The sequence below is a fragment of the Streptococcus pluranimalium genome, assembly GCF_002953735.1.
Classification (GTDB): domain Bacteria; phylum Bacillota; class Bacilli; order Lactobacillales; family Streptococcaceae; genus Streptococcus; species Streptococcus pluranimalium.
On record NZ_CP025536.1, the window covers coordinates 245,344 to 303,014 of the forward strand.

At 39.6% G+C, this 57,671-nt stretch carries 50 protein-coding genes, 2 tRNA genes, 3 rRNA genes, 1 other RNA gene and 2 pseudogenes (2 of these 58 only partly in view); 47 read left to right on the plus strand and 11 right to left on the minus strand.

Annotation, left to right across the window (positions count from 1 at the left end; genetic code table 11):
- From galT to ffs, 14 genes are all read left to right on the plus strand, one after another.
- On the plus strand, window positions 1–1,350 hold the 3' portion of the coding sequence (galT, locus tag C0J00_RS01270; RefSeq protein WP_199773984.1) for a UDP-glucose--hexose-1-phosphate uridylyltransferase. The gene continues 120 nt to the left of window position 1, outside the view; only the last 1,350 of its 1,470 coding nucleotides appear in the window; the start codon falls outside the window, past its left edge; it ends in the stop codon at window positions 1,348–1,350.
- A gap of 15 nt (window positions 1,351–1,365) precedes the next feature.
- The gene (gene galE / locus C0J00_RS01275) at window positions 1,366–2,361 is read left to right on the plus strand and encodes a UDP-glucose 4-epimerase GalE (RefSeq protein WP_104967194.1); all 996 of its coding nucleotides are present in this window, start codon (window positions 1,366–1,368) and stop codon (window positions 2,359–2,361) included.
- Between the two features lie 89 nt (window positions 2,362–2,450).
- On the plus strand, window positions 2,451–3,044 hold the full coding sequence (locus C0J00_RS01280; protein WP_104967195.1) for a nucleoside/nucleotide kinase family protein: 594 nt from the start codon (window positions 2,451–2,453) through the stop codon (window positions 3,042–3,044).
- A gap of 56 nt (window positions 3,045–3,100) precedes the next feature.
- Window positions 3,101–3,436 (plus strand): thioredoxin family protein, encoded by a 336-nt coding sequence (locus tag C0J00_RS01285; protein WP_104967196.1) that lies wholly within the window; start codon window positions 3,101–3,103, stop codon window positions 3,434–3,436.
- A 99-nt stretch (window positions 3,437–3,535) separates the two neighbouring features.
- On the plus strand, window positions 3,536–3,877 hold the full coding sequence (gene yajC, locus C0J00_RS01290; protein ID WP_104967197.1) for a preprotein translocase subunit YajC: 342 nt from the start codon (window positions 3,536–3,538) through the stop codon (window positions 3,875–3,877).
- Between the two features lie 157 nt (window positions 3,878–4,034).
- Window positions 4,035–4,784: an isoprenyl transferase gene (locus C0J00_RS01295; protein ID WP_104967198.1), complete on the plus strand. Its 750-nt coding sequence runs from the start codon at window positions 4,035–4,037 to the stop codon at window positions 4,782–4,784.
- Window positions 4,785–4,802: 18 nt separating this feature from the next.
- On the plus strand, window positions 4,803–5,597 hold the full coding sequence (locus C0J00_RS01300) for a phosphatidate cytidylyltransferase (RefSeq protein ID WP_104967199.1): 795 nt from the start codon (window positions 4,803–4,805) through the stop codon (window positions 5,595–5,597).
- Between the two features lie 18 nt (window positions 5,598–5,615).
- Window positions 5,616–6,878, plus strand: a complete 1,263-nt coding sequence (rseP, locus tag C0J00_RS01305) for an RIP metalloprotease RseP (protein WP_104967200.1) — start codon at window positions 5,616–5,618, stop codon at window positions 6,876–6,878.
- A 158-nt stretch (window positions 6,879–7,036) separates the two neighbouring features.
- Window positions 7,037–8,893, plus strand: a complete 1,857-nt coding sequence (locus C0J00_RS01310; protein ID WP_104967201.1) for a proline--tRNA ligase — start codon at window positions 7,037–7,039, stop codon at window positions 8,891–8,893.
- Between the two features lie 51 nt (window positions 8,894–8,944).
- Entirely contained in the window at window positions 8,945–9,502 is a 558-nt protein-coding gene (locus tag C0J00_RS01315; RefSeq protein ID WP_104967202.1) for a nucleotidyltransferase family protein, read from the plus strand.
- 13 nt (window positions 9,503–9,515) lie between these two features.
- Complete coding sequence (locus C0J00_RS01320) at window positions 9,516–9,770, plus strand: hypothetical protein (protein WP_104967203.1); 255 nt, start codon at window positions 9,516–9,518, stop codon at window positions 9,768–9,770.
- Window positions 9,771–9,909: 139 nt separating this feature from the next.
- A complete protein-coding gene (locus C0J00_RS01325) occupies window positions 9,910–10,686 on the plus strand; it encodes an MBL fold metallo-hydrolase (RefSeq protein WP_104967204.1) in 777 nt (258 codons plus the stop codon).
- A complete protein-coding gene (tadA, locus tag C0J00_RS01330; RefSeq protein WP_104967205.1) occupies window positions 10,686–11,210 on the plus strand; it encodes a tRNA adenosine(34) deaminase TadA in 525 nt (174 codons plus the stop codon). Before C0J00_RS01325 ends, tadA begins: the two co-directional genes overlap by 1 nt.
- A 16-nt stretch (window positions 11,211–11,226) precedes the next feature.
- An RNA gene (gene ffs, locus C0J00_RS01335) (signal recognition particle sRNA small type) lies at window positions 11,227–11,324 on the plus strand.
- Window positions 11,325–11,402: 78 nt separating this feature from the next.
- On the opposite strand, the gene galU is transcribed toward ffs, so the two are convergent.
- Together galU and C0J00_RS01345 are read right to left on the minus strand one after the other, a co-directional pair.
- Entirely contained in the window at window positions 11,403–12,317 is a 915-nt protein-coding gene (gene galU, locus C0J00_RS01340; protein WP_104967206.1) for a UTP--glucose-1-phosphate uridylyltransferase GalU, read from the minus strand.
- Between the two features lie 13 nt (window positions 12,318–12,330).
- Window positions 12,331–13,350: an NAD(P)H-dependent glycerol-3-phosphate dehydrogenase gene (locus C0J00_RS01345; RefSeq protein WP_104967207.1), complete on the minus strand. Its 1,020-nt coding sequence runs from the start codon at window positions 13,348–13,350 to the stop codon at window positions 12,331–12,333.
- 371 nt (window positions 13,351–13,721) lie between these two features.
- Here C0J00_RS01345 and C0J00_RS10425 point away from each other — a divergent pair, with 371 nt between their 5' ends.
- From C0J00_RS10425 to srtB, 3 genes are all read left to right on the plus strand, one after another.
- Entirely contained in the window at window positions 13,722–13,895 is a 174-nt protein-coding gene (locus tag C0J00_RS10425) for a hypothetical protein (protein ID WP_158667297.1), read from the plus strand.
- A gap of 56 nt (window positions 13,896–13,951) precedes the next feature.
- On the plus strand, window positions 13,952–14,023 hold the full coding sequence (locus C0J00_RS10695) for an LPKTxAVK-anchored surface protein (protein ID WP_407082285.1): 72 nt from the start codon (window positions 13,952–13,954) through the stop codon (window positions 14,021–14,023).
- Between the two features lie 66 nt (window positions 14,024–14,089).
- The gene (gene srtB, locus C0J00_RS01355) at window positions 14,090–14,914 is read left to right on the plus strand and encodes a class B sortase, LPKTxAVK-specific (protein ID WP_104967209.1); all 825 of its coding nucleotides are present in this window, start codon (window positions 14,090–14,092) and stop codon (window positions 14,912–14,914) included.
- Between the two features lie 49 nt (window positions 14,915–14,963).
- Here srtB and C0J00_RS01360 read toward each other — a convergent pair whose 3' ends face one another.
- On the minus strand, window positions 14,964–15,512 hold the full coding sequence (locus C0J00_RS01360; RefSeq protein WP_104967210.1) for a CvpA family protein: 549 nt from the start codon (window positions 15,510–15,512) through the stop codon (window positions 14,964–14,966).
- Window positions 15,509–15,817, minus strand: coding sequence for a hypothetical protein (locus C0J00_RS01365; RefSeq protein ID WP_104967211.1), 309 nt, complete (start codon window positions 15,815–15,817; stop codon window positions 15,509–15,511). Before C0J00_RS01365 ends, C0J00_RS01360 begins: the two co-directional genes overlap by 4 nt.
- Before the next feature lie 111 nt (window positions 15,818–15,928).
- Here C0J00_RS01365 and C0J00_RS01370 point away from each other — a divergent pair, with 111 nt between their 5' ends.
- Window positions 15,929–18,268 (plus strand): endonuclease MutS2, encoded by a 2,340-nt coding sequence (locus C0J00_RS01370; protein WP_104967212.1) that lies wholly within the window; start codon window positions 15,929–15,931, stop codon window positions 18,266–18,268.
- A gap of 186 nt (window positions 18,269–18,454) precedes the next feature.
- On the opposite strand, the gene C0J00_RS01375 is transcribed toward C0J00_RS01370, so the two are convergent.
- Complete coding sequence (locus tag C0J00_RS01375; RefSeq protein ID WP_104967213.1) at window positions 18,455–19,939, minus strand: DUF1846 domain-containing protein; 1,485 nt, start codon at window positions 19,937–19,939, stop codon at window positions 18,455–18,457.
- A gap of 158 nt (window positions 19,940–20,097) precedes the next feature.
- Window positions 20,098–20,601 carry a phosphatidylglycerophosphatase A family protein gene (locus C0J00_RS01380; RefSeq protein WP_104967214.1) on the minus strand — a complete coding sequence of 168 codons (504 nt, stop codon included), beginning with the start codon at window positions 20,599–20,601 and terminating at the stop codon, window positions 20,098–20,100.
- Between the two features lie 206 nt (window positions 20,602–20,807).
- On the opposite strand from C0J00_RS01380, the gene C0J00_RS01385 reads away from it, so the two are divergent.
- The 12 genes from C0J00_RS01385 to sufB all read left to right on the plus strand — a co-directional run bounded on the left by C0J00_RS01385 (window position 20,808) and on the right by sufB (window position 31,749).
- Window positions 20,808–22,124, plus strand: a complete 1,317-nt coding sequence (locus tag C0J00_RS01385; protein ID WP_104967215.1) for an FAD-containing oxidoreductase — start codon at window positions 20,808–20,810, stop codon at window positions 22,122–22,124.
- Window positions 22,125–22,133: 9 nt separating this feature from the next.
- Window positions 22,134–22,490: a DUF2200 domain-containing protein gene (locus C0J00_RS01390; RefSeq protein WP_104967216.1), complete on the plus strand. Its 357-nt coding sequence runs from the start codon at window positions 22,134–22,136 to the stop codon at window positions 22,488–22,490.
- 204 nt (window positions 22,491–22,694) lie between these two features.
- Entirely contained in the window at window positions 22,695–23,252 is a 558-nt protein-coding gene (locus tag C0J00_RS01395) for a DUF1697 domain-containing protein (RefSeq protein ID WP_158667298.1), read from the plus strand.
- Window positions 23,253–23,750 (plus strand): phosphatase PAP2 family protein, encoded by a 498-nt coding sequence (locus tag C0J00_RS01400; RefSeq protein ID WP_104967218.1) that lies wholly within the window; start codon window positions 23,253–23,255, stop codon window positions 23,748–23,750.
- Between the two features lie 78 nt (window positions 23,751–23,828).
- Window positions 23,829–24,587: an adaptor protein MecA gene (gene mecA / locus C0J00_RS01405; protein WP_104967219.1), complete on the plus strand. Its 759-nt coding sequence runs from the start codon at window positions 23,829–23,831 to the stop codon at window positions 24,585–24,587.
- Window positions 24,588–25,745: a glycosyltransferase family 4 protein gene (locus C0J00_RS01410; RefSeq protein WP_104967220.1), complete on the plus strand. Its 1,158-nt coding sequence runs from the start codon at window positions 24,588–24,590 to the stop codon at window positions 25,743–25,745. It begins immediately after the preceding gene.
- 107 nt (window positions 25,746–25,852) lie between these two features.
- Complete coding sequence (sufC, locus tag C0J00_RS01415) at window positions 25,853–26,623, plus strand: Fe-S cluster assembly ATPase SufC (RefSeq protein ID WP_104967221.1); 771 nt, start codon at window positions 25,853–25,855, stop codon at window positions 26,621–26,623.
- A gap of 12 nt (window positions 26,624–26,635) precedes the next feature.
- Window positions 26,636–27,151, plus strand: a complete 516-nt coding sequence (locus C0J00_RS01420; RefSeq protein ID WP_104967222.1) for a GNAT family N-acetyltransferase — start codon at window positions 26,636–26,638, stop codon at window positions 27,149–27,151.
- A gap of 3 nt (window positions 27,152–27,154) precedes the next feature.
- A complete protein-coding gene (gene sufD / locus C0J00_RS01425; protein WP_104967223.1) occupies window positions 27,155–28,417 on the plus strand; it encodes a Fe-S cluster assembly protein SufD in 1,263 nt (420 codons plus the stop codon).
- Between the two features lie 27 nt (window positions 28,418–28,444).
- Window positions 28,445–29,680: a cysteine desulfurase gene (locus C0J00_RS01430; RefSeq protein ID WP_104967224.1), complete on the plus strand. Its 1,236-nt coding sequence runs from the start codon at window positions 28,445–28,447 to the stop codon at window positions 29,678–29,680.
- Window positions 29,658–30,098, plus strand: a complete 441-nt coding sequence (gene sufU / locus C0J00_RS01435) for a Fe-S cluster assembly sulfur transfer protein SufU (protein ID WP_104967225.1) — start codon at window positions 29,658–29,660, stop codon at window positions 30,096–30,098. The genes C0J00_RS01430 and sufU overlap by 23 nt, the downstream gene beginning before the upstream one ends.
- A 241-nt stretch (window positions 30,099–30,339) precedes the next feature.
- Window positions 30,340–31,749 carry a Fe-S cluster assembly protein SufB gene (sufB, locus tag C0J00_RS01440; protein ID WP_104967226.1) on the plus strand — a complete coding sequence of 470 codons (1,410 nt, stop codon included), beginning with the start codon at window positions 30,340–30,342 and terminating at the stop codon, window positions 31,747–31,749.
- 191 nt (window positions 31,750–31,940) lie between these two features.
- On the opposite strand, the gene pbp3 is transcribed toward sufB, so the two are convergent.
- Window positions 31,941–33,170 carry a D-alanyl-D-alanine carboxypeptidase PBP3 gene (gene pbp3 / locus C0J00_RS01445; RefSeq protein ID WP_104967227.1) on the minus strand — a complete coding sequence of 410 codons (1,230 nt, stop codon included), beginning with the start codon at window positions 33,168–33,170 and terminating at the stop codon, window positions 31,941–31,943.
- 205 nt (window positions 33,171–33,375) lie between these two features.
- Here pbp3 and C0J00_RS01450 point away from each other — a divergent pair, with 205 nt between their 5' ends.
- From C0J00_RS01450 to C0J00_RS01495, 10 genes are all read left to right on the plus strand, one after another.
- Entirely contained in the window at window positions 33,376–35,349 is a 1,974-nt protein-coding gene (locus tag C0J00_RS01450; RefSeq protein ID WP_104967228.1) for a peptide ABC transporter substrate-binding protein, read from the plus strand.
- A 65-nt stretch (window positions 35,350–35,414) separates the two neighbouring features.
- Window positions 35,415–36,914 (plus strand): ABC transporter permease, encoded by a 1,500-nt coding sequence (locus C0J00_RS01455; RefSeq protein ID WP_104967229.1) that lies wholly within the window; start codon window positions 35,415–35,417, stop codon window positions 36,912–36,914.
- On the plus strand, window positions 36,914–37,840 hold the full coding sequence (oppC, locus tag C0J00_RS01460; RefSeq protein ID WP_104967230.1) for an oligopeptide ABC transporter permease OppC: 927 nt from the start codon (window positions 36,914–36,916) through the stop codon (window positions 37,838–37,840). Before C0J00_RS01455 ends, oppC begins: the two co-directional genes overlap by 1 nt.
- Before the next feature lie 8 nt (window positions 37,841–37,848).
- Complete coding sequence (locus C0J00_RS01465; RefSeq protein ID WP_104967231.1) at window positions 37,849–38,898, plus strand: ABC transporter ATP-binding protein; 1,050 nt, start codon at window positions 37,849–37,851, stop codon at window positions 38,896–38,898.
- A 14-nt stretch (window positions 38,899–38,912) separates the two neighbouring features.
- Entirely contained in the window at window positions 38,913–39,842 is a 930-nt protein-coding gene (locus tag C0J00_RS01470) for an ATP-binding cassette domain-containing protein (protein ID WP_104967232.1), read from the plus strand.
- Window positions 39,843–40,143: 301 nt separating this feature from the next.
- The gene (locus tag C0J00_RS01475; protein WP_104967233.1) at window positions 40,144–41,805 is read left to right on the plus strand and encodes a peptide ABC transporter substrate-binding protein; all 1,662 of its coding nucleotides are present in this window, start codon (window positions 40,144–40,146) and stop codon (window positions 41,803–41,805) included.
- Between the two features lie 114 nt (window positions 41,806–41,919).
- Window positions 41,920–42,834 carry an ABC transporter permease gene (locus tag C0J00_RS01480; RefSeq protein ID WP_104967234.1) on the plus strand — a complete coding sequence of 305 codons (915 nt, stop codon included), beginning with the start codon at window positions 41,920–41,922 and terminating at the stop codon, window positions 42,832–42,834.
- A gap of 10 nt (window positions 42,835–42,844) precedes the next feature.
- Window positions 42,845–43,876 carry an ABC transporter permease gene (locus tag C0J00_RS01485; RefSeq protein WP_104967235.1) on the plus strand — a complete coding sequence of 344 codons (1,032 nt, stop codon included), beginning with the start codon at window positions 42,845–42,847 and terminating at the stop codon, window positions 43,874–43,876.
- Window positions 43,877–43,890: 14 nt separating this feature from the next.
- Window positions 43,891–44,937 (plus strand): ABC transporter ATP-binding protein, encoded by a 1,047-nt coding sequence (locus C0J00_RS01490; RefSeq protein WP_104967236.1) that lies wholly within the window; start codon window positions 43,891–43,893, stop codon window positions 44,935–44,937.
- Complete coding sequence (locus C0J00_RS01495) at window positions 44,937–45,872, plus strand: ABC transporter ATP-binding protein (protein ID WP_104967237.1); 936 nt, start codon at window positions 44,937–44,939, stop codon at window positions 45,870–45,872. Before C0J00_RS01490 ends, C0J00_RS01495 begins: the two co-directional genes overlap by 1 nt.
- A gap of 287 nt (window positions 45,873–46,159) precedes the next feature.
- Here C0J00_RS01495 and C0J00_RS01505 read toward each other — a convergent pair.
- A pseudogene (locus C0J00_RS01505) lies at window positions 46,160–47,080 on the minus strand (IS30 family transposase).
- Window positions 47,081–47,513: 433 nt separating this feature from the next.
- On the opposite strand from C0J00_RS01505, the gene C0J00_RS01510 reads away from it, so the two are divergent.
- From C0J00_RS01510 to C0J00_RS01530, 5 genes are all read left to right on the plus strand, one after another.
- Window positions 47,514–49,072, plus strand: a 16S ribosomal RNA gene (locus C0J00_RS01510).
- Window positions 49,073–49,127: 55 nt separating this feature from the next.
- A tRNA-Ala gene (locus tag C0J00_RS01515) sits at window positions 49,128–49,200 on the plus strand.
- Between the two features lie 152 nt (window positions 49,201–49,352).
- Window positions 49,353–52,255 (plus strand): 23S ribosomal RNA (locus C0J00_RS01520).
- Between the two features lie 89 nt (window positions 52,256–52,344).
- Window positions 52,345–52,460 (plus strand): 5S ribosomal RNA (rrf, locus tag C0J00_RS01525).
- The 16S, 23S and 5S rRNA genes sit together here with 2 tRNA genes alongside, the layout of an rRNA operon.
- Before the next feature lie 5 nt (window positions 52,461–52,465).
- Window positions 52,466–52,538 (plus strand) — tRNA-Asn (locus C0J00_RS01530).
- 245 nt (window positions 52,539–52,783) lie between these two features.
- On the opposite strand, the gene C0J00_RS01535 is transcribed toward C0J00_RS01530, so the two are convergent.
- Complete coding sequence (locus C0J00_RS01535; protein ID WP_104967239.1) at window positions 52,784–53,647, minus strand: IS982 family transposase; 864 nt, start codon at window positions 53,645–53,647, stop codon at window positions 52,784–52,786.
- Window positions 53,648–53,890: 243 nt separating this feature from the next.
- Here C0J00_RS01535 and C0J00_RS01540 point away from each other — a divergent pair, with 243 nt between their 5' ends.
- Window positions 53,891–54,379, plus strand: coding sequence for a sigma-70 RNA polymerase sigma factor region 4 domain-containing protein (locus tag C0J00_RS01540; protein WP_104967240.1), 489 nt, complete (start codon window positions 53,891–53,893; stop codon window positions 54,377–54,379).
- A 60-nt stretch (window positions 54,380–54,439) separates the two neighbouring features.
- Here C0J00_RS01540 and C0J00_RS01545 read toward each other — a convergent pair.
- Window positions 54,440–55,382: pseudogene (locus C0J00_RS01545) on the minus strand (IS30 family transposase).
- Window positions 55,383–55,918: 536 nt separating this feature from the next.
- On the minus strand, window positions 55,919–57,265 hold the full coding sequence (locus tag C0J00_RS01550) for an aspartate kinase (protein WP_104967241.1): 1,347 nt from the start codon (window positions 57,263–57,265) through the stop codon (window positions 55,919–55,921).
- 225 nt (window positions 57,266–57,490) lie between these two features.
- Here C0J00_RS01550 and fabM point away from each other — a divergent pair, with 225 nt between their 5' ends.
- Window positions 57,491–57,671: the start of a trans-2-decenoyl-ACP isomerase gene (fabM, locus tag C0J00_RS01555; RefSeq protein WP_104967242.1), read on the plus strand. It continues 623 nt past the right edge of the window; only the first 181 of its 804 coding nucleotides appear in the window; its start codon is at window positions 57,491–57,493; its stop codon lies off the right edge, out of view.

A 57,671-nucleotide genomic window follows, 5' to 3' on the forward strand; every position in this document is an offset into this window, starting at 1 on the left:
CCGGACAGTCAGTCAGAAACCCTGATTGACTTGAAAGAAGAACTAGTTGATTTAGCAGTGGCAAACGGCAAAGTAGGTGCCCTGCTTGAAGAAAGGGATTGTTTGGGAGCGGAGTTGATGAACTTTATCACACCAATTCCAAGCAAAGTAAACAAAAGGTTTTGGGAAACCTACGAAAAATCTCCCCAGCAAGCCATTGCAGACTTTTATGATCTTTCTCAAAAAAATGACTACATCAAGGTATCTGCTATTGCTAAAAATATCGCCTTTAAAACACCATCACCATACGGTGATTTAGAAATAACCATTAATCTCTCAAAACCTGAGAAGGATCCTAAAGCTATCGCTGCAGCAAAGCAGATGAAAACCTCCAGTTATCCTAAATGCCAACTCTGTATGGAAAATGAGGGCTATCAAGGACGCATAGACCATCCAGCACGCGCTAATCATCGTATCATTCGTTTACCTTTAGGCGATGAGGAATGGGGATTTCAGTATTCACCCTATGCCTACTTTAATGAACACAGTATTGTCTTAAATACCCAGCATGTCCCAATGGTTATCAGTCGAAAAACCTTCGAGCAACTGCTGGATATTGTGGATATGTTACCAGGTTATTTTGTTGGATCAAATGCCGATTTGCCAATCGTTGGTGGCTCCATCTTGACGCATAACCATTACCAGGCAGGCCGTCATGTTTTTCCGATGGAAATGGCAGAAATCACGCAAAGCTTTAAATTTAAAGGCTTTGAAACGATTGAAGCTGGAATTGTTAACTGGCCCATGTCTGTCTTACGTCTAACCTCCTCTCATAAAGCTGATTTGGTTGATTTAGCTGAGCATATCCACTTGGCTTGGCGTGATTACAGCGATTCAGGAGCCGATATTTTAGCTTATACAGGTGAGATACCACACCACACGATTACGCCTATTGCACGCCGCAAAAATGGCAATTTCCAATTGGACTTAGTCCTACGTGACAATCACACCTCTCCAGAGCATCCAGATGGTATTTATCATCCGCATGTAGATGTTCAGCATATTAAGAAAGAAAATATTGGTTTGATTGAGGTCATGGGTCTAGCTATTTTGCCGCCTAGACTCAAGGATGAACTCCTAGAGGTTGAAAAATATCTCCTTAACCAGTACAATGATATGGCAGACTATCACAAAGCTTGGGCTGATCGCATCAAGTCAGCTCACCCTGACATTAATCAAGAAAATGTCCAAGAGCTTGTTCGCCAGGCAGTGGGGCAAACCTTTGCTCGCGTTTTAGAAGATGCTGGGGTTTACAAAAATCAAACTGATTTCATGCGCTTTGTGGAAAGTGTTGGCTTGGCAAAAGCCTAGAAAGATAGGAGAACGATGGGAGTTTTAGTATTAGGTGGAGCAGGTTATATCGGCTCACACATGGTTGACCGTTTGGTAGAAACAACAGATGAGACAGTAGTTGTTGTTGACAATTTGGTGACAGGACATCGCGCCGCAGTGCATCCAGATGCCAAATTCTATGAAGGTGATTTGGCAGATAAGGATTTCATGCGTCAGGTCTTTCAGGAACATCCTGAAGTTGATGCTGTGATTCATTTTGCAGCTTTTTCTCTGGTTGCGGAATCCATGACAGATCCCTTGAAATACTTTGATAATAACACTGTTGGCATGGTGAAACTCTTGGAAGTGATGAATGAGTGTGGCGTGAAAAACATCGTCTTTTCATCAACCGCCGCAACTTACGGTATCCCAGAAGAGTTACCAATCAAGGAAACGACACCGCAACGCCCAATCAATCCATATGGGGAAAGCAAACTCATGATGGAAACTATCATGAAATGGGCTGATCAAGCTTATGGCATCAAGTTTGTACCACTTCGCTACTTCAATGTCGCTGGAGATAAGCCAGACGGTTCAATTGGTGAAGATCACCGTCCAGAGACCCATCTCTTACCGATTGTCCTTCAAGTAGCACTTGGGCAACGTGAGAAAATCTCTATTTTCGGTTCAGACTATGATACTAAAGACGGAACCAATGTTCGTGACTATGTGCACCCCTTTGACTTAGCTGATGCCCATCTCTTAGCAGTGAAATACCTTCGTGAAGGTAATGAATCAACCGCCTTTAATCTCGGATCTTCCACAGGTTTCTCAAACCTTGAAATTGTTGAAGCTGCTCGTCGCGTGACAGGCAAGGAAATCCCACTTGAGATGGCAGATCGCCGCCCTGGGGATCCTGATAGTCTCATCGCAGAATCTAGCAAAGCGCGTCAGGTGCTCGGCTGGAAACCACAATTTGATAACATTGAGAAAATCATCGAAACAGCCTGGGCATGGCATTCAAGCCACCCTCAGGGTTATGATGACTAATTGAAGTTTTTATAAGGGAGTAGAAAAACGCCCAAAGTTTAAGATGAGGTTGGAAGTTATGCCAACCTCTTTTGCTAGAGAGGAATAAAATGATTATTTCAGTTCAGGGGTCGATGGCAGTCGGAAAAACGAGTGTGGTGAATTATCTAGGACAGAAATTACACGAAGTATTTGTGAGCCATGAAGACATTTCACCTGTAGTGACAAAAATAAATCAACTTCAGTTAGATAAAGATAACTATAAGGATTATCAAATGATCCAAGCTTTATGGATTGATCATGAAATCTCTCGTTATGGAAAGGTGGCGGATAAGAAAGTTGTTTTGATGGATTTTGGTGCGGAAGAAATTGATTTTTATACGCGATTTTATCCCAAAGCATGTGGGAAGGATTGGCAACTGAGTCCGCAATTGATCAATAAGTTAAAAGCATTAGAAACTTGTCTGCCTGACCTTGTGATTTACCTTGATGCCAGTGAGTCCGAATTACGACAGCGGAAACAATTGGATAAAACGAGAAGGCGTTCCTTTTTTGACTTTCAACTTGACAATCTCTTGCCAATAAAAAGAGACTGGTTCTTAGCGAAGGATAATACCATTGTGGTAGATACAAATGCTAAAACACTTGAAGAAGTTAGCCAAGAAGTTTACATGATCATATCTAAGTATGTTTCAGATAATTGAATCTCTTCATTTTTAGGTGTAAAATATAGAAAAAACCAGTAAAGTGAGGACATTATATGTCAGAATTTGCATCAGCTTTTAACCTTATTTCAGCAGTAGCAGCTGAAGAAGCGATTAACACTCAAGAAAAAGTGATTCTTTTTGTTGGTCGACCAACCTGCCCTTATTGCCAACGTTTTGAACCAAAGTTGACAACTGTTGTTAAGGTAAATAACCTAACAGTTGACTACCTACATTCGGAAGATTTTTCACAATTTGAAAACATCCAAGCTTTTCGCGATAAATATGGGATTAAAACCGTTCCTGGTCTCTTAGTCGCTGAAAATGGTCAAGTGCGTGTCGTTTGTGATTCATCGCTATCTGAAGAAGAGATTTTAGACTTTATCGGCTAAGACTTTAGGCTGATTTTACAGGAAATAGCAGAGCTGACCTTGTTTGTTGGCTCTTTTTTTACTATAATGATAGTTAATATATCTTTGGAGGAATAAAAAATGCCAACAATATTAATTATGGTCCTCGTTATGGCGGGGATGATGTATTTTACAACACGTCAACAGAAAAAAGCTGCTCAGCAACGACAAGATCAGATTAACGCTCTCACTCAAGGTGATGAAGTTGTGACGATTGGTGGTCTGTATGGAGTTGTTGATGAAGTTAATCAAGCAGAACAAAAAATTGTACTTGACATTGATGGTGTCTACTTAACATTTGAATTATCAGCTATCAAGCGTGTCGTGACAAAAGTTGGAGACATCCCGGGTGAAATCGGGCTTGTCGACGAAGGTGCTGTGCAAGCTGATATCTCAGAAGATACAGTAATTGAACCAAGTTAAAAGAGAGTCCTAGGACTCTTTTTTAACTGACAAAAGATACTTTTTTTAACAGAAAATTAAAAAATAATGATTCAGAACTGAACTTAGCACAAATCATGGTTAAAAACCTTTAAAATATGGTAAAATAAGATGATTATGCTTTGATAAAGGAAGATACATGTTTGGATTAAAACGAAAAAATAAAGAAATGATTCTTGATAATATTCCTAACCATATTGGAATCATTATGGATGGCAATGGCCGTTGGGCTAAAAAACGTCTCCAACCAAGGATTATGGGGCATAAAGCAGGCATGGATGCTCTTCAAAAAGTTACCATCGATGCTTCTAAATTAGGCGTAAAAGTTCTAACTGTTTATGCTTTTTCAACAGAAAATTGGTCTCGTCCAGAAGATGAGGTTGCTTTCATCATGAAGCTTCCTGTTGAATTTTTTGACAAGTACGTTCCAGAACTAGATAAAAATAATGTCCGCATCCAAATGATTGGTGACCGTCATCGTTTACCAAAAGATACTTTGGCGGCTCTTGACAATGCTTTAGAAAAGACACGACATAATTCAGGCTTGGTTCTTAACTTTGCACTTAATTATGGTGGTCGAGCAGAGATTGTTGAAACCGTTCGTGAGTTAGCGCAAGACGTCTTAGATGCTCGCTTAAATCCAGGTGACATCACAGAGGATCTCATATCAGGTCGTTTGATGACGAGCCGTTTGCCTTATCTTTATCGTGATCCTGATCTCGTTATTCGAACAAGTGGTGAGTTGCGTACCAGTAACTTTCTTCCTTGGCAAATTGCATACAGTGAGTTTTATTTTACTGACCGTTTATGGCCAGATTTTGATGGTCAAGCCCTTAAAGAGGCTATTTCAGACTATAATCACCGACATCGTCGATTCGGTGGTTTATAATCCAGAAAGGAATTTTTAATGCAACAACGTGTGATTTGGGGAGCAATTGCTTTAGCAATATTTCTTCCCTTTTTGTGGATCGGTGACCTCCCTTTTCAGCTTTTTATAGGTGTATTAGCAATGATAGCTGTATCTGAATTGCTTCGGATGCGTCGTTTAGAAGTCTTCTCATTTGAAGGTGTTTTTGCTATGTTAGCAGCTTTTTCATTGGTCGTTCCTTTACAAAACTACTTAACTTTTTTACCAGTTGATGGGAGTTTTACAATATTTGGTCTCCTCATGTTTTTCATTTTAGCTGGAACGGTTATTTCTAGTGATACCTATGCTTTCGATGATGCAGCTTATCCAATACTATCGAGCTTGTACGTAGGTATCGGTTTCCAAAATCTCGTCAATGCGAGAATGGCTGGTTTGGATAAAGTTTTTTTAGCTCTTTTTATTGTTTGGGCAACTGATACAGGAGCTTATTTTATAGGGCGTCGGATGGGGCGTCGAAAATTGTTACCCAAAGTATCTCCCAATAAAACCATTGAAGGAAGTTTAGGGGGTATCTTATCAGCAGTTATCGTGTCACTAGTCTTTATGCTTTTTGATAAAGATGTTTATGCCCCTCATCACTTTTTAGTCATGCTTATACTAGTTGCTATTTTTAGTATCTTTGCGCAATTTGGTGATCTAGTGGAGAGTGCTATTAAGCGACGTTTTGCCGTCAAAGATTCTGGCAATTTTATTCCTGGACATGGTGGTATCCTTGATCGTTTCGATAGTATGATTTTTGTTTTTCCAATCATGCATTTGTTTGGTTTATTTTAAACTAAGAGGAGTAGGCCTATGCAGGGATTATTAGCTTTTATTGTTATTTTTGGAATTTTAGTTGTCGTTCATGAGTTTGGTCATTTTTATTTTGCTAAAAAATCTGGGATTTTAGTCCGCGAATTCGCAGTTGGTATGGGTCCTAAAATCTTTGCACATACAGGTAAGGATGGAACTGCCTATACCATTCGCGCCTTGCCACTTGGTGGCTATGTCAGAATGGCTGGTTGGGGTGATGATAGTACCAATATAAAAACCGGTACACCTGTTACCTTAACCTTGAACAAAGATGGCTTGGTGAAAAGGATCAACCTATCTCAGAAATATCTAGATCAAACAAGTCTTCCTATGAATGTAACAGCTTACGATTTAGAAGATAAGTTGACAATTACAGGAGTGATTCTTGATGAGACGAGAACCTATTCTGTTGATCATGATGCAACTATTGTCGAAGAAGATGGTACAGAAGTTCGTATTGCTCCACTTGATGTGCAATATCAAAATGCGACCGTTTGGGGACGTATGATGACGAACTTCGCTGGTCCTATGAATAATTTCATCCTAGGAGCTTTGGTATTTATTGTCATGATGTTTGTTCAAGGCGGTGCCCCAGATGCTAATACCAACCAAATCAGGGTATCAGAGGGTGGCGCTATGCAGGTTGCTGGTGTTCAAGATGGAGACCGTATTTTGCAAATCGGTTCAACCACGGTAGCTAATTGGGAAGGTTTGACCAAAGCCGTTGATGATAGTACTCGTAATCTCAAGAAGGATGATAGTATCCAAGTCTTAGTCTCTAAAGAAAATGGTCAGGAACGCCAAATCACTGTTAAACCGCAAAAAGTCAATGGTAATTATGTGATTGGTGTCATGCCAGGTTTGAAAACCAGCTTCGTGGATAAAGTTATCGGTGGTCTTCAAGAGTCTTGGAATGGTGCCACACTTATTGTTCGTGCCTTGAAAAATTTGATTACCAATTTTAGTTTAAACAAACTTGGGGGACCAGTTGCCATGTATCAAATGTCCAACCAAGCAGCTAAGAGCGGTCTGGTCAGTGTTTTATCATTGATGGCGATGTTATCTATTAACTTAGGTATTTTTAACCTTATTCCTATCCCAGCACTTGATGGTGGTAAAATTTTCATTAATATCATTGAAGCCATCCGACGCAAACCTCTTAGTCAAGAAGTTGAAACCTATATTACGCTAGCTGGTGTCGGTATTATGGTGGTCTTGATGATTGCTGTTACATGGAATGACATCATGCGAGTCTTCTTCTAAAATCATTCTAGTCAATAACCTTAAACAGAAAGGAAAAGTGTTCGTTTTGATGACAAAACAGAACACGCTTTAAATGCATTTTTAAAAGTATAGTCTCCGGTGCCTATCTCAGAATCTATACTTTTCATGAGTGATATTTTGAGCATTGAAACTTAATTATGAAACAATCTAATATGCTTATTCCTACGCTACGCGAGATGCCTAGCGATGCACAAGTCATCAGTCACGCCCTTATGGTACGTGCTGGCTACGTTCGTCAAGTCTCAGCAGGGATTTACGCCTACCTACCACTAGCTAACCGTGTTATTGAAAAATTCAAGACCATCATGCGTCAAGAATTTGAAAAAATCGGTGCAGTAGAAATGTTGGCCCCAGCCCTTTTGACAGCTGATCTATGGCGTGAGTCAGGTCGTTATGATACCTATGGGGAAGACCTCTACAAACTGAAAAACCGTGATCAGTCAGATTTTATCTTGGGACCAACCCATGAAGAAACACTTACTTATTTAGTTCGTGATTCAGTCAAATCTTACAAGCAACTACCGCTTAATCTTTACCAAATCCAATCTAAATACCGTGATGAAAAACGCCCTCGTAATGGCCTTCTTCGTACGCGTGAATTTATCATGAAAGATGGTTATAGCTTCCATAAGGACTATGAAGATCTTGATATTGCTTATGAAGCTTATCGTCAAGCTTATGAGGCTATTTTCACTCGTTCAGGTCTTGATTTTAAGGGTATTATTGGTGATGGTGGTGCTATGGGTGGTAAGGACTCTCAAGAGTTCATGGCTGTTACTCCAGACCGTACTGACTTGGATCGCTGGTTGGTTTTGGATAAGTCAATCCCATCAATCCAAGACATTCCAGAAGATGTCTTAGAACAAATCAAGGAAGAATTATCTTCTTGGTTGGTTTCTGGTGAAGATACCATTGCTTATTCAACAGAATCAACCTATGCAGCCAATCTTGAAATGGCAACCAATGAATTCAAAGAGACTTCAAAAGTTGTCTCACAAGAAGCTCTTGTTCAAGTGGAAACACCAAACTGTAAGACTATCGATGATGTGGCTGACTTCCTTGATGTTCCTGAAGAAGATACGCTTAAAACGCTTGTTTTCAAAGCTGATGGTGAATTAGTAGTAGCCCTTCTTGTTGGAAATGACCAAGTCAATGATGTTAAGTTGAAAAACTATCTCGGTGCTGACTTCCTTGAAGCCGCTAGTGAAGAAGATGTCCGTCCAGTTTTTGGTGCTAGCTTCGGTTCGCTTGGGCCTGTTAACCTTCTCGAAACTGTGCGTATCATTGCTGACCGTAAAGTTAAAAATACAGCTAACGTTGTTGTGGGCGCTAACCAAGATGGTTTCCACTTGACTGGTGTTAATGCAGACCGTGACTTCAAGGCTGAATATGTTGATATTCGTGAAGTTAAAGAGGGTGAAGTCTCTCCAGATGGAAAAGGAACACTTCAATTTGCGCGTGGTATCGAGATTGGTCATATCTTTAAACTTGGCACTCGCTATTCTGACAGTATGGGGGCTAATATCCTTGATGAGAATGGCCGTTCTGTACCGATTGTTATGGGATGTTATGGTATTGGTGTTAGCCGTATCTTGTCAGCTGTTATCGAACAGCATGCCCGTCTCTTTGTTAACAAGACACCAAAAGGAGACTACCGCTTTGCATGGGGAATCAACTTCCCTAAAGAGTTAGCACCATTTGATGTTCACTTGATTACAGTTAATACAAAGGACGAAGTTGCTAACGACTTGACACAAAGTATCGAAAACACTTTGATGGCTAAAGGTTATGAAGTCTTGACAGATGACCGTAACGAACGCGTTGGTTCAAAATTCTCTGATAGTGACTTGATTGGTTTACCAATCCGTGTGACTGTTGGTAAAAAAGCAGCCGACGGTATCGTTGAAGTAAAAATCAAAGCAACTGGTGACAGTATTGAAGTTCACCAAGACAACTTGATTGAAACCTTGGAAATTTTGACAAACGAAAATTAAGAAGATGAAAAGCTTTGGCACCTTGTCAAAGCTTTTTGCTATAATGGGTTTATGATAGAGAAAGAATTTTTAGCATTGATTCAAAAGGAACAGCAGATGATGACGATTTTAAATGTGATTGCTGATTTAGAGTTACAGGATTCTTGGCTGGCAGCAGGTTTTGTCCGTAACTACATCTGGAATGTTCAATCTGGTTTTTCTGGATTTGATACTGAAACTGACTTGGATGTGGTCTTTTATGATCCAGAAATATCCTACCAAGAAACTTTGAACAGAGAAAGAAGATTAAAAGAAAGCTACCCTGATTATCCGTGGGAGTTGAAAAATCAAGTCTTTATGCATGTTCATAACCCTGATACAGCAGGCTATGAATCAGCTAGAGATGCTATCAGTAAATACCCAGAAACAGCAACAGCAGTAGCTTTGAGGTTAATTGATGATGAGCTAGAGCTTTTCGCACCTTATGGCTTAGATGTTATTAGTCGTTTTGAGATTCACCCAACACCGCATTTTAAGGCTTCAGATAAGCGTATGGCTGTTTATAATGAACGTATAGCAAGGAAAAATTGGTCGAAAAAATGGCCGCAAATCAAGTTTTTCAGAGACTAACTTGGAGGAAAGAATGATTAAAAAATGGACTTTTTGGCAACAATTTAATCGTTTGTTTGCTGTCGTTGTTTTGTTAACGGTTGTTGGTATTATCTGTAAAGATGATAAGTGGCATTTATGGGGGCGGATACTCTGGTTTGGAAGTTTTGCTCTCTATCCTAAAGTACCTGATTACATAGCTTTATATCAAAGAGATAGATTTCAGATATACATCCGCTATGGCTCTATCATCATGCTTCTTATTAGCTGTTATGCCTTGTGGAAATAAGTGGATGGATTCGTTTGAAAGTTCAAAAGTAAAGTTATCTATATCTGAGATTAGAAAAGGAATTTTCTGAACGACTGCCTTGAACTTATCAGAATTAAGGTCATTTTTGTTATAATAGAGAAAAGAAAGGAGCTTTTGTATGAAATTGACAACGCTTGGTTGCTGGGGAGGTTACCCATTTAAAGACGGTGGAACGACATCTTATCTGCTGACAGGACACGATGGTTTTCAGCTGTTGATGGATGCAGGTTCACGCTCTTTAAATGAATTGGAAAAAGAAATTAGCCCGCTGGATTTGGATGCTGTCTTGATTTCACACTATCATCCTGATCATGTGGCAGATTTAGGGGTTCTGCGTCATTACCGCCAGCTCTATCCCAAACACTTATGGCAACCCAAAGTGATTCCTATCTATGCCCACAATGAAGATAAGGATGAGTTTGAAAAATTAAGTTTGCCAGATGTATCAGAAGGGATTGCCTATGATGTTGATGGGACGCAAAGTATTGGTCCTTTTGACATCACCTTTATCAAAACGGTCCACCCTGTTATCTGCTATGCCTTTCGCATTGTCGAACGTGAAACTGGTCAAATCCTTCTTTTTACAGCAGATACAGGCTATTTTAAAGCCTTGCCAGACTTTGTCAAAGGTGCTGATTTCTTCTTAGCAGACGTCTACCTTTATGAAGGGAATGAAAATCATCCAGCTCATTTGACCACTAAAGAAGCAGGTGAGATTGCTGTTCAGGCTGGCGTCAAAAAATTAGTCCTAACGCACATGCCACCAGTAGCTCCAAAAGGAGTTGATCCAGATAATCATTTAGAAATCCTTCGTCAAGAAGCGCAGCAATATGCTGGTGATATTCCAGTCGAACTAGCTGAACCACATAAATCATGGGATCTAGGACAACTCTAATGCAAGAATTGACAGAAACAGAAAAAGCCTACTTTATGCAGGAGGCTTTGAAAGAAGCTCAAAAATCCTTAGCTAAGGATGAAATTCCCATAGGCTGTGTTATCGTCAAGGACAGTCAGATTATCGGACGCGGGCACAATGCGCGTGAGGAAGTTAATCAAGCGATTATGCATGCAGAGATTATGGCCATCCAAGAAGCTAATCAGATGGTCGGGAATTGGCGTTTGCTTGAGGCAACTTTATTTGTGACTATTGAACCCTGTGTCATGTGTAGCGGTGCTATCGGGTTAGCTCGCATTCCACAGGTCATCTATGGAGCACCAAATCAGAAGTTCGGTGCCGCAGGTAGTCTTTATGATATCTTGACAGATGAGAGATTGAACCATCGTGTGCAGGTCGAAAAAGGTGTTTTACAAGCAGACTGTGCAGCCATCATGCAGACCTTTTTCCGCCAAGGGAGAGAGCGAAAGAAGGAAGCTAAGCGTTTAGCTCAGGAAGCTGATAAAAAAAGCAGTTTGCAATAAGTTAAAAATATGCTATACTAGTAAATGGAGCAACACTTGTGCGTGAAGTGGGTCAGGGGAGGAATCCAGCAGCCCTAAGCGATGTCAAGTGTGTGCTCTTTTTTTGTGCAATATAAAAACCCTTTGAAATCAAGATTTCAGAGGGTTTTTCTGTCAAATGTTTAGCAAATAGGGGCAAAACAGAGTTTTGTCTTACTTTTCAACTTTTTCTTTTTTACCGTCTAATTCTTTTCCTAAATTAATGATGTATTGTTTTAAATCATCTTTAACTTGTGGGTGCTTGAGGGCGTAATCAATAGAAGTTTTCATGAATCCAAATTTATCACCAACATCGTAACGATTGCCAGTGAATTCATGTGCAAAGACACGTTGTGTCTTGTTAAGGGTATCAATGGCATCTGTTAATTGAACTTCATTTCCAGCACCGGGTGCTTGATTTTCTAAAATAGAGAAAATTTCTGGTGTCAGTAGATAGCGTCCGATAATAGCTAAATCACTTGGGGCATCTTCTGGTGCCGGTTTCTCGACAAAAGTATCAACGCTATAAAGGCCTTTACGAACTTCCTTATGAGGGGCGATAACACCGTAAGCCGAAACTTCTTCATGAGGAACAGGCATAACAGCGATAGTAGATGCGTGTGTCTCTTCGAAGTCATTAATGAGTTGTTTGGTCAAAGGAATGGCTTTATCGTCAGAAATATCCATGAGATCATCTCCAAGCATGACAACAAAAGGTTCGTTACCAACAAAGGCTTTGGCTTGTAAAACAGCATCTCCGAGTCCACGAGGATGACTTTGACGGATAAAATGAAGATTGATAGCCGTTGTATCGTTGACCAATTTTAGAAGGTCGTTCTTTCCTTTTTGTTCTAGATTGTATTCTAATTCAAAATTAGAGTCAAAATGATCTTCAATGGAACGTTTGGCTTTACCTGTGACCACCAAGATTTCTTCAATTCCTGATTTGAGGGCTTCTTCAACAATAAACTGGATCGTTGGTTTATCAACGATTGGCAACATTTCTTTGGCAAGAGCCTTAGTTGCTGGTAAAAAGCGAGTGCCGAGACCTGCAGCTGGAATAATAGCTTTTCTAACTTTTGCGTTCATAATCTCTAATCCTTTATTCTGTCCATTCATTTTCGGAGCGGAATTCGTTAGACATCATGTCAAGAATTGATTCTTTGATGTCAGCTCCCTCGTAAATTGTACGGTAAATAGCACTGGTAATTGGCATATAGACACCTAATTCCTGTGCTAATTCATAGGCGACTTTTGTTGTTGAGATTCCCTCAATAACCATCCCCATATTTGTCTCGATATCTTCAAGTTTTTCACCACGACCAAGAGCATCACCAGCACGCCAGTTACGAGAGTGAATAGAAGTTCCTGTGACAATCAAGTCACCGACTCCTGATAGTCCACTGTAAGTAAGTGGGCTTGCTCCCATAGCGACACCTAGGCGAGTGATTTCTGCTAGTCCACGTGTGATAATAGCAGCTTTGGCATTATCGCCATAGCCAAGACCGTGGAGGGCACCCGCGCCAACAGCGATGATATTTTTGAGGGCACCAGCTGTTTCAACCCCAATGACATCGGTATTTGTGTAAAGGCGGAAGTAGTGATTACTAAAGAGTTCTTGGACGTACTTAGCTGTTGCTAGATCTTTTGAGGCAGCTGTGATAAGTGTGATATCACGAACAATCGTTTCCTCGGCGTGACTTGGACCAGAAACAACAACCACTTCTGAACGAAGATCTGCTGGGATTTCTTCCTCAAGGATAGTAGATAAACGCTCATGGGTGTCAGGTTCAAGCCCTTTAGAAGCGTGCATAACGGTTACTTTATGTTTTAGCGCTTTAGCGACCTGTTTAGCCACTAAACGGGTTACTTTTGTTGGCACAACAAAGAGCACTGCGTCAGCGCCATCTAATGCTTGTCCCAAATCATGGTAGCCTATAATCTTTTTATCGAGAATGATATCTTTAAAGTATCGGGTATTGGTATGGTCTTGGTTCAATTCATCGATTTGTTCAGTGATATTCCCCCAAACACGCACCTCATGTCCATTATCGTTTAGTACTTGTGCCAATGCGGTCCCCCAAGAACCAGGTCCTAAGACAGCAATTGTTTGTTTGCTCATAGTAACTCCTTGATTGTAAATGAATAGCAGTTCTAGCAGAAACGAATGGTCTGTTAAGTAGCCATCTGCTAGTGATAATATGCTTCTTTATTATAACATAAAAACGTTTTTATGTTGTCGGGATGATTGACTTACCACTATTGATAGTTAATGTAAGAATAGTACAATAAATAAAAAAAGAGTAAAGGTGATAATTGTTAAAACATCAAAAAATAAAGGAATAAAAGTTATTTTAAAAGCTTTCTGTAAATTTATGAAAACATATTTTAATTGTCGAAAAATTATTTTTTAATTGAAACTGATAATAAAATGCGCTAATATTAAAAATGTCTAATAGGAAACAGCGTTATTTTTAAAGGAGATTATTGATTATGAAAAAATCAATCGTATCACTTATGGCAGCAGTAACATTGTTTGTAGCGGTAGCACCTGTATTTGCTGACGACAACTACGAGCTTAAAGCAGAGTATGTTGATGAAAACGGAAATGCTACAGAAGTTATTATGAAGCTCAAAACTCTGAGTGGACTGGTGAAGAGCCTGTAAAAGGTGACGTTTATACTGTAAAACTTGAAGATGGAATCGTTGTTGAACGTCCAGCAGTGGCAACATCGACTGAAGCAGCAACTAAAGAAGCTTCAAAAGCTCTTCCAAAAACTAGTGCTGTTAAATAATCTAGTTTCATTAGAATTGTAAAAAAAGGCTGGCTTACCCAGATTTTTTTAAGTAGAGGTAAAATCATGTTGAAAATATCACAGTCACTGAAACACTTTTCGATCATTTTTCTTAGCTTGTTAGCTATTTTGACACTTGTCTCTTGTGGCTCTGACAAACAGTCTTCGAAAACGACTGGTTCTTCTGAACAAACAAGGAGTTCGCAGGTTACTAAGAAGGGTTCCTATAAAGTTTCTGATGAAGAAAAAGCTTATCTCAAAGAAAAATTTGATAATTTATCAGGTACTAATCCAGAGACTATTGGCTATGTTTATGCTCCAGGAACCAAGCTTGATGAGCCAATTGTTCAAACGACAGATAATGCTACTTATTTGGATAAAACATTTGAAGGTGGCAATGAACCCTACCTAGGTACAGTCTTTATGGATTATGAAAATGATAAAACTTTCAATGATCAACTGACTTGGTTATTTGGGCATGCACGTGGATCAAAAGTCGCAGATCACCGTATGTTTAATGATGTTAACTATTATGATGATCAGAAATTCTTTGATAAGCATCCGTATGTAGTGGTTGAAACACCTGATAGAAAACATTATTATGAAGCAGCTTTTTTGATTATTGTTCCTGAGACGACTGCTTTCTACAAAACTTCATTTGACAGCAAGCAAGAATTTAAAAATCAATTAAAAGAAGTTGCTAAAAGCGCTCATACTAAGAATAAAAAAATTAAAATTGATGAGAATGATAAATATCTCGTTTTATCAACTTGTCGTGAAGACGATGAAACGATTCGTTCTAATCTTTACCTAAGAGAAATTCCAGAAGCTGAGCTAGGAAGCTTCTTAGATAAGCATGCTAGTGAACTAGCTTACAAACCAACACGTTAGTCAGTATACAAAAAACACCTTTCAAGGAAGGTGTTTTTGTATAGTGTTTTTAGCGAAGAATTTGAGTGATCCATAGACTTTCCAAATAAGAAGAAAAGAAAGGGAAATCCTCGATAAAGAAACGAATTAGACCATTTCCAGATAAGGTTTGTTGGATATTCTCAAAGGGAATGGTTGCAAGAATGGTAAATACCATACTAAAACTAAAACAAACCACAAGGCAAGATAAGACTCCTGCAATGGTATTGTTGAGTATTGAATCGAAACGTTCAAGTGGTGCAAGATGGATGAGTACTCCCAGTAGTCGAATAGCAGTATAGGCGAGTGTATAGACAGCTAGAAAAGCCACTCCAGCATAGAAGACTAAGTCATGCGAAAAGAGGTCGACATCTTTGAAAAAATAGATGTGTGAACCTTCGGTTGGATTAGCATAAGGCACCCAAATATAAAGCTGCTCGGCTAACGCTTTGTAATAAACTTTGGCAATAGCTAGAGAGACTAAGCTGCCGATGGTATAAAAACCTTGGAGAAAAATGCCTCTTGAAAAGCCGATATAGAAACTCCAGGCAAGAATAATGAGCAAGAGGAGTGTTATCATAAATCTACCTCTGTTTCGTTTGTAAACTCAGCTGTCTTTTCATCAAGAAAACGTGCTCTCAGATCAAGTAACTCATTCTCCATATCTTCAATCGCTATTTCGCGACTGAGCTGTGTTGAAAGAGCATTGATGGCTAGCAAAATAGCCAAGGTTTCATTATCTGCTTCAGGGAGTTTTTCACGAATAGCCTCGTATTTTTCTTTAGCTACACGCTCCACTTCTTCCATGAAGAGATTATCTTTATCAGTTGTTAACGTTAAGGGACGATCCCCAAAAACAAATTTATAACGATTCTTTTTTGTCATGAAAATACCTCTCAAACATTATAGCATAAAGGACTTTTTAGGAACACCTTTAGCTTTTATTTAATGGCTTTCTAGCGTATGAGAAATCAGAATTATGCTATAATATAGCCTATGAATACTAGAATTTTAGAACAGTTAGAATTTGAAAAAGTCAGGGACTTATTTGCCCCCTACCTTCAAACAGAACAAGGGCTAACTGAATTAAAGAGCTTGGTTCCACTAGTTAAGGTGGATAAGATTAAAGAACAATTCACAGAAATTGAGGAAATGGCAGCCATCTTTGTGGAAAATCATGGCTTTGCTTTGGGTAGTTTGACCTCTATTTCCGAAAGCATTCGCCGTCTGGAGTTAGCAGCTGACCTAAATATTACTGAACTGATTGCCATTAAAAAAGTCTTGGCAGTTACAGCTGATATGGGGCGTTTTTACCAAGATTTGGAAAATGTAGAGCTGATTGCTCTTAAGCGTCTTTTTGAGAATTTGGTTGGACTGCCACAATTACAAGGCAGTTTGCAGTCGGTTAACGATGGTGGCTTTTTAGAAAACTTTGCTAGTCCAGAATTGGAAAAGATTCGACGTCAAATAACAGCTAGTGAAGCGCAAGTGCGCCAAGTTTTGCAAGATGTTTTGAAAAAACAAGCTGACTATCTATCAGAAAGTTTGATTGCTAGTCGTAATGGGCGCAGTGTTCTCCCGGTTAAAAATACCCACCGTAACCGGGTTTCAGGAGTAGTTCACGATATATCAAGCTCAGGAAATACGGTTTATATTGAGCCACGTGCTGTGGTTGCTATTAATGAAGAGATTACCCAGTTACAGGCAGATGAACGTCATGAGATGGCCAGAATTCTCCATGAAATGTCAGAAATGCTTCGCCCACATGCAGATGTTATCCGTAATAATGCTTGGATTTTAGGACATTTGGATTTTGTTCGTGCCAAATATCTTTTTATGCGTGAGAAAAAGGCTAATGTGCCTGATATTTCTAGTGATAAGAGTATTAATTTAATTAATGTTTTTCATCCCTTGCTTAAAGATCCAGTTGCCAATGATTTGCACTTTACCAAACAGTTATCGGCTATTGTCATTACTGGTCCCAATACGGGTGGTAAGACTATCATGCTGAAGACCTTGGGTCTTGCCCAACTGATGGCTCAGTCTGGCTTGCCAATCATGGCTGATAAGGGATCAAAAGTGACAGTATTTACTCAAATTTTTGCTGATATCGGTGATGAGCAGTCTATTGAACAGAGTTTGTCAACTTTTTCTAGTCATATGACCCATATTGTGGAGATTTTGGCAGCGGCAGACCAAGAGTCACTAGTCCTTTTTGATGAATTGGGAGCAGGTACTGACCCGCAAGAAGGTGCTAGTCTTGCTATGGCTATTTTGGAACATCTACGCCTCAGTCAAATTAAGACAATGGCAACGACCCACTATCCAGAACTCAAGGCTTACGGGATTGAAACTAAGTATGTGGAAAATGCCAGCATGGAGTTTGATACAGCGACACTCAGCCCTACCTATCGTTTCATGCAGGGGGTTCCGGGAAGATCCAATGCCTTTGAGATTGCCCGCAGGCTTGGCTTGTCAGAAGTAATTGTCTCGGATGCCGAGAATATGACTGATACCGACGGTGATGTTAATCGTATTATTGCAGAATTAGAAGCTCAAACCCTCGAAACCAGAAAACGCCTGGATCATATCAAAGAGGTTGAGCAAGAAAACCTCAAGTTTAACCGAGCTGTTAAGAAGCTCTACAATGATTTCTCACATGAACGTGACCGGGAAGTGGAAAAAGCCCATCAAGAAGCGCGTGAATTAGTTGATCTAGCTTTGCAAGAAAGCGAAGAGATTTTGAAAAATCTCCATGCCAAAGCTGAATTAAAACCACATGAAATCATTGAAGCTAAGGCCGAATTGAAAAAATTAGCACCGCAAGTTGACTTATCCAAAAATAAGGTTCTTAAAAAAGCCAAAAAACTCCGAGCCCCACGTATCGGTGATGATATCGTGGTGACGGCTTATGGTCAACGTGGAACGCTGACGCGACAAGTTAAAGATAAGACTTGGGAAGCTCAGGTTGGTTTGATTAAGATGACGCTTAAAGAAGATGAGTTTAATCTGGTCAAAGTTCAAGAAGAAGCTCAAAAACCTAAGAAAAAACAAGTATCAGTGGTCAAAAAAGCTAAGACATCTGGTAGTGGACCACGGGCTCGTCTAGATTTACGAGGCAAGCGTTACGAAGAAGCTATGAAGGAGTTGGATGATTTTATCGACCAAGCTTTGCTTAATAATATGGCTCAAGTGGATATTATCCACGGTATCGGAACAGGGGTCATTCGAGAAGCGGTGACCAAATACCTCCGTAAGAATAAACACGTCAAAAGTTTTGGCTATGCCCCACAAAACGCTGGTGGTTCAGGTTGTACCATTGCTAATTTGGGATAATGGATAGATTTAAAAGCTACATTCCAAGTGAGATACTTTGATACAAGAGATAGTTTTCCTATAATCGGGGCAGTCTATTAAGAATACTGACTGTATTTGGAAAAGAATTAACGATGAGTGGTCTAAAAACTAGGCTTTGCTGGAAGTGCTAAAAAATGACTTGAACATCAGTTCAAGTCATTTTTCTTATTTACGATAGAGTTTATTTTGTGAGTAAATAGGATCAAAGGTAACATTGATCCCCAGTTTACGGAAAACATTCTTATCTTCTTCAGGGAGTATTACAGTAGAATGCACTTCGCTACCTTTTAGATTTCCTAATTGTTCCATAGCCTTTTTAGCATCGGCATTTTCCATCGCTGTGATAGCCAGAGCAATCAAAATTTCACTTGAATGCAGACGCGGGTTTTTGCTACCTAAGTGGCTGATTTTTAAGTTTTGGATTGGTTTGACATAATCGGCTCCAATAAGGTGAGTATCCTTATCGATACCTGCTAATTTTTTGATAGCATTAATGATAACGGCGGCAGATGGGCCGAAGAGTTCAGAAGTCTTACCAGTTACGATATCGCCTGTCGGCAACTCCAAAGCTAAAGCAGCATCTTTGGTCTGTTCTGCTTTTTCCTTTGCAGCGAGAACAACTTGACGGTCGTTAGGACTGACGTTGATGTCATTCATGAGCAGCTCAATTTTCTGAACAGCTGTTGCTGGGACGCGTTCAGCCTTAGCTTCAACAACTGTTTGGTAATATCGGCGGATGATTTCCTGCTTAGAAGCCTCAATAGCAGCTTCTTCATCAATGATAGAGAAACCAACCATGTTAACGCCCATATCGGTAGGTGACGCGTATGGCGACTCACCAAGGATACGCTCTAGCATGCGCTTGAGGACAGGGAAAATCTCGATGTCACGGTTGTAGTTAACGGTTGTTTTACCGTATGTTTCCAAATGGAAGGGATCAATCATATTAACATCATCTAGGTCAGCAGTTGCTGCCTCGTATGCTAAGTTGACGGGGTGGTGTAATGGAAGATTCCATACTGGGAAGGTTTCAAATTTAGCATAACCTGAGGTAACACCACTGATTTGATCGTGGTAGAGATTGGACATACAGGTTGCTAGTTTACCAGAACCAGGACCAGGAGCTGTTACAACAACGAGGTTACGACTGGTTTTGATATAATCATTTTTGCCCATGCCGTCTGGGGAAATGATGTGATCCATATCGGTTGGATAACCCTTGATTGGATAATGGAGGTAAGAAGCGATACCGTGCTTTTCAAGCTCCTTACGAAAGTTATCTGCAGCTGCTTGTCCAGTATATTGAGTAACCACAACTGATCCAACATAGATATTGAGATCTTTGAAGGTATCAATAAGACGGAAGACTTCTTGATCATAGGAAATACCAAGATCACCGCGTGCTTTTGAATGTTCGATATTATTGGCATTGATAGCAATGACAATTTCAACCTGTTCTTTGAGTTCTTGTAGCAATTTGATTTTATTATCTGGCTCGTAACCTGGAAGAACGCGTGCGGCGTGGAAATCTTCTAACATTTTGCCACCGAATTCTAGATAGAGCTTACCGTCAAATTGGTTGATACGTTCGATAATATGGTCGCGTTGCAGATTCAAATATTTTTCTGAATCAAAAGCTTGTGTCTTCATATATTCCTGACCTTTCTCTTTTTAAAAAAATATTATAACAAAAAATAAGTCTTAATAGGAAAAAATAGTTAAAAAAAGAATCTTACTATAACTTCTGGTAAAATAATTTCTTATTTCACGGTAGACTATAAGAAGAGTATTTTAATCGTTACTGCTAATTAGTTGGTAATGTTGCTCTTTTTAGGATCATTATGAGCAATCCGACTAGCTGCAGCAGCGGCAATAGCACTGACAATATCGTCTAAGAAGGTATGGCATTGGTTTCCAGGCTTACTATCTAATCTTTTGATGACCCCAGGTTTGACTTTATCAAGATAGCCATAGTTAGTAAAGCCAATCGAACCGTAAAGATTAACAATCGCTAGTCCTAAAATTTCATCAATACCGTACAGGCCTTCATCATTAGTGAGGATATCATTGAGCGGTTGAGAGAGTTTGTTTTGTTCGGCTAACTTGTCTAATTCCACGCCTGTGATGATAGCATTTTCTACTTCTCGTTTGCGCAAGACAGCATGGACACTCTCGGTGGCCTCTTCCAAGCTAAGATGAGGGATATAGGGTGTTTGAAGATGTAAGACAAGGTCAGCTATTTCCTTGATGGTAACGCCACGTTCTTCTAATAAAGCGCAAGCCTTCTCGTTTAATTGTTGATTAGTTTTCATCTAAAGTTCCTTCTTTCAGTCTCTTGTGATCGATGGTAAAAAGCTTTCGATATATTCATAGTAAATGAAAATTATCAGAAATGTCAATGATTAAGGTTACAAATGAGATAAAGTTTGCTATTGACCTCCCATAGCCAAATTCTGACAATGCATGATGAAAGTGTTATTCTTAAGATATCAAAGGATAGCAAGGAAGGATGTATAAAATGTTAGTATATGATTTAATCATTATTGGATTTGGGAAAGCCGGTAAAACCTTAGCTGGTAAAATGGCAAGTTTGGGTAAAAAAGTTGCCTTAATTGAGAAAGATAAAAAGATGTATGGTGGAACATGTATCAATATCGGCTGTATTCCTACGAAAACATTGATTCATGCTGCTGAAGAGGGGTTGTCTTTCCAAGAAATTATGGAGCTTAAAGAGACTGTTGTTAGCCGTTTGAATGGCAAAAACAAAAATGTTTTGACTGGTGCTGGTGTCGATCTCTATGATGCCCGCGCATACTTTACAGGTAATAAAACCATTGAAATTGAGCAAGGAAGCGATAGGGACACACTCACAGCTGAAACTATTGTCATCAACACAGGAGCGGTTTCAAATGCCTTTCCAATTCCAGGCCTTCTAGACAGTAAGAATGTCGTTGACAGCACAGGTATCCAAAATCTTGAGAAAACACCTGAAAAAATGGCTGTTATCGGCGGCGGAAATATCGGACTTGAGTTCGCTAATCTTTATGCAAACTTAGGTAGTCAAGTAGTGGTTTATGAAAATTCTCCTAAGATTTTAGGACGTTATGAACCAGAAGCTGCAGAATTAGCTCAAGAGTACATGGAAGAAGATGGGGTATCATTCCGCCTTGGTGCTTCTGTAGAATCCTTGGCTAATGATGGTGAAGCAGTTGTTATCACAGCAGATGGGCAAAGTGATCGCTATGATGTTGTCTTATATGCTCTTGGACGTAAACCAGCGACTGAAGACCTTGGTCTTGAAAACACAGATATAAAAGTTACAGACCGTGGTGCTATTGAAGTTAATGATTACCTAGAATCAAGTGTTCCTGGTGTCTATGCTGTCGGCGATGTTAACGGAGGGCTTCAATTTACCTACACATCACTTGATGATTTCCGAATCGTTTTTGGACAATTGACTGGTAACAGTGATTATAAACGTAGTGACCGTATCAACGTACCAAACACTCTTTTCATTAAACCAGCTTTGGCTCAGGTAGGGATGACAGAAGCCCAAGCTAAAGAATCAGGTCTTCCTTACAAAGCAAACAGTCTTCCGGTAGCTGGTATGCCTCGCGGTCATGTTAATAATGACCTTCGCGGTCTTTACAAGGTGGTAGTTAATACTGAGACTAATGAAATCCTAGGCGCTACCCTCTTTGGAACAAACTCAGAAGAAATCATCAACTTGATTAAGCTGGCTATGGATAACAAAGTGCCTTATACTTATATTAAAAACCAAGTCTTTACGCATCCAACTATGGCTGAAAACTTGAATGATGTCTTTAACTTTTGAGGTTGATTTATGGGACACCGTATTTATGAGATGAGTTTTGCCAGTGTCTATGGGGCATTGATTGCAAAGGTTGAGCGTAAAGGCCAAACTAGGGATGATGTGGATGTGGTCGCTGCCTGGTTGACTGGCTATTCGACTGCGCAGCTATGTGATTTTATGAATAGTGATTTGACCTACGGCGAATTTTTCCAAAAAGCACCTCACTATCATCCTGAAAGGCTTAATATCACAGGTAAAATCTGTGGTGTTCAGATTGAAGCACTGGAAGATCCACTTATGCAGGAGATTCGACGTTTAGACAAGTTGGTTGACTGGCTTGCAAAAGGGAAAACGGTCCAGCAAGTTTTGGCCAAGTACGAGTCTTAGTAGTTTGTGGCGCTTGCTATTAATGCTCTCAAGTCAATAAGGAGTATTAGGTCAGCTGCAGTGACGACACTAGTTTCAATCAGATTGGCTTGTTTTAGGTATATAACGAATAGAAATTACTCCGTCTGAGGGGTAATTTTTTTGATGAAAGGTAAGTCTAAGCTCATGTGGTAAAATAGAAGAAAAGTGAAAGGCAGAGGTCATATGAAAACCTATATTTGCTTATTGAGAGGTGTCAATGTTGGTGGAAAAAATCGACTGTCTATGACTGAATTAAAGTCTGTTATGGAAGATGCTGGCTGCTGTGATGTTAAAACTTATATCAATTCGGGAAATATCATTTTTCGGAGTTCTGAAGAAAAACTTCAAGAGTTTTGTCAAGATTTGATCAGAAAGCAATTTGGTTTGGAGATAGCTTGTCAAATTATATCAGCCGAAGAAGTGTTTGCTATGGCAGAGCAAGCCCCGGGGTGGTTTAACAAGACATCTGATAGCAAGCATAATGCTATTTTTTCAATTGCACCTTGGAAGGCTCAAGATATTATCAAGCGCATGCCTGATATCAAGTCAGATATTGAGCAGTTAGTAGCAGTAGAACACGTGCTTTTTTGGACATGTCCTAAGAAGGATTTTTCAAAAACAACTTATGGTAAATTGGCAGCAAAAGCTGATGTTTATGCTATGACAACGGTCAGAAATGGCAACACTTTCTTTAAGTTGGTAAGTTTGGCGCGTGATTATGAGGAAAGGTTTGGTAGCTGAGTGAAAAATTATGATGTCTTTTATGGGAAAATACTGAAAACCCTAGACAAATACCCGAGATTGACTTTAGCCATCTTAGGATACAATTGGTTAGTAACCAAATTAATGTATCTGTTGTTTCCAATACTTTTAATCTTTCTTTTTCAGGAAAACCGTCGAGATTTCTGGAAAATTTTCTTTGTGTCTGGTTTAGCTTTTTTGGGAGTATCACTTTTCCGTAAGTTGCTCAACCAGCCAAGACCCTATGAAACCTGGGATGTTGTTCCGATGATGTCACGCAAGGGCAAAGGAGAGTCTTTCCCCAGTCGTCATGTTTTTTCAGCAACGATGATTAGCATGTGCTTTCTCTCTCAGTTTGTCTGGACAGGGACTTTGTTATTGATTGTGAGTTTAGGTTTGGCGGTTTGTCGTGTACTAGGTGGGGTTCATTATCCTAAAGATGTTATTGCTGGGTATCTGATAGGGATCTTCTGCGGCCTTGTTCTCTTCCTGTGCTAGTGAGGCTAGTTATAAAATTGAAAAAGACCTGCGATTCTAGTATAATAGGGAGTAATACACGTATGAGGTACCGATGAAATGGAAATGAAACAAATTAGCGAAACAACGCTAAAAATAACGATTAGTATGGAAGATTTGGAAGAAAGAGGGATGGAATTAAAAGATTTCCTTATTCCTCAAGAAAAAACAGAAGAATTTTTTTATTCCGTGATGGACGAACTTGACTTACCAGATAACTTCAAAAATAGTGGCATGTTGAGTTTTCGAGTGACACCTAAGAAAGATCGATTAGATGTTTTTGTAACCAAGTCTGAAATTGATAAGGATTTAAACTTTGATGATTTAGCAGCCTTGGGGGATGTCTCTCAAATGTCTCCGGATGAATTCTTTAAGACATTAGAAAAATCGATGTTGGAGAAGGGTGATACAGAAGCTCACGAGAAGTTAAAACAAATGGAAGAAATCGTGGAATCTGCGATGACAGAGCAAACATCAGAAGCAGACTCAGTACATGAACCTAATGAAGATAATGCTGAACAAGACAGTTATACGCACTATGTGTTACAGTTTCCCATGCTGAAAGATGCTGTTGCTTTTTCAAAAGCGATTGACTTTGATATAGAAGCATCAGAACTGTATAAATTCAACGGCAGTTACTATATTACTATCTTGGTCAGTCTAGAAAATAAGCCCGCTTATTATGCCGACTTGGTTCACGCTCGCTTGTTGGAGCACAGTCGTGGTGGTCAAAAAACAAGAGCCTATCTGCAAGAGCATGGCGTCCGTTTGCTTGAAGGCTATGCGGTGGCTGATTTAGAAGGTATCAAGGTGGTCTAAATGTTACCATTTGAATTGTCATTCGTCTTATCCTTGATTGCTGCCTTTCTCCTTTCTCTAATCCTAACTCCGATCGTTCGCTTTTTGTCTTTTCGTGTTGGAGCTGTCGATAAACCAAATGCTCGTCGTATTAATAAGACGCCTATGCCTAGTGCAGGTGGTTTAGCCGTTTTTTGCTCCTTTTTTCTCATCGCAGTGGGGATTTTTCCTAATATCACTAGGAATATTGATATGGATATCCCCTATTTGGATTATATATTGCCTGTGTTGGTAGGGGCTACTCTTGTTATAATAACCGGCTATTTAGACGATATTTTTGAAATTTCAGCTAAGAAAAAAATGTTAGGTATTATTGGCGGAGCAGTGATTATATGGGCCTGCACGGATTTTCGGTTTGATAGTTTCAAAATTCCTTTCGGTGGACCAATGATTGAATTTGGTCCTATCGTAACCTTTGTGTTAACCATTATTTGGATTGTTTCCATTACCAATGCGATTAATCTAATTGATGGATTAGATGGGTTAGTAGCAGGAGTTTCCATGATTTCCTTAGCCACGATGGGAATGGTTTCTTACTTTTTTTTACCGCAAGTTGACTTGTTTTTAACCATGACTATTTTCCTTTTAATTGCGGCTATATTGGGATTCTTTCCTTACAATTACCATCCAGCCATTATTTATGGGGGAGATACGGGAGCCCTCTTTATCGGATTTATGATAGGTGTTCTTTCCTTACAAGGACTGAAAAATTCGACAGCAGTCGCTGTTGTCACACCTGTTATTATTTTGGGGGTACCTATCGTTGATACAGCAGTCGCAATTGTGCGTCGAAAGTTATCAGGTCGAAAGATTTCAGAGGCTGATAAAATGCATCTTCATCATCGTCTATTAGCTATGGGCTTTACACACCGTGGAGCTGTATTGGTGGTTTATGGTATTGCTATCTTATTCTCACTGATTGCTTTACTGTTGAATATTTCTAGTCGCTTAGGGGGCATTCTGCTAATGGTTGGTGTTTTATTTGCCTTAGAAGTTCTGATTGAAAGTTTGGAAATATGGGGTGAAAATCGGACACCACTCTTTAATAGCCTAAAATTCATTGGAAATAGTGATTATCGTCAAGCCTGTTTGCAAAAATGGAATGATAGAAAAAAATAAATCATTTAGAAAGCCCTTTAGTGGCTTTTTTTGTTACAATTAATGAAGATTAAAAAATACCTTAACCATAAAAGTTGAGAACCTTAGAAATAGGAAAAGGAGTAGTCATGTCTGTACTTGAAATAAAGAATCTTCACGTCTCTATCGAAGATAAAGAAATCTTAAAAGGGCTTAATTTAACCTTGAAAACAGGAGAAATTGCTGCCATCATGGGACCTAATGGAACAGGAAAATCAACGCTTTCTGCTGCCATCATGGGAAATCCCAACTATGAAGTAACTGAAGGCGAAATTCTCTTTGATGGGGAGAATATCTTGGAACTTGAAGTGGATGAACGTGCACAACTTGGTCTTTTTTTAGCTATGCAATACCCATCTGAAATTCCAGGTATTACTAATGCAGAGTTTATTCGTGCAGCCATGAACGCTGGTAAAGAAGATGAGGACAAAATCTCTGTCCGAGATTTTATCACTAAGTTGGATCAAAAGATGGAACTTCTTGGCATGAAAGAAGAAATGGCAGAGCGTTACCTCAATGAAGGTTTCTCAGGTGGAGAGAAAAAGCGCAATGAAATTTTACAATTGCTCATGCTTGAACCTAAGTTTGCCCTTCTTGATGAAATTGACTCTGGTTTAGACATTGACGCCCTTAAAGTCGTGTCAAAAGGGGTTAACGAAATGCGTGGTGAAGGATTTGGTGCCATGATTATTACCCATTACCAACGTCTCCTTAATTACATTACACCAGATGTGGTTCATGTCATGATGGAAGGTCGTGTCGTGCTATCCGGTGGTCCTGAACTAGCAGAGCGCTTGGAAAAAGAAGGTTATGCAAAAATTGCGGAAGAACTTGGCTACGATTACTCAGAAGAAGTATAAGAGGTCATAACAATGGTGTTACTAAAAAGCCATGATTTTTCCATAAGATTTTTGGTACGTCCTTTAATCGAAGCAGATATACCAGCGATTTTGAAACTTTATGAGACGAATCCTTATTATTTTGAACATTGTCCTCCCCCACCGACGGCAGCTTCCGTTTTGGATGATATGACAAAGTTGCCTCCAGGGAAAAGAAGAGAAGACAAGCATTTTGTTGGTTATTTCGATGGAGATCGACTTATTGCTGTCCTTGATTTGGTTGAAGGCTATCCTAGTGATGAGAAAGCTTTTATTGGTCTCTTTATGTTAGATGAAGCTTATCAAGGAAGGGGACTCGGTAGTCAGTTGATCGTAGAATTGTTGGAATATGTGACACGACAATTTAAAACTATTAGACTGGGCTATGTAGCGACTAATAGTCCTGCTAAAGCTTTCTGGGAAAAGCAAGGCTTTGTTCCAATAGGAGAAAAATCACGGGAAAAACAGTACACTATTATTCTCGCAGAGTATTTGAAAAAGGATAAATAAGTAATGATGAAAGAAACTATTTTAGCTTTCTCACAAGAAAAAGCAGAGCCTATTTGGTTACAAGAGCGTCGTTTAGCTGCTTTTGACAAGATAGAATCCCTCCCCTTGCCAAATATTGAGCGTGTTCGCTTTCACCGTTGGAATTTGGGAGATGGGACGATTGCGGTTAACGATGCCACAGCTAATGTTCCTGATTTCACCGCTTTAGGTGACAATCCAAAACTTGTCCAAGTAGGAACACAAACACTCTTAGAACAATTACCAGCAGAATTAATGCAGAAAGGACTAGTCTTTACAGATTTACAGTCTGCATTGGAAGAAATTCCCCAAGTTGTTGAAGCTTATTTTGGAACGGCACTTAGATACGATGAAGATAAGTTAGCTGCTTATAACTACGCTTATTTTAACAGCACTGCGGTTCTCTATGTTCCAGATAACATGGAAATTGAGACACCTTTGGAAGGAATTTACTTGCAAGACAGTGATAGTGATGTGCCTTTCAATAAGCATATATTGATTATTGCTGGAAAAAACACTAAGTTTAGCTACATCGAACGTTTTGAAAGTATCGGTGGTCAAACTAAAAAGACAAGTGCCAATATTTCTGTCGAAATTATCGCAGGGGTTGGTAGTCAAGTGTCTTATTCAGCTATTGATCGCTTGGGTGAAAATGTAACCGCCTATATCAGTCGTCGTGCCAAACATGACAATGATAGTTCTGTTGATTGGGCTATGGGTGTGATGAATGAAGGTCATGTCATTGGTGATTTTGATTCGGACCTTGTTGGAAATGGCAGTCATGCCAATCTCAAGGTTGTTGCAGCATCGTCAGGTCGTCAGATTCAAGGGATTGACACGCGCGTGACCAATTATGGTCATAATTCTGTAGGTCATATCTTACAACATGGGGTTATTTTAGAACGCGGGACCTTAACCTTTAATGGTATTGGTCATATTGTTAAAGGTGCTAAAGGCGCAGACGCCCAGCAAGAAAGTCGTGTCTTGATGTTGTCAGATAAGGCACGCTCAGATGCTAATCCTATTTTGTTAATTGATGAAAATGAAGTAACGGCGGGGCACGCAGCTTCCATTGGTCAAGTTGATCCAGAAGATATGTATTATCTCATGAGTCGTGGTATTGATCAGAAAACGGCGGAACGCTTGGTCATTCGAGGCTTCTTAGGGGCAGTTATTACAGAAATTCCAAGTAAAGACGTCCGTCAAGAATTGATTAGTGTTCTTGATAGTAAGTTAGATAAGCGTTAGCTATAAAAATAACTGAGAGGTAAACAAGTGTTTGATCCAAATAATATTCGTCAGGATTTTCCTATTTTAAACCAAACAGTAAATGATGAACCTTTAGTTTATTTGGACAATGCTGCGACCAGTCAAAAACCCCAGCCAGTTTTGGATGCCATTATGGCTTATTATTATGAAGACAACGCTAACGTTCACCGGGGTGTTCATACATTAGCAGAAAGAGCGACACAAACATATGAAGCGAGCCGTCAGAAAGTAGCAGACTTTATCCATGCTAGCTCACCACGTCAAGTTCTCTTTACTAGAGGGACAACGACAGGGCTCAATTGGATTGCTCATTTTGCGCGAACGATGTTACAGCCAGGTGATCAAGTACTCATCTCTATTATGGAACATCACTCTAATATCGTTCCATGGCAAGAAGCCTGTCGTGCAACGGGTGCTGAATTGGTCTACGTTTATCTAAAAAATGGTGTTTTAGATGTGGCGGATTTCCAGAAGAAATTATCAGCCAAAACAAAATTTGTCAGTCTAGCTCATGTGTCTAATGTTCTAGGATGCCTTAATCCTATCAAAACATTAACACAAATGGCTCACCAAGTAGGTGCCTATATGGTTGTCGATGGGGCGCAAGCAGTACCACATATGCCAGTTGATGTTATGGATTTGGATTGTGATTTTTACGTCTTTTCAGGCCATAAGATGATGGGACCAACCGGCATTGGTGTGCTTTATGGCAAAGAAGAACTTCTAAATCTAATGGACCCTTTGGAATTTGGTGGCGAAATGATTGATTTTGTCCATGAACAAAGCGCAACCTGGACAGAATTACCGTGGAAGTTTGAAGCCGGCACCCCGAATATAGCCGGAGCTATCGGATTAGGAGCGGCAATTGACTACTTAAATCATCTAGAGATGCCAGCGATACATTCTCACGTTCAAGAGTTGGTTGCTTATACCCTGCCTAAACTTCAAGCTATTGAAGGGCTCGCAGTTTATGGCTCACAAGATACCAATAATCATATTGGGCTTATTTCCTTCAATATAGAGGGTCTTCATCCTCACGATGTTGCGACTGCTTTAGATTATGAAGGTGTTGCTGTTCGAGCAGGTCATCACTGCGCTCAGCCGCTTATCAATTATCTCGGTATTTCGTCTGCTCTTAGAGCTAGTTTTTATGCCTATAATACCTATGAAGACTGCGATCGATTGATTGAAGCAATTTCTAAAACCAAGGAGTTTTTCAATGGCACTCTCACGTTTAAATAACCTTTACATGACTTTAGTCACGGAACATTCTAAAAGTCCACATCATTTTGGGCAACTAGAGGGGCAAGAAGCTATTCAACTCAACAACCCAACCTGTGGCGATGTTATTTCTTTAACGCTAGCCGTAAAGGATGATACTATTGAAGATATTGCCTTTTCAGGTCATGGCTGTGCTATTTCAACAGCTTCAGCCAGTATGATGACTGATACAGTCATTGGAAAAACAAGTGCAGAAGCCTTAGTCTTGGCAGAACTGTTTTCAGAAATGGTTCAAGGTCAAGAAAATGCTAACCAAAGCAAACTTGGTGATGCTGCTTTTATGGCTGGAGTCTCTCAATTCCCACAACGGGTAAAATGTGCAACCCTAGCTTGGAATGCTCTTAGAAAAGCTATAGAGCGAAGTGACGACATATCATAAGGTGATGATAGACGATTTGGTACAATCACTGATCTTACCGGATAGCCATTGCAGAGTCTTCGTTTTCAAAGTGTCTAGCAAACAGAGTAAAAGTGGCGTCTAGTAAAATGTAGAGGTGATAAAAAGCTGTATCACTAAATGCCTTACTTAATCATCATTAGTCAACTATCGAAAAGAGTTTGATATTATTATAGTGAATGACTCTTATAACCGTTTGTAGCAAGAATAGAAAGGACAAATCATGTCTGAAAAAGTAGAACCAAAACCTATTGATTTAGGTGAGTATAAGTTTGGTTTCCACGATGATGTTGAGCCTATTTTGTCAACTGGGAAAGGTCTCAGTGAAGAAGTGGTTAGAGAACTATCAGCCGCTAAAGGCGAGCCAGAATGGATGTTGGACTTCCGCCTCAAATCACTAGAAACCTTTAATAAAATGCCCATGCAAGAATGGGGGCCTGATTTATCAGATATTAATTTTGAGGAAATCATTTATTATCAAAAACCTTCTGATAAACCAGCTCGTTCTTGGGATGATGTCCCTGAAAAAATCAAAGAAACCTTTGAGCGTATTGGGATCCCAGAAGCTGAGCGTGCCTACCTAGCAGGAGCCTCTGCCCAGTATGAGTCAGAAGTGGTCTACCACAACATGAAAGAAGAGTTTGAAAAACTGGGGATTATCTTTACAGATACGGATTCAGCGCTTAAAGAATATCCAGACCTCTTCAAGCAATATTTTGCCAAATTAGTACCACCAACAGACAACAAATTGGCAGCTCTCAACTCAGCAGTATGGTCAGGTGGGACATTCATCTATGTCCCTAAAGGGGTAAAATGTGATATTCCTCTTCAAACTTACTTCCGTATTAATAATGAAAATACAGGACAGTTTGAACGTACCTTGATTATTGTTGATGAAGGAGCCAGTGTTCATTATGTAGAAGGTTGTACGGCACCGACTTATTCGTCAAACAGCCTTCATGCTGCTATCGTAGAAATCTTCTCACTTGAAGGTGCTTATGTACGCTATACGACGATTCAAAACTGGTCGGACAATGTTTATAATTTGGTTACAAAACGTGCCAAGGCACTTAAAAATGCGACAGTTGAGTGGATTGATGGTAACCTAGGTGCTAAAACAACCATGAAATACCCATCTGTTTATTTGGATGGGGAAGGTGCGCGCGGTACCATGCTTTCGATAGCCTTTGCCAATAAAGGTCAGCACCAAGATACAGGTGCCAAAATGATTCACAATGCTCCCCATACATCATCTTCTATTGTTTCAAAATCAATTGCCAAAAGCGGGGGAGCCGTTAACTATCGCGGACAAGTTACCTTTAATAAAAAATCCAAAAAATCCGTCAGTCACATCGAGTGTGATACTATCTTGATGGACGATATTTCAAAATCAGATACCATCCCATTCAATGAAATTCATAATTCTCAAGTCGCTTTAGAACATGAAGCTAAAGTTTCAAAAATCTCTGAAGAGCAACTCTATTACCTCATGAGCCGTGGCTTGTCGGAGTCTGAAGCTACTGAGATGATTGTTATGGGATTTGTCGAGCCCTTTACTAAAGAACTTCCGATGGAATACGCAGTTGAGTTGAACCGCCTGATTTCATATGAGATGGAAGGGTCTGTTGGATAATTACCTATAGTTACTTAAAAGAAGCTGGATAAAAATTAAAAAAACAAAAAAGCTTAGCCTCACCGTTTCATAGCAAGGTGAGGCTAAGCTTTTTTGAATGGTTTAATGGTTATCAGAGCGCCTAAAATCTGACTTTTTAGCCGATTTTTTGATCCATGATGACTTTCCTGATGAAAAAGTATTTATACTTTTTAGAGTTTTTCGTTAACATAGGTGACAAAATGATTCCACCAAACTTTTAGGAAGAAACTCTTTTCAACAGCTGTTTTGGTTTTGGCGCTAACACTTGGGAGGTCACCTAGATAACCATTCCCGACAAGATTTTTATCTTGGAAAGTAAAGTTACCAACCTCAGTGTTCTTTTTCACAGGTGCAGTTAAACTTTTTCGACTTGGTTTAAAAGCCAGATTGGATTTTTTGTTGATGGGACGGATGACGGTTAGATCCTTTGCTGCAACAGCTTTGACAGTTTTCTTTTTACCATCACGGACAGCAACAGTGCTAGCATCTACTGTTTGCCCCTTTTTCAAAATCGTTTTTTTCTCATAACTACTAAGGACATAATCTAAAATCTCATTAGTTGCTTTAAAACGAGCTAATTCATCCTTATCGGCATCATCTGCGTTTAAAACAACCGTAATAATCCGCATCCCATTTTCAGTAGATGTTGCTACAAAAGAGGCTCCTGCTTTTTTGGTTGTTCCAGTTTTTAAGCCATCAACACTAGCTCTATAGTATGGCATTCCTTCTAACATGTAATTATAGGTTGTCATTAAGTTACCATCGAAATTAGCACTACCTTGTTGGCTGACCTTAATAAGGTCAGGATAATCTTCAATGATATGCTGTGCAATGATAGCCACATCTTTGGCACTCATCATATTTTCGTCAGTTTTTTTAGAATCAGGATAAATGTTGTCGCCCAAAACCTCGTTGTTAAGACCTGAGGCATTAACGAGTTTCGCGTCTTTGATGCCCCAATCCTTTAATTGTTGAGACATCATGTCGACGAATTTTGGTTCGCTGCCACCGATGTGTTCAGCAAGTGCAATAGCTGCGCTGTTAGCACTTGCAACCATGGCAGCGTTGACCAAATCTCTAACAGTATATTTTCTAGCTTCCATAGGTACATTGCTAGCTTCAGGATTGACGGTTAAATGATAAGGATAGTCTGAGATATCAATTTCAGTATCCCAAGTCAAATTCCCCTTGTCAATTTCTTGATAGACCATGTAAACCGTCAAGATTTTGGTAATAGAAGCGATAGCATCTGGTGTCGTCGCATCCTTCTCATATAAAATTTTTCCTGTATTGGCTTCGACAGCGATAGCGTGTTCAGCCTTGGCCTTAAACTCATCTGCGGTGGCGAATGAAGGTGCAAAGCAGATAAGCAAGCTGAACAAAACAATGATTTTTTTCATAATAATCCTTATAATGTTTTGGTATGTTTCATTATAACATATTTTAAATTGATAAAAAATTTAGACAAGAAAACGTAAGCGAATTCAATATGTGGAATTTTCTGAAAAAAAGTCTTTTTTTAAAAGAACTTTTGTGATAAAATATTTCTAAATCATTATTTGCATATTGATTGTGGAAAAAGAAAAAACGTAGAGGAGTATTTTTATGACAAGTAAAAAGAAATTATTGGCATTAGCCGGTGTAGCACTTGTTTCTACATCCGTTTTAGCAGCTTGTGGTAATAAATCAGATTCAAAGAAATCAGATAGTATGTCATATAGCTATGTGTATGCAACAGATCCAAAGACTTTGGACTATGTAACTGCCAATGGGGCAGAAACTAGTGAGCTTACTGCTAACTTTGTGGATGGTCTTTTAGAAAATGATCAATACGGAAATCTTATTCCATCGTTGGCAAAAGACTGGACTGTTTCTGAAGACGGTTTAACTTATACTTATAAACTCCGTGATGATGTCTACTGGTATACTGCTGATGGTGAAGAATATGCTCCAGTTACAGCTGAAGACTTCGTAACAGGTCTAAAACATGCAGCAGATAAAAAATCTGATGCTCTCTATGTTGTCCAAGATTCTGTTAAAGGATTGAAAGACTACGTTGATGGAAAAGAAAAAGACTTTAAAAACATAGGTGTTAAAGCAGTTGATGAGCACACTGTTGAGTATACGCTTAATAAACCTGAAAGTTTCTGGAACTCTAAAACTACTTATGGTATTCTTTTCCCAGTCAATGCAGAATTCTTAGAATCAAAAGGTGATGATTTTGGTTCGCCAACTGATCCATCAAGTCTTTTGTATAATGGTGCTTATACATTGAGTGCTATCACTTCTAAATCATCTGTAGAAATGACTAAAAACGAAAACTACTGGGATGCAGACAATGTTCACATCACAGATGTTAAGTTGACCTACTATGATGGTTCAGATCCTGATTCACTCTTTAATAACTTCAAAGATGGATCCTACAGTTTTGCCCGTCTCTATCCTAACCAACCAAGCTTCAAGAAAGCTTCTAAAGAGTTCGGCGACAACATCTACTATGCTCAACAAAATGCCTCAACTTACATGTACTTCTTCAATGTTAACCGTACAGCTAACAAAATGACGGAAAAATCGCCAGAACAATTTGAAGATACGAAAGAAGCACTTCAAAACAAAGATTTCCGTCAAGCAGTTACCTTTGCCTTTGACCGCGCGTCATGGAATTCTCAAGTAGCTGGTGAAGAAGCTAAAGATAAAGCCTTACGTAATACTCTCGTGCCACCGACATTTGTTCAAATTGATGGTAAAGACTTCGGAGATACTGTAACTAAAGATTTAGAAACACTTGGTGATGAGTGGCAAGGTGTTAACCTTAAAGATGCTCAGAATGGTTTGTACGATCCAGAAAAAGCTAAAGCTGAGCTTGAAAAGGCTAAAGCAGATCTAGGATCTGATGTGTCATACCCAATTCAAATCGATACAGTAGTATCTCAAACAGATGAGCTTGGCGTTCAACGTGCGAAATCGTTGAAACAATCTATTGAATCTAACTTGGGTAAAGAAAATGTTCAAATCAACATTCTTGAAAAATCTGAAGAAGAATATCTAGCAGCTACTTATAACGCTGAATCAGCAGAACAAATGGACTACGATATTACTATTTCAGGTTGGTCACCAGACTATCTTGACCCATCTTCATACCTTGATATCTTCTCAACAGCAGAAGGTGCAGCATCAACAATGCGTCTAGGTATCGATTCTAAGAATACTGAGTTAGTCCAAAAAGTTGGCTTGGATAAATACCAAGAACACCTTGATAAAGCTTCTGACATTACTGACGATGTCAATGCTCGTTACACTGAATATGCTAAAGCTCAAGCTTGGTTAAGTGATAGTGCTCTTGTTATCCCAACAATCTCACTTGGTGGTACACCAGGAGTTACTCGTATTCAACCATTTACAGCACCATTCTCATGGGTCGGTAACAAAGGTGGAACTTACATTTACAAATATCAAAAAGTTCAAGACAAACCTGTTACAACAAGCGACTATGAAAAAGCTTTAGAAAAATGGAAAACTAAACGTGACAAATCAAATGAAAAAGCTACAAAAGAATTAGCTGATCACGTTGCAAAATAAAGCTTAACAAGAAAAGGGCTTTCTCTCTAAACAAGAGAAAGTTCTTTCAAGTTTTGGAGAAAATAATGAAAAAATATATCTTAATGCGTATTTTGCGATCATTAGTTTCTATTTTTTTGGTAACAACACTGGTTTATACAATTGTCTATACCATGGTACCGAAGAGTTTGATTTTTAAAAATGATCCCAACTATAATAAAATGATTACCACTCCGGACAAAAAATCGGATTATGAAAATACGGTTTTTGAAAGGATGGGCTATATTGACTATATGACTTCTAAGGAACTTCAAGAAGAAGCTTCAAAAGAATATAAAAATGTAACAACAGAGCCAACAAAAGCTAATAAAAATACGTATCAAAAGTTCTTATCAGCAAGTAGTGGCAAGTGGCAATTGCACCAATTTAAGGAAAGTAAGGAATTTTACGCAACACGTCATATATCAATTTTTGAGCGTGTTTGGAAGTTCTACTCAAATTTAATTGTGATTGATCATCCTTGGAAAATAAAAGATTCTTCGAACCCTGATTTGGAACGTTACGTTCGTTTTGAAAATGATCCTGCTGTGGGTCCAGCTCTTGTTGGTTCAGGAACACAGCATAAGTATTTGATTTATTTTAATGGTTCATTCCCATTTGTACATCAAAATATTGTTAAGCTCAATTTAGGAGTATCTTACCCAACCTATGCCAATCAGCCTGTTACTCGTATTATCACACAAGGACAGGGTAAAACGCTTCAAAATGAAGTCATTTTCCCAAGTGGTAGCACTCGAAACTCTGCCATCAATATCTATTCAAGAACTTATTTGTCACCTTCGAAAGCAGATTCTCAAGCCAAACGAAACTTTGGTAAAGATGATGCGTACACAGCCACACAAAATAATTACAGTGAACCGTCAATGTTGAAGAACTCTTTCATTATCGGTGTCATCGGTGTCTTGATAGCTTATGCATTAGGTTTACCGATTGGTATGTTAATGTCTCGCTACAAAGATGGTTGGTTTGATAGACTATCAACCGGAACAATGACCTTTATGTTGGCTTTGCCAAGTGTTGCGACAATCTATATTATCCGCTTCTTGGGTGGTCTTGTTGGTTTGCCAGATAGTTTCCCAATTTTAGGAGCATCTAGCCCGCTTTCCTATGTACTACCATCTCTTGTTTTGGGGATTTTAAGTGTTCCAGGTATCGTGGTTTGGTTCCGTCGTTATATGGTCGATCAACAGGCTAGTGATTATGTTCGCTTTGCTCGATCAAAAGGACTTTCAGAAGCAGAAATTTCACAAAAACATTTATTTAAGAATGCTATGGTGCCCATTTCAAACGGTATTCCAACATCAATTGCCATGACGATTGTAGGTGCTACATTGACAGAGACTATTTTTGCCTTTCCTGGTATGGGTAAAATGTTGATTGACTCTGTACGAGCTGCTAATAACTCAATGGTTGTCGGTTTAGTCTTTATCTTTACAGTTGTATCTGTTTTCGCTTTGTTACTAGGTGATCTCTTGATGACTATTTTCGACCCACGTATTCGATTGACTTCAAAAGGAGGTAAATAATGGCTCAAATCGATAAAAATAAATTTACATTTGTAGAATTAGATACCTCAGCAGCTGAAGTGATTGATTCGCCAGCCTATTCTTACTGGAAGTCAGTTTTTCGTCAATTTTTCGCGAAAAAGTCAACGCTTGTCATGTTGATTATCTTAGTTGCTATCATTTTGATGAGTTTCATCTATCCTATGTTTGCAAACTATGATTTTAAAGATGTAAGTAATATTAACGATTTCTCTAAACGTTTTATTTGGCCAAATGGTGAGTACTGGTTTGGAACAGACAAAAATGGTCAATCATTATTTGATGGCGTGTGGTATGGGGCGAGAAACTCTATCTTAATCTCTGTTATTGCAACATTAATCAATACCGTTATTGGTGTTATTGTTGGCGGTATTTGGGGTGTGTCTAAGAGTTTTGACCGTATTATGTTAGAAATCTATAATGTCATTTCAAATATCCCTTTCTTATTGATTGTCATTGTTCTTTCATATTCTATCGGAGCAGGATTCTGGAATCTTATTTTCGCCTTCTGTGTCACGGGTTGGTTGGGGATAGCCTATAGCATTCGTGTTCAAGTTCTCCGCTATCGCGACTTAGAATACAATTTGGCGAGTCGGACTTTAGGAACCCCAATGACGAAAGTTGTCCTAAAAAACCTCTTGCCACAATTGGTGTCTGTTATCATGACCTTGGTCAGTCAAATGCTACCGATGTATATTTCTTTTGAAGCTTTCTTGTCATTCTTTGGACTAGGTCTTCCAATTTCGGAGCCTAGCTTAGGTAGACTTATTGCTAATTATTCGACTTATTTGACTGATAATGCTTATCTTTTCTGGATCCCACTAACGACCTTGATTTTGGTTTCTCTACCGCTCTATATTGTTGGGCAAAATTTAGCGGATGCTAGTGATCCACGTTCGCATAGATAGGGGAAATGATGAAAAAAACAGATAATATTATTTTAAGTGTAAAAGATGTTGTTGTTGAATTCGATGTCCGTGACCGTGTTCTGACAGCTATTCGAGGTGTTTCCCTTGATTTGATTGAAGGTGAAGTTCTAGCAGTCGTTGGGGAGTCAGGGTCTGGAAAATCGGTATTAACAAAGACTTTTACAGGAATGCTTGAAAGTAATGGTCGCATAGCCAGTGGTTCGATTTCTTATAGAGGACAAGAATTAGCTGGATTAAAAGACCATAAAGAGTGGGCAGGGATTCGTGGGGCTAAGATTGCAACGATTTTCCAAGATCCAATGACTTCCTTAGATCCAATTAAATCGATAGGAAGTCAGATAACAGAAGTTATCATCAAGCATCAAGGAAAATCTAAAGCAGAAGCTAAAAAAATGGCGATTTCATATATGGAAAGTGTAGGTATTCCAGAAGCAGAGAAACGTTTCAAAGAGTATCCTTTCCAATATTCTGGAGGAATGCGACAACGTATCGTTATTGCTATTGCCCTTGCATGTCGACCAGATATCCTGATTTGTGATGAGCCCACAACAGCCTTGGATGTTACCATTCAAGCTCAGATCATCAAATTGTTGAAAGATTTACAAGCAGAATATAGCTTTACAACGATCTTTATCACTCACGATTTGGGTGTTGTTGCAAGCATTGCCGATAAAGTTGCAGTGATGTATGCAGGTGATATTGTTGAATATGGAACGGTCGAAGATATTTTCTATGACCCACGCCATCCATACACATGGAGCTTGTTATCAAGCTTGCCACAGCTAGCAGATGAAACGGGAGTGTTGTTTTCTATTCCAGGAGCGCCGCCATCATTATACAAACCTATAAAAGGCGATGCTTTTGCACCAAGATCACGCTATGCTATGCAAATTGATTTTGAAGAAGATGCGCCAAAATTTGCAGTTACAGAAACACACTGGGCAAAAACTTGGCTCTTGCATCCGGATGCACCAAAAGTTGAAAAACCAGAAGCTATTCAAAATCTACATGAAAAAATTTCAGAAAAATTCAATTAGAAACGGAGGAGACCATGTCAGAAAAATTAGTTGAAATCAAGGATTTAGAAATCTCCTTCGGTGAAGGGAAAAAGAAATTTGTAGCTGTGAAAAACGCCAACTTTTTCATCAATAAAGGAGAAACCTTCTCATTGGTTGGTGAATCTGGTTCAGGTAAGACAACTATCGGTCGTGCCATTATTGGTTTAAATGATACTAGTGCTGGTGATATTTTCTTTGAAGGAGAAAAAATCAACGGGAAGAAATCTCGTGAAAAAGAAAGAGAACTTATTCGGAAAATCCAGATGATTTTCCAAGATCCTGCGGCCAGTTTGAATGAACGTGCCACAATTGACTACATCATTTCAGAAGGGCTTCATAACTTTGGACTTTATGACAATGAAGAAGATCGTAAAGCGAAAGTTAGAAAAATGATCGATGAAGTTGGATTGTTGCCGGAGCACTTGACGCGTTACCCACATGAATTTTCAGGCGGACAACGACAACGTATCGGAATAGCTCGTGCCTTGGTTATGCGTCCTGACTTTGTCATTGCGGATGAACCTATTTCCGCCTTAGACGTTTCTGTTCGCGCACAGGTTTTGAACCTCTTAAAAGAACTCCAAAAAGAATTTGGTTTAACCTATCTTTTTATTGCCCATGATTTGTCAGTGGTAAGATTTATTTCGGATCGTATTGCCGTTATCTATAAAGGTGTTATCGTCGAGGTTGCTGAAACGGAAGAATTATTCAGAAATCCAATTCATCCATACACAAAATCATTGCTATCAGCAGTTCCTATCCCAGATCCAATCTTGGAAAGGCAAAAAGAGTTGGTCATTTATGACCCAAGTCAGCATGATTATGACACTGAAGAACCAAGTATGGTCGAACTTCTTCCAGGGCATTATGTCTGGGGAAGCCCAACAGAAATTGCCAAATATAAATTGGAAAACCCTATATAAACAAAAGAGCGAGCAATCGCTTTTTTTGTTATAGCCAAAAACTATAGATATCAAAAAGAAAAGACAATATGATGACAAAATAGAACTTTGAAAGTTATTACCAGAAATAAATCTCCTCAGAAAAGCAATAATAGAGGGGATTTTAGGCAACTCATGGAAAGTTATATGACATCATAGTTATATTAGCATTCTAAAAAATACGAAGAATTCAGAAAATTTTTCCTTTACCCCTTCCTTTTTCAACAAATGATGTGGTATAATTCAATTCATTAAAGTATTGTATTGCATAGGAGGACATTTTATGTCTATGTTTTCAAAAAATTGGAAGCGCGTTGGTTTAGGAGCTGTTGCTCTTGCTTCAACAGCTGTACTTGTAGCATGTAGTGGTGGTAATTCATCTTCTAAATCAGATTCAAATAAAAACGAAATCAATTGGTCACTTCCGACTGAGTTAAATACACTTGATATCTCTAAAAACACAGATTCATATTCTAATGTTTTGATCGGTAACTCAGGAAGTAACTTGCTCCGCTTGGATGGAAAAGGTGGAACTGAGCCAGATTTGGCAACTAAAGTTGATGTATCAGACGATGGTTTGACTTATACAGCAACTCTTCGTGATGGCTTGAAATGGTCAGATGGAAGTGAATTGACAGCAGAAGACTTTGTTTATTCATGGCAACGTATCGTTGACCCAGCAACAGCTTCAGAGTACGCTTACCTAGCAACTGAGTCACATTTGGAAAATGCTGATAAGATTAATGCTGGTGAAGAAAAAGACCTTAATAAACTCGGTGTTAAAGCAGAAGGAAACAAGGTCGTCTTTACATTGACAAGCCCAACACCTCAGTTCATGGAGTATCTTGCCTTTACAAACTTCATGCCACAGAAAAAAGAGTTTGTTGAAAAGACTGGAAAAGATTACGGAACAAATTCTGACTCGCAAGTTTACTCTGGGCCATACAAAGTCGAGGGTTGGAATGGGTCAAATAATAGCTTCAAGTTAGTTAAAAACAAAGAATATTGGAACGCTAAGAATGTCAAAACAGATGCGGTTAATATTCAAGTTATTAAAAAACCAGATACAGCTGTTCAAATGTATAAACAAGGTGAACTTGATGCTGCCAATATTTCAAAAACAAGCGCTATTTACAATGCCAATAAAAACAATGACGATGTTGTAACTGTACCAGAAGCAACAACTGCTTACATGGTTTATAACCAAACTGGCGATGTTAAAGGTTTGACCAATCAAAAAATTCGCCAAGCACTTAACCTTGCCACAGACCGTAAAGGTGTTGTCGAAGCAGCAGTAGACACAGGGTCAAAACCTGCAACAGGTATTGCCCCAACAGGTTTGGCGACCTTGGAAAATGGTGAAGACTTAGCTGAATATGTCGCTCCAGGTTATTCATATAAAGCTAAAGAGGCTACGAAACTCTTCAAAGAAGGGTTGGAAGAACTTGGGGAAGACAGTCTTAAATTGACTATCACTGCAGATGCTGATAATCCAGTGGCTAAAAACTCAGTTGACTACCTCAAGAGCACATGGGAAGAAGCTCTTCCAGGATTGACTGTTGAAGAAAAATTCGTAACCTTCAAACAACGACTTGAAGATACTAAGAATCAAAACTTTGAAGTTGCTTTAGTACTTTGGGGTGGTGACTATCCAGAAGGTTCAACATTCTATGGCCTATTCACGTCAGATGCTCCATACAACTATGGTAAATTCGCAAGTAAAGAGTACGATGCTGCCTATGAAAAAGCAATCAAAGATAATGCTTTAGATAAGGATGCGGCTGCAGAAAACTATAAAGAAGCTGAGAAAATTCTTTATGATAATGCTTACTACAACCCACTTTACTTCCGTAGTGAAGAAACCCTCCAAAATCCAGACATAAAAGGGTTAGTACGTAACTCAACTGGTTTGAATACAGACTTCACACATGCCTACAAAAAATAATTCATTTTATTGGAATGACTAAATAACGGCAAGAATTGGAAATATCCAATTCTTGCTTTTATTGCAGGGAAAACTTTTTTCCTGCAATAAAAGCAATAGAAAAAGGGAATTGATATGATTAAATATATTCTAAAACGTCTGGCTATCCTCTTGGTAACCTTATGGGTGGTCATTACGCTTTCATTCTTTCTCATGCAGGTTATGCCGGGGACACCGTATAACAATCCCCGTTTGACGGATGAGATGATTGCTTTGATGAATAAGCAATATGGACTTGATAAACCAGTTTGGCAACAATATTTGAAATACCTTTTTGATATTTTACATGGGGATTTTGGAACAAGTTACCAATCCATCAACCAACCCGTCTCTCGTATGCTCAGTCAACGCTTAGGTGTATCAATACAGCTTGGTTTGCAAGCTTTGGTGATTGGTATTGGTAGTGGACTCATTGTTGGTGCTATTTCGGCTCGAAACAAAAATAATAAAATCGATGGTTTTCTTAGTGTTGTTTCAACTTTAGGAATTTCTGTGCCATCTTTCATCATTGGTCTTTTGCTCCTTGATTATCTTGGATTCAAATGGCAATTATTACCACTATCAGGCTGGGGAACTTTTGCTCAATCAATCCTACCAACGCTTGGCTTAGCGATTCCAATTTTTGCGCAGGTAACTCGTTTCTTCCGTAGTGAAATGATTGAGACTTTAAACTCGGACTATATTCAGTTGGCTCGTGCTAAGGGATTGACGATGCGTCAAGTTACTAACAGACACGCCTACCGTAACTCAATGATTCCAGTGTTGACATTGGTTGGGCCATTGGCGGCAGGTGTCTTGACAGGTTCGGCATTGATGGAGCGTATTTTCTCAATTCCTGGTATTGGTCAATTGTTCGTTACAGCGATTCCGACTAAAGATTACCCAGTCATTATGGGAACAACAATTGTTTATTCTGTCATGTTAATGGTAGCTATTTTAGCGACAGATATCATCATTAGTATCGTTGACCCACGTGTTCGCTTGCAATAAGGAGAGTAAAATGGCAGATAACTATCAAACATTTAAACTTGTTGGTGCTGGGTCATCTAGCACGCAAGAAAAAATTGAAAAGCCAGCGCTGTCCTTTTTCCAGGATGCTTGGCGCCGACTTAAGCAAAATAAACTAGCTGTTGTATCAATGTGGTTTTTGATTATACTAATGATCTTCTCACTAGCTTCAACACTATTTGTAAAACAAAAAGATGCTAACTTTTTTAATTCAAAAGAAGTTACTATCTATCGAAATTTACCGCCGAAAATTAATAGTAACCTTCCATTTTGGAACGGAGAAATTGTTTATTCAGGAAATACTGAAGCAAATGATGCCTATGCAGATCAAGGCGTGCCAGAAAATAAAAAATTTGCTTTAGGGACGGATACTCTTGGACGTAGTTTAGGGAAACGTATCATTGTTGGTATTCGTATTTCACTCTTGGTAGCCTTAGCTGCAACTGCTATTGACTTGATTATCGGTGTAACCTATGGTTTAATCTCTGGTTACGTAGGAGGTAAGGTTGATACAGTGATGCAACGTATTATCGAAGTTGTTTCATCAATTCCAAACTTGGTCATCGTAACGATGCTAGGTCTCTTGCTTGGTAATGGTATTCTTTCAATTATTATTTCCATCGGTCTTGTAGGTTGGACATCTATGGCGCGTCAAGTACGTAATTTAACGTTATCTTATCGTGAACGCGAGTTTGTTCTTGCAGCTCGTTCTCTAGGTGAAAGTGGTGGCAAAATTGCTTTCAAACATATTTTCCCTAATATTTCAGGAATTATCATTGTTCAGATTATGATGACCGTTCCGAGTGCTATTATGTACGAGGCAGTTCTTTCAGCCATCAATCTTGGTGTGAAACCACCGACAGCATCTCTGGGGTCATTGATTTCAGATGCACAGGAAAACCTACAGTATTATCCATACCAAGTATTGCTTCCTGCATTGGCGCTTGTTATCATTTCCTTAGCGTTTATCATGCTTGGTGATGGTTTGCGAGATGCTTTTGATCCAAAATCAAGTAACGACTAAAGGAGGAAATGAATATGGCACAAGAAAATATCTTAGAAGTTAAAAATCTTCATGTTGATTTCCAAACTTATGCTGGTGAAGTCCAAGCCATTCGTGAAGTTAATTTTGAACTGAAAAAAGGCGAAACTCTCGCGATTGTTGGTGAGTCTGGTTCAGGTAAATCAGTAACAACCAAGACACTTATGGGCTTGTCTGCAAAGAATGCTAATATTTCAGGTGAGATTCTTTTTAAAAATCGTAATCTCAATGATTTAAAAGAAGAAGAATGGGTTAAAATCCGTGGAAATGAAATTGCGATGATTTTCCAAGATCCGATGACTAGTCTTGATCCAACCATGAAGATTGGTATGCAAATCGCAGAACCGATTATGCTACATGAAAAGATTTCGAAAAAAGAAGCTCTTGATCGTGCACTTGAGCTTATGAAGAGTGTCGGTATTCCGAATGCTGAGGAACATATCAACGATTACCCTCACCAGTGGTCAGGTGGAATGCGCCAACGTGCCGTCATCGCTGTTGCGCTAGCTGGAAATCCTGAAATATTAATTGCTGATGAACCAACGACTGCTCTTGATGTAACGATTCAAGCTCAGATTTTAAATTTAATGAAAGATATTCAGCAGAAAACATCAAGCTCGATTATCTTTATCACTCACGACTTGGGTGTTGTTGCTGGTATGGCGGATCGTGTTGCTGTTATGTATGCTGGTAAAATCGTTGAATATGGGACTGTTGATGAAGTTTTCTACAACCCGCAACATCCTTACACTTGGGGACTTTTAAATTCAATGCCTACAACGGATACAGCAGCTGGAGCCCTCCAGTCTATTCCTGGAACACCACCGGATTTGTTGAATCCTCCAAAAGGAGATGCCTTTGCAGCTCGTAATGAATTTGCATTGGACATTGATCACGAAGAAGAACCACCGATGTTTAAAGTATCAGATAGTCATTACGCCGCAACATGGCTCTTAGATAAAAGAGCACCAGAGGTGACCCCTCCACCACAAATCCTAAAACGATGGGCTAAATGGCAAGAAAAATATGGAGGGATTAACTAATGGAAAATAACAAAAAAAAATTAGTTGAGCTAAAAAATGTTTCTCTTACGTTTAACAAAGGGAAATCTAATGAAGTTAAAGCCATTAATAATGTTAGCTTTGACATCTATGAAGGTGAAGTTTTTGGTTTAGTTGGTGAGTCTGGTTCAGGTAAAACAACCGTTGGTCGTGCTATTTTGAAACTGTATGATATTAACGAAGGAGAAATTATCTTTAATGGTGAAAAAGTCTCACATTTAAAAGGTAAAGCTCAACATAATTTCCGTAAGCAAGCTCAAATGATTTTTCAAGATCCACAAGCAAGTCTTAACGGGCGAATGAAAATCCGTGATATTGTTGCTGAAGGATTGGATATCCATAAGTTGGTTTCATCTAAGGAAGAACGTGATGAAAAAGTTCAGCACCTTCTTGATTTAGTTGGTTTAAATAAAGATCACTTAACACGTTATCCTCATGAGTTTTCTGGTGGACAACGTCAGCGTATCGGTATTGCCCGTGCTCTTGCTGTCGAACCGAAATTTATCATTGCCGATGAACCAATTTCAGCGTTGGATGTTTCTATTCAAGCCCAAGTTGTTAATTTAATGCAAAAATTACAACATGAGCAAGGCTTGACATATCTCTTTGTTGCTCACGATTTATCAATGGTTAAATATATCTCAGACCGTATTGGTGTTATGCACTGGGGTAAAATGTTAGAAATTGGAACATCTGAAGATGTTTATAATAATCCGATTCATCCTTATACAAAGAGTTTGTTGTCAGCTATTCCAGAACCGGATCCTGAAAAAGAACGTGCCCGTGTTCATCAAGTCTATGATCCAACAGCAGAATTGGATGGACAAGAACGCACTATGCATGAAATCACACCAGGTCATTTTGTTCTTGCTACAGAAGAAGAAGCACAGCTCTATAAAGAACAATTGCAAAAGTAAAAATTATGTAGTTAAAGCATTTGTGACTTATGCTGCAACTACTGGGTAATAGAGAAATAAAAGTTCTTAACATCTCCATTTGAAGAAGAAATTAAGTAAATCTCTTTATCAAAAAAACGCTCCATATCAAGTTCTTTTAATACTTGATATGGGGCGTTTTTCTTATGTGGAACACCTTTAAGGATTTGTTTTCCTAGTATGAGAACGCTGTAAACTATAAAAAAGAAGGAAACCTCCAGACTAAAAAGCTTATTAAACAAATTCCTTCTCTAAATTTCAAGTCCAAGTTAGCCATTTAGTAAAAATAGTCTAGGAGATAAATAGTTCAAACATTTCTTTGGATAGTTGTTAATCCAAATTTCGATGAAGGCGACTATTCTTGTGGTCGTTTTCTTAGTGCCTTTTGGCAACCATCGTCTAATGAGTCTGTTATGGTTCTCGTTGGTTCCTCTTTCCCAAGAGGCTTAAGGGTGGGCATAATAGATGCACTCAGGATCAAAGACATCTGCCAAGCAACTAAATTCTGTTCTGTTATCCGCTGTGATTGAGTTGATGTGATAGTTTTGAAGAATCCCTTTCAAAGCATGATTCACTGATGTCGCTGACTTGTCAGGAATGAGACGAATGATTTGAAAGCGACTCTTCCTGTCTGTGAGTGTCAGTAAGCACTCGTTTTTAGCACGCGTCTGAATAAGCGGATCAATCTCATAATCGCCTAGATTTTAACGCTTATTGCTACTCTCTGGTCCGTTCCTCAATAGACTTCCAGCAGGTTTAAAGTTTGGACTAGCTTGCTTTTTCTCTGCTTTACTTTTGCGTGGATAAAGCAAAGTAGATGGTACCATCCCCAAGTGTCCGTGGTGAATCCAGTAGTAGATGGTGGAAATTGGCACAGGGAAGCCTTTGGCTTTGACCATCATTTCAGGCGAGTATTTCTGCCTCTAGTAGTGGACAATACGCTCTTTCAATTCCTTGGTCAAGGTGACTGGCTGAACAGATTTAGTTCTGTTTTCATCGTAAACCACTTGCGCTGCATCAGCCCGATAGACTTTCTCAAATCTTCCTTTACGTACCTGTTGTCTAACAAAACCACGTTTAATTTCGTTGTTAATAGTTTGCGGGGCTTTTCCAAGTAAAGCGGCAATCTGACGATGACTGATTCCATCAGATTGCCATCGTTCAATCAAACGATGTTCTGTTAGTGCCACCTGTTTGTCTTTTGTAGTATAATGGTTTTACATCTCAAAGTTCCTTTTAATGTGTTTGTGGTGAACGACATTATATCTCACTGAGATGATTTTTTTAACTCTCGACTGGCTAACTTCATTTTAGAACTTTCCAAACAAATTCCTTCAGGTGAAAACCCAAAAAAATGAAAAAAAGTTATTGACAACCCATAAAGAAATATAGTAATATATAAAAGTTCTCAAAACGCGAGATCACTTCAAGAGCGTCTTCAAAAAAAGGAGAAAAAGTTATTGACAAGTGGCCGTGAGTTTGTTAGAATATAGAAGTTGCCTCGAAGGGGGGCGATAAGACCTTTGAAAACTGGATAAAGAAACCAAACGTGCGGGTTACGAAAGTAACCTGTCAAGAAGAAACATAAGTCAGATGATAACTGACTGAGCATAGCTCAAACTATTTAATGAGAGTTTGATCCTGGCTCAGGACGAACGCTGGCGGCGTGCCTAATACATGCAAGTGGAACGCAATTGATTCTCCCGTAGCTTGCTACATTTGAATTGATTGAGTCGCGAACGGGTGAGTAACGCGTAGGTAACCTACCTTATAGCGGGGGATAACTATTGGAAACGATAGCTAATACCGCATAAGAGTTGACAACACATGTTGTTAATTTAAAAGGAGCAATTGCTTCACTATGAGATGGACCTGCGTTGTATTAGCTAGTTGGTAAGGTAACGGCTTACCAAGGCATCGATACATAGCCGACCTGAGAGGGTGATCGGCCACACTGGGACTGAGACACGGCCCAGACTCCTACGGGAGGCAGCAGTAGGGAATCTTCGGCAATGGGGGGAACCCTGACCGAGCAACGCCGCGTGAGTGAAGAAGGTTTTCGGATCGTAAAGCTCTGTTATAAGCGAAGAACGGGAGTAAGAGTGGAAAGTTTACTCTGTGACGGTAGCTTATCAGAAAGGGACGGCTAACTACGTGCCAGCAGCCGCGGTAATACGTAGGTCCCGAGCGTTGTCCGGATTTATTGGGCGTAAAGCGAGCGCAGGTGGTTTAATAAGTCTGAAGTTAAAGGCATTGGCTCAACCAATGTACGCTTTGGAAACTGTTAAACTTGAGTGCAGAAGGGGAGAGTGGAATTCCATGTGTAGCGGTGAAATGCGTAGATATATGGAGGAACACCGGTGGCGAAAGCGGCTCTCTGGTCTGTAACTGACACTGAGGCTCGAAAGCGTGGGTAGCGAACAGGATTAGATACCCTGGTAGTCCACGCCGTAAACGATGAGTGCTAGGTGTTGGGTCCTTTCCGGGACTCAGTGCCGCAGCTAACGCATTAAGCACTCCGCCTGGGGAGTACGACCGCAAGGTTGAAACTCAAAGGAATTGACGGGGGCCCGCACAAGCGGTGGAGCATGTGGTTTAATTCGAAGCAACGCGAAGAACCTTACCAGGTCTTGACATCCCGATGCCCGTCCTAGAGATAGGATTTTACTTCGGTACATCGGTGACAGGTGGTGCATGGTTGTCGTCAGCTCGTGTCGTGAGATGTTGGGTTAAGTCCCGCAACGAGCGCAACCCCTATTGTTAGTTGCCATCATTTAGTTGGGCACTCTAGCGAGACTGCCGGTAATAAACCGGAGGAAGGTGGGGATGACGTCAAATCATCATGCCCCTTATGACCTGGGCTACACACGTGCTACAATGGTCGGTACAACGAGCAGCGAACTGGTGACAGTAAGCCAATCTCTTAAAGCCGATCTCAGTTCGGATTGTAGGCTGCAACTCGCCTACATGAAGTCGGAATCGCTAGTAATCGCGGATCAGCACGCCGCGGTGAATACGTTCCCGGGCCTTGTACACACCGCCCGTCACACCACGAGAGTTTGTAACACCCGAAGTCGGTGAGGTAACCTTTTAGGAGCCAGCCGCCTAAGGTGGGATAGATGATTGGGGTGAAGTCGTAACAAGGTAGCCGTATCGGAAGGTGCGGCTGGATCACCTCCTTTCTAAGGAAAACGGAAGCACGTTTGGGATCTTTATTTAGTTTTGAGAGGTCTTTGTGGGGCCTTAGCTCAGCTGGGAGAGCGCCTGCTTTGCACGCAGGAGGTCAGCGGTTCGATCCCGCTAGGCTCCATTAACATCAGACAGATGTTAAGATAGTCCATTGAAAATTGAATATCTATATCAAATTCCACGATTATCGAAAGATAATTGTAGAAAGTAACAAGAAAATAAACCGAAACGCTGTAAGTATTTAATGAGTTTAGATCGTAAGATCAAAGATAAGGTTAAGTTAATAAGGGCGCACGGTGGATGCCTTGGCACTAGAAGCCGAAGAAGGACGTGACTAACGACGAAATGCTTTGGGGAGCTGTAAGTAAGCGCTGATCCAGAGATGTCCGAATGGGGGAACCCGGCAGGTAATGCCTGTCATCACTAGTTGTTAAGACTAGCTGAAGGAAGACGCAGTGAACTGAAACATCTAAGTAGCTGCAGGAAGAGAAAGCAAACGCGATTGCCTTAGTAGCGGCGAGCGAAACGGCAGGAGGGCAAACCGAGGAGTTTACTCCTCGGGGTTGTAGGACTGCGACGTGGGACTAGACGACATAGAAGAATGACCTGGGAAGGTCAGCCAGAGAGAGTAACAGCCTCGTATTTAAAATGTTTGTATAGCCCTAGCAGTATCCTGAGTACGGCGAGACACGCGAAATCTCGTCGGAATCTGGGAGGACCATCTCCCAACCCTAAATACTCTCTAGTGACCGATAGTGAACCAGTACCGTGAGGGAAAGGTGAAAAGCACCCCGGGAGGGGAGTGAAATAGAACCTGAAACCGTGTGCCTACAACAAGTTCGAGCCCGTTAATGGGTGAGAGCGTGCCTTTTGTAGAATGAACCGGCGAGTTACGCTATGATGCGAGGTTAAGTTGAAGAGACGGAGCCGTAGGGAAACCGAGTCTTAATAGGGCGACATAGTATCATGGTGTAGACCCGAAACCATGTGACCTACCCATGAGCAGGTTGAAGGTGAGGTAAAACTCACTGGAGGACCGAACCAGGGCACGTTGAAAAGTGCTTGGATGACTTGTGGGTAGCGGAGAAATTCCAAACGAACTTGGAGATAGCTGGTTCTCTCCGAAATAGCTTTAGGGCTAGCGTCGATGTTAAGTCTCTTGGAGGTAGAGCACTGTTTGGGTGAGGGGTCCATCCCGGATTACCAATCTCAGATAAACTCCGAATGCCAATGAGATATAATCGGCAGTCAGACTGCGAGTGCTAAGATCCGTAGTCGAAAGGGAAACAGCCCAGACCACCAGCTAAGGTCCCAAAATATATGTTAAGTGGAAAAGGATGTGGGGTTGCACAGACAACTAGGATGTTAGCTTAGAAGCAGCTATTCATTCAAAGAGTGCGTAATAGCTCACTAGTCGAGTGACCCTGCGCCGAAAATGTACCGGGGCTAAAACATATTACCGAAGCTGTGGATGACCATTTAGGTCATGGTAGGAGAGCGTTCTATGTGTGAAGAAGGTGTACCGTGAGGAGCGCTGGAACGCATAGAAGTGAGAATGCCGGTATGAGTAGCGCAAGACAGGTGAGAATCCTGTCCACCGTAAGACTAAGGTTTCCAGGGGAAGGCTCGTCCGCCCTGGGTTAGTCGGGACCTAAGGAGAGACCGAACGGTGTATCCGATGGCCAACAGGTTGATATTCCTGTACTAGAGTATATAGTGATGGAGGGACGCAGTAGGCTAACTCAACCCAGCGACTGGAAGAGCTGGGCTAAGCAGTGAGGCGTGGTATGAGTCAAATGCTTATACCTATAACGTTGAGCTGTGATGGGGAGCGAAGTTTAGTAGTGAAGTGAGTGATGTCACACTGCCAAGAAAAGCTTCTAGCGTTAATTATACTCTACCCGTACCGCAAACCGACACAGGTAGTCGAGGCGAGTAGCCTCAGGTGATCGAGAGAACTCTCGTTAAGGAACTCGGCAAAATGACCCCGTAACTTCGGGAGAAGGGGTGCTGTCTTTAGACAGCCGCAGTGAATAGGCCCAAGCAACTGTTTATCAAAAACACAGCTCTCTGCTAAATCGTAAGATGATGTATAGGGGGTGACGCCTGCCCGGTGCTGGAAGGTTAAGAGGAGTGCTTAGGAGTAATCCGAAGGTATGAATTGAAGCCCCAGTAAACGGCGGCCGTAACTATAACGGTCCTAAGGTAGCGAAATTCCTTGTCGGGTAAGTTCCGACCCGCACGAAAGGCGTAATGATTTGGGCACTGTCTCAACGAGAGACTCGGTGAAATTTTAGTACCTGTGAAGATGCAGGTTACCCGCGACAGGACGGAAAGACCCCATGGAGCTTTACTGCAGTTTGATATTGAGTATCTGTACCACATGTACAGGATAGGTAGGAGCCTAAGAAGTTGGAACGCCAGTTTCAATGGAGGCGTTGTTGGGATACTACCCTTGTGTTATGGCTACTCTAACCCAGATAGGTAATCCCTATCGGAGACAGTGTCTGACGGGCAGTTTGACTGGGGCGGTCGCCTCCTAAAAGGTAACGGAGGCGCCCAAAGGTTCCCTCAGACTGGTTGGAAATCAGTCGCAGAGTGTAAAGGTATAAGGGAGCTTGACTGCGAGAGCTACAACTCGAGCAGGGACGAAAGTCGGGCTTAGTGATCCGGTGGTTCCGTATGGAAGGGCCATCGCTCAACGGATAAAAGCTACCCTGGGGATAACAGGCTTATCTCCCCCAAGAGTTCACATCGACGGGGAGGTTTGGCACCTCGATGTCGGCTCGTCGCATCCTGGGGCTGTAGTCGGTCCCAAGGGTTGGGCTGTTCGCCCATTAAAGCGGCACGCGAGCTGGGTTCAGAACGTCGTGAGACAGTTCGGTCCCTATCCGTCGCGGGCGTAGGAAATTTGAGAGGATCTGCTCCTAGTACGAGAGGACCAGAGTGGACTTACCGCTGGTGTACCAGTTGTCTCGCCAGAGGCATCGCTGGGTAGCTATGTAGGGAAGGGATAAGCGCTGAAAGCATCTAAGTGCGAAGCCCACCTCAAGATGAGATTTCCCATAACGTTATGTTAGTAAGAGCCCTGAAAGAAGATCAGGTAGATAGGTTAGAAGTGTACGTGTGGTGACACATTAAGCGGACTAATACTAATCGCTCGAGGACTTATCCAAAAGAAAGTAACAAAGAGTCAATATTGACAGCGAGTAGGTTTCTTGTTAGAATATAGGTATTCAATTTTGATTGGATTATCAATCATTAGTTAAGTGACGATAGCCTAGGAGATACACCTGTACCCATGCCGAACACAGTAGTTAAGCCCTAGAACGCCTGAAGTAGTTGGGGGTTGCCCCCTGTTAGATATGGTAGTTGCTTAGCATTTATCCGCCATAGCTCAGTTGGTAGAGCGCATGACTGTTAATCATGATGTCACAGGTTCGAGCCCTGTTGGCGGAGTATAGTATTTGAGACTTTGCTTGATGTAGAGTCTTTTATTTTCCCTTAATGCCAAAATGGTAGTTGGGAATTTATAGCTAAGAACGAAGGGAGAAGACGACATTTGTCTTGTCTCTTTTTATATAAAAAGCATTAAGTACAATATCATTTCACCTAATGTTTATGATGAGCTTCTTTGAAGTTTCATACTCTCATTAGAATAGGGTAGGTTTAAGGTATTGATAATATAGTTTTTACCCGTGGTACTAGTTAATTTCAAAATATCTCAAATGATAAGCCAGTATGATTTGTTCGATTCTCAATTGTAGTCCCCTAATGCTTCTCGTTAACGTGTGCTCAATATCAAATAGCGCACAAAGTTCAGAAAAGCGAGTTTCGATCGTTCTTCTCATGACAAGTAACTGCCAGTGATTATGCTGTTCTGCACCGACCATGTTTTGACGTAATGGTGTCCATAAGTGATAGCCTTTCTGTTCTAACCTATCTTTTAGCTCTTGACTGAGGTAACCTAAATCGGCAAGAACGACAGAATGCCTACAGCCTTCTAGGAGTTCATCAACGACTTTAATGTCGTGAACAGAGCCTGGTGTCACAACATAGTTGAGAATAACCCCCGACAAAGTGACCAACATATGGCCTTTAAAACCATAGAACCAAAGGTTTTTAGTGGCATTATCCCCAATATCAGCGCAATCATTGAAAATCTTGGCGCTATGATTGCGAATAGGCTGGCAAAGCGACAATGGAAAACTGTCCATAATCACAATAGTATCTGGCGAGATTGCCCCACTCAAGGCTTGTCGAATGAGTTGAACCAACCAAATCAATTGTTTTGTTCGTCTATTAAAGCGGCTTCTTTCTAGTAAGTTGCCCCCAAAGAAAAGTTGACAGATTCTATAAAAATGGCGTTGTGATGTTATCCCTAACTCAGCTTGAAGCAGCAATAAAACAAGAAGTGACTCATCTGAAACTTTGGCTAAACCAATATTGCGACGATGCTTCAACGAATCGGGGCAGTAGGTCCGATAAAATTGAGAACTGATTTGGGATAATTGTTTGATATTCCATTGTAAATGATGGGATTTAGCGGTATACTGTAAGTGGCTCATTGGGACTACCTCCTGTTTGTTTTGTCACTTACAGTATAGTCCTTTTGGGCTTTTTATTGTCGTTGAAACTTAACTAGCACCACGAGTAGTTTTAGTATTTCAATGTGGGATTAGTGTAACCTATTCAGTGGATTTATATAATAGTTAATGATAGTTTGGATTGAGCATGACATTTATGTCATGGTTTTATCAGTTAAGTATCTCTATAATAGCTTTATTAGTTAGAAAAGAGGTCTTTATGTGATGATAGAACAATCATCTTTACAGTATTTATCTTTTGAAAGCTTATATAAGCGTGTGCAGCCTATTGTTCATAAATGTCGAAGACAGTATCATATACAGCTTTGGGATTTTGATGATTGGGATCAAGAAGGTATGATTTGTTTATTTCATTTGGTTCAAACTAAATCGGACTCTCTAGATAATCCTTCATTTTTCTTTGCTTGTTTTAAGACAAAATTTTCAAATTATTTAAAGGATGTTTTACGATCTCAGGAGAGTGATAAGAGGCGTTTGAATCGTTTACCTTATGAAGAAGTTTCTGAGTTAAGTCATTGTATCGCACAAGAGGGGCTATCTTTAGAAGATCGTGTTATTATGAGAGAGCAATTAGCTCATTTGAAGGAAGTACTTCCCGAATCGCGCCATCATGAAGTTGACTTGCTCCTTGCTGGTAATCGATTTAAAGGTCGACGAGCTTTGTTACGGCAATTAAAAGAGTTATGGAATTAGCTATAGTATTTAGCTAGGGATTAATTTTGGAGAGCTTTTTTGAATACCCCAATTGTCAAATTAAGTTAGACATTTTACGTAACTCAGAAAAACTTGATATGGTGTTTGATAATTTAAAGATTTTCTAGGAATTCTATTTCGTTTATCAGCTATAGCTGATAAATATTTCTGAGAAATACCATTGAAATCCATTTGCTTAGGCAGTTCATGACGTCTTAATAAACCATTTGAATGTTCATTTAACCCACGTTGATTAGGGCAAGCTGGATCCGCAAAGAAAATATCAATGTCGTGTTGGTTGGCTATTGTCTTCCAATTAGGGAATTCTTTCCCACAATCAAAGGTGATCGATTTAAAGAGATGTTTTGGGAATTTTGGCAGCTATCTATTTAGTGATTGCTCAATGTCACTAGCTTTTCGAGCATTGGTTTGAAGAGTAATAATAGCTTTAGATTGCTTCTCTACTAAGGGACAACAGCACTTTTGTGATGTTTACCAACGATCGTATCTCCTTCAAGATGCCCAAATTCTCTTTCAAATTTCGGATAGATTTCCGAACGCTCAAGGATATCCCTCCGAAAAACTTGCTTGCCACGTTTTTCGGCCTTGCCATTCGGTTTGCGTTTTCCCCGCCATGGTAAATCGTCTTTCTTGAAGATGCTATGGTCAGCTAGTCAATAAAGAGTTCTCATAGAACAGGGGATTTTATCGGGATAAGTTCCTTTAATAACATTCAAACTCCAATTAAGCACTAAATGCATTTGAATAAAATCTTGTTCATTTTGGGTGAGTTGGGTCTGACGACGACCACAACGTTTCTTGTTAGCTTTGTAGTCCTTGTAGTAATCATAGGAAGTGTGACAAGCCTTGAGGTAAGCAATGTCCTTATAAATCGTTTGTCTTGATCTTTTGAGGGATTGACAAATAGGGCTAACGGTTATTCCTTCTTTGTCATAAGCCTCTATCATAACAAGTTCATTTGTGGTTCATGAGTGTAGGTCATTTATGTTAGTTCCTTTCAGACAAATGTGGTGTTTATCTGAGCCTAACATAGATGGCTTTTCTATCTAGCTTAATTTTACAAATTGGGATACATAAAACTTCTGAGTTTAAGATATTTTTAAATTAGTTAACTGTCACTAGAATAATCAATGTCAGTTACATGGTTAGGTAAAAGTTAATAAATTAGTATTTACAACTTACTTTAGCTAATTTCGGATAAGGCTAAAAGTAATGATACTTACAGAAATATTTAATTGTGTGAGTGCTCAATGACGACCTAAATCTTCATTTTTAAATGAAAGAGGAGTCTCTCTATGTGTAGAGAAACTCCTTTTTATATGGTTTTTAGGTCTTTAAATAAGTAGTTATGTGTTGATAATTATAATTAAGAAGATTAGTGGAGAACGCTTATGTACAAATTAACATTTGATTATTTTTTAAGGTAATAAAGAAAAATTGATACCATGCCAAATGAGATGATATCAATTTTAAAAAATTCTTTAGGTTGTCGCACTACATTATAGAAAATATGATGGACTAGAAAAAGGCAGAGTAGAGAGCTTGTATGGCTGCTTTTTCTTCTTTAGATTTAATGACGAACATGATTGAGACTTCGCTTGATCCTTGTGAAATCATTTCGAGGTTAATATTTTTTTCTGATAAAGCTTTTGTTGCAGCAGCCGTAATACCAATATGATTTTTCATGTTCTCTCCTACAATCATGATGATAGAGAGTTCTTTTTCGATTTCTAAGTCGTCAACATGAAGTTCATTTTGTAGGTAGTCTACAATTCTTTCTTCTTTTTCAGGAGTTAATTCACGTTCTCTAAGAACAATAGACATGTCATCAATACCAGTTGGTATGTGCTCCCAGCGAATATTAAGTTCTTCAAGAATTTGTAGGACTTTACGACCAAATCCAATTTCCCTATTCATCAAGTATTTTGAGATATTAATGCTGACAAATTTATCATCACCAGATATTCCCACAACAGGTAAATCAAGTGTTTCGTGCTTTAAAGTAACCTTAGTCCCAGGATGACTAGGGTTATTTGTGTTTTTGATGACAAGAGGAATTTTTGAGCGATAAACTGGGATTAAGGCTTCATCATGTAAGACTGAGAAACCTGCATAAGCTAATTCACGCATTTCTTTATATGTTAGTTCACTGATAGAATGTGGTTTATTGACAACACCAGGGTGTGCGGCAAAAATACCATCAACATCAGTGAAGTTTTCGTAAAGCTCAGCGTGAATTCCAGCGGCAATCAATGAACCAGTAATATCTGAGCCTCCCCTAGAGAAGGTACAAATATTGTTATCCATGGTGACGCCAAAGAAACCTGGAATAACATAAATTTGTTCTCCTTGTCGTAATTTTTGAATATGCTCGTAGCTACTTGGTAGTAGTCTAGCATTTTGTGGTTCACTTGAAACGAAGAGACCTGCGTCGCTAGGATGAAGGTAAATTGCATCTAAATCATTTTCTTTAAAAAAAGCAGCAATTAGCTTAGCATTATTGTCTTCCCCTGCTGCAAGGAAAGTATCGTAAAGATAAGGGTTATTTGTGATAGGTAGGCATTCAAGACTTTCGATAGATTTTTGGATTGTGCTGATAATGCTTAAATTGACATTAAGTTCAGTTGCTATATCACGATATCTTTGAATGATCCAAGCTTTATCTGCGCTAGTATCTTGGTTATTTTTATAGTGATTGTAGTATTGGATGAGAGCATCGGTTACTTTGGTATCCTGTGCATCTCTTTTTCCTGGCGCAGATACGACGATAAAACGTCTCTCGCGATCACTTTTGACAATATTTAAAACTTTTTGTAATTGTTGAGCTGACGCTAATGAACTACCACCAAATTTTGTGACTTTCATGAATATACTCCTGGGTAACGTGTGTTAGAAAAATTATAACAAATTTCAGATAATTTACAAGATTTAAACTATATATGACTACGGTTTGCTATTTATTTTATCGGAATAATTTCTTAAGTTTGGACTTGGAATTATAGAAGATTCGTTTTATGATTTGAAAAATATTATTTTTGTGATATACTTTGAAAGTAAAATTATTTAATAATCAAACGAATAGAGGTAGAAATGACTTATAGTACAATTCGATATGAGATAGAAGATAAAGTTGCTACTTTAACTTTTATACGAGAACAGGCTAATAATGGTTTCAATATCCCAATGTGCTTAGAAATAATAGATGTGATAGCAACTCTTGAGCAAAGCTCAGAAGTTCAAATTTTAGTTATTGAAGCGGAAGGATCTGTTT

What these genes read in the sequence shown, in the direction of transcription:
- galE (WP_104967194.1), top strand. Translation starts at nt 1,366, where the DNA reads ATGGGAGTTTTAGTATTAGGTGGAGCAGGTTATATCGGCTCACACATG.
- C0J00_RS01280 (WP_104967195.1), top strand. Translation starts at nt 2,451, where the DNA reads ATGATTATTTCAGTTCAGGGGTCGATGGCAGTCGGAAAAACGAGTGTG.
- C0J00_RS01285 (WP_104967196.1), top strand. Translation starts at nt 3,101, where the DNA reads ATGTCAGAATTTGCATCAGCTTTTAACCTTATTTCAGCAGTAGCAGCT.
- yajC (WP_104967197.1), top strand. Translation starts at nt 3,536, where the DNA reads ATGCCAACAATATTAATTATGGTCCTCGTTATGGCGGGGATGATGTAT.
- C0J00_RS01295 (WP_104967198.1), top strand. Translation starts at nt 4,035, where the DNA reads ATGTTTGGATTAAAACGAAAAAATAAAGAAATGATTCTTGATAATATT.
- C0J00_RS01300 (WP_104967199.1), top strand. Translation starts at nt 4,803, where the DNA reads ATGCAACAACGTGTGATTTGGGGAGCAATTGCTTTAGCAATATTTCTT.
- rseP (WP_104967200.1), top strand. Translation starts at nt 5,616, where the DNA reads ATGCAGGGATTATTAGCTTTTATTGTTATTTTTGGAATTTTAGTTGTC.
- C0J00_RS01310 (WP_104967201.1), top strand. Translation starts at nt 7,037, where the DNA reads ATGAAACAATCTAATATGCTTATTCCTACGCTACGCGAGATGCCTAGC.
- C0J00_RS01315 (WP_104967202.1), top strand. Translation starts at nt 8,945, where the DNA reads ATGATAGAGAAAGAATTTTTAGCATTGATTCAAAAGGAACAGCAGATG.
- C0J00_RS01320 (WP_104967203.1), top strand. Translation starts at nt 9,516, where the DNA reads ATGATTAAAAAATGGACTTTTTGGCAACAATTTAATCGTTTGTTTGCT.
- C0J00_RS01325 (WP_104967204.1), top strand. Translation starts at nt 9,910, where the DNA reads ATGAAATTGACAACGCTTGGTTGCTGGGGAGGTTACCCATTTAAAGAC.
- tadA (WP_104967205.1), top strand. Translation starts at nt 10,686, where the DNA reads ATGCAAGAATTGACAGAAACAGAAAAAGCCTACTTTATGCAGGAGGCT.
- galU (WP_104967206.1), bottom strand. Translation starts at nt 12,317, where the DNA reads ATGAACGCAAAAGTTAGAAAAGCTATTATTCCAGCTGCAGGTCTCGGC.
- C0J00_RS01345 (WP_104967207.1), bottom strand. Translation starts at nt 13,350, where the DNA reads ATGAGCAAACAAACAATTGCTGTCTTAGGACCTGGTTCTTGGGGGACC.
- C0J00_RS10425 (WP_158667297.1), top strand. Translation starts at nt 13,722, where the DNA reads ATGAAAAAATCAATCGTATCACTTATGGCAGCAGTAACATTGTTTGTA.
- srtB (WP_104967209.1), top strand. Translation starts at nt 14,090, where the DNA reads ATGTTGAAAATATCACAGTCACTGAAACACTTTTCGATCATTTTTCTT.
- C0J00_RS01360 (WP_104967210.1), bottom strand. Translation starts at nt 15,512, where the DNA reads ATGATAACACTCCTCTTGCTCATTATTCTTGCCTGGAGTTTCTATATC.
- C0J00_RS01365 (WP_104967211.1), bottom strand. Translation starts at nt 15,817, where the DNA reads ATGACAAAAAAGAATCGTTATAAATTTGTTTTTGGGGATCGTCCCTTA.
- C0J00_RS01370 (WP_104967212.1), top strand. Translation starts at nt 15,929, where the DNA reads ATGAATACTAGAATTTTAGAACAGTTAGAATTTGAAAAAGTCAGGGAC.
- C0J00_RS01375 (WP_104967213.1), bottom strand. Translation starts at nt 19,939, where the DNA reads ATGAAGACACAAGCTTTTGATTCAGAAAAATATTTGAATCTGCAACGC.
- C0J00_RS01380 (WP_104967214.1), bottom strand. Translation starts at nt 20,601, where the DNA reads ATGAAAACTAATCAACAATTAAACGAGAAGGCTTGCGCTTTATTAGAA.
- C0J00_RS01385 (WP_104967215.1), top strand. Translation starts at nt 20,808, where the DNA reads ATGTTAGTATATGATTTAATCATTATTGGATTTGGGAAAGCCGGTAAA.
- C0J00_RS01390 (WP_104967216.1), top strand. Translation starts at nt 22,134, where the DNA reads ATGGGACACCGTATTTATGAGATGAGTTTTGCCAGTGTCTATGGGGCA.
- C0J00_RS01395 (WP_158667298.1), top strand. Translation starts at nt 22,695, where the DNA reads ATGAAAACCTATATTTGCTTATTGAGAGGTGTCAATGTTGGTGGAAAA.
- mecA (WP_104967219.1), top strand. Translation starts at nt 23,829, where the DNA reads ATGGAAATGAAACAAATTAGCGAAACAACGCTAAAAATAACGATTAGT.
- C0J00_RS01410 (WP_104967220.1), top strand. Translation starts at nt 24,588, where the DNA reads ATGTTACCATTTGAATTGTCATTCGTCTTATCCTTGATTGCTGCCTTT.
- sufC (WP_104967221.1), top strand. Translation starts at nt 25,853, where the DNA reads ATGTCTGTACTTGAAATAAAGAATCTTCACGTCTCTATCGAAGATAAA.
- C0J00_RS01420 (WP_104967222.1), top strand. Translation starts at nt 26,636, where the DNA reads ATGGTGTTACTAAAAAGCCATGATTTTTCCATAAGATTTTTGGTACGT.
- sufD (WP_104967223.1), top strand. Translation starts at nt 27,155, where the DNA reads ATGATGAAAGAAACTATTTTAGCTTTCTCACAAGAAAAAGCAGAGCCT.
- sufU (WP_104967225.1), top strand. Translation starts at nt 29,658, where the DNA reads ATGGCACTCTCACGTTTAAATAACCTTTACATGACTTTAGTCACGGAA.
- sufB (WP_104967226.1), top strand. Translation starts at nt 30,340, where the DNA reads ATGTCTGAAAAAGTAGAACCAAAACCTATTGATTTAGGTGAGTATAAG.
- pbp3 (WP_104967227.1), bottom strand. Translation starts at nt 33,170, where the DNA reads ATGAAAAAAATCATTGTTTTGTTCAGCTTGCTTATCTGCTTTGCACCT.
- C0J00_RS01450 (WP_104967228.1), top strand. Translation starts at nt 33,376, where the DNA reads ATGACAAGTAAAAAGAAATTATTGGCATTAGCCGGTGTAGCACTTGTT.
- C0J00_RS01455 (WP_104967229.1), top strand. Translation starts at nt 35,415, where the DNA reads ATGAAAAAATATATCTTAATGCGTATTTTGCGATCATTAGTTTCTATT.
- oppC (WP_104967230.1), top strand. Translation starts at nt 36,914, where the DNA reads ATGGCTCAAATCGATAAAAATAAATTTACATTTGTAGAATTAGATACC.
- C0J00_RS01465 (WP_104967231.1), top strand. Translation starts at nt 37,849, where the DNA reads ATGAAAAAAACAGATAATATTATTTTAAGTGTAAAAGATGTTGTTGTT.
- C0J00_RS01470 (WP_104967232.1), top strand. Translation starts at nt 38,913, where the DNA reads ATGTCAGAAAAATTAGTTGAAATCAAGGATTTAGAAATCTCCTTCGGT.
- C0J00_RS01475 (WP_104967233.1), top strand. Translation starts at nt 40,144, where the DNA reads ATGTCTATGTTTTCAAAAAATTGGAAGCGCGTTGGTTTAGGAGCTGTT.
- C0J00_RS01480 (WP_104967234.1), top strand. Translation starts at nt 41,920, where the DNA reads ATGATTAAATATATTCTAAAACGTCTGGCTATCCTCTTGGTAACCTTA.
- C0J00_RS01485 (WP_104967235.1), top strand. Translation starts at nt 42,845, where the DNA reads ATGGCAGATAACTATCAAACATTTAAACTTGTTGGTGCTGGGTCATCT.
- C0J00_RS01490 (WP_104967236.1), top strand. Translation starts at nt 43,891, where the DNA reads ATGGCACAAGAAAATATCTTAGAAGTTAAAAATCTTCATGTTGATTTC.
- C0J00_RS01495 (WP_104967237.1), top strand. Translation starts at nt 44,937, where the DNA reads ATGGAAAATAACAAAAAAAAATTAGTTGAGCTAAAAAATGTTTCTCTT.
- C0J00_RS01535 (WP_104967239.1), bottom strand. Translation starts at nt 53,647, where the DNA reads ATGAGCCACTTACAGTATACCGCTAAATCCCATCATTTACAATGGAAT.
- C0J00_RS01540 (WP_104967240.1), top strand. Translation starts at nt 53,891, where the DNA reads ATGATAGAACAATCATCTTTACAGTATTTATCTTTTGAAAGCTTATAT.
- C0J00_RS01550 (WP_104967241.1), bottom strand. Translation starts at nt 57,265, where the DNA reads ATGAAAGTCACAAAATTTGGTGGTAGTTCATTAGCGTCAGCTCAACAA.